General features: G+C 74.2%; 41 protein-coding genes and 1 tRNA gene (1 of these 42 running past the window's edge). 35 read left to right on the top strand and 7 right to left on the bottom strand.

The features are described from left to right. The 3 genes from acs to ACFVVX_RS29110 all read right to left on the bottom strand — a co-directional run. Positions 1 to 928: the start of an acetate--CoA ligase gene (gene acs, locus ACFVVX_RS29120; RefSeq protein ID WP_387949840.1), read on the bottom strand. It extends 1,028 nt beyond the left edge of the window; the window shows 928 of its 1,956 coding nt (coding positions 1–928); it begins with the start codon at positions 926 to 928; the stop codon falls past the left edge of the window. Positions 929 to 1,139: 211 nt separating this feature from the next. After that, positions 1,140 to 3,593: a SulP family inorganic anion transporter gene (locus ACFVVX_RS29115; protein ID WP_387949838.1), complete on the bottom strand. Its 2,454-nt coding sequence runs from the start codon at positions 3,591 to 3,593 to the stop codon at positions 1,140 to 1,142. A gap of 496 nt (positions 3,594 to 4,089) precedes the next feature. Beyond that, positions 4,090 to 5,082: an ATP-binding protein gene (locus tag ACFVVX_RS29110; protein ID WP_387949836.1), complete on the bottom strand. Its 993-nt coding sequence runs from the start codon at positions 5,080 to 5,082 to the stop codon at positions 4,090 to 4,092. A gap of 240 nt (positions 5,083 to 5,322) precedes the next feature. On the opposite strand from ACFVVX_RS29110, the gene ACFVVX_RS29105 reads away from it, so the two are divergent. Further along, on the top strand, positions 5,323 to 6,216 hold the full coding sequence (locus tag ACFVVX_RS29105; RefSeq protein ID WP_387949834.1) for an oxidoreductase: 894 nt from the start codon (positions 5,323 to 5,325) through the stop codon (positions 6,214 to 6,216). Between the two features lie 521 nt (positions 6,217 to 6,737). On the opposite strand, the gene ACFVVX_RS29100 is transcribed toward ACFVVX_RS29105, so the two are convergent. Continuing rightward, on the bottom strand, positions 6,738 to 7,739 hold the full coding sequence (locus ACFVVX_RS29100; RefSeq protein ID WP_387949832.1) for an HAD family hydrolase: 1,002 nt from the start codon (positions 7,737 to 7,739) through the stop codon (positions 6,738 to 6,740). 701 nt (positions 7,740 to 8,440) lie between these two features. On the opposite strand from ACFVVX_RS29100, the gene ssd reads away from it, so the two are divergent. The 7 genes from ssd to ACFVVX_RS29065 all read left to right on the top strand — a co-directional run bounded on the left by ssd (position 8,441) and on the right by ACFVVX_RS29065 (position 14,301). Continuing rightward, positions 8,441 to 9,565, top strand: a complete 1,125-nt coding sequence (gene ssd / locus ACFVVX_RS29095) for a septum site-determining protein Ssd (RefSeq protein ID WP_387949830.1) — start codon at positions 8,441 to 8,443, stop codon at positions 9,563 to 9,565. Further along, positions 9,565 to 10,899 (top strand): TadA family conjugal transfer-associated ATPase, encoded by a 1,335-nt coding sequence (locus ACFVVX_RS29090; RefSeq protein ID WP_387949828.1) that lies wholly within the window; start codon positions 9,565 to 9,567, stop codon positions 10,897 to 10,899. The genes ssd and ACFVVX_RS29090 overlap by 1 nt, the downstream gene beginning before the upstream one ends. A gap of 144 nt (positions 10,900 to 11,043) precedes the next feature. Continuing rightward, a complete protein-coding gene (locus ACFVVX_RS29085; RefSeq protein ID WP_387949826.1) occupies positions 11,044 to 12,105 on the top strand; it encodes a type II secretion system F family protein in 1,062 nt (353 codons plus the stop codon). Between the two features lie 443 nt (positions 12,106 to 12,548). After that, positions 12,549 to 12,992: a type II secretion system F family protein gene (locus tag ACFVVX_RS29080; RefSeq protein WP_387949825.1), complete on the top strand. Its 444-nt coding sequence runs from the start codon at positions 12,549 to 12,551 to the stop codon at positions 12,990 to 12,992. Between the two features lie 115 nt (positions 12,993 to 13,107). Next, positions 13,108 to 13,380 (top strand): DUF4244 domain-containing protein, encoded by a 273-nt coding sequence (locus ACFVVX_RS29075; protein ID WP_387949823.1) that lies wholly within the window; start codon positions 13,108 to 13,110, stop codon positions 13,378 to 13,380. Positions 13,381 to 13,489: 109 nt separating this feature from the next. Next, entirely contained in the window at positions 13,490 to 13,831 is a 342-nt protein-coding gene (locus ACFVVX_RS29070; RefSeq protein WP_387949822.1) for a TadE family type IV pilus minor pilin, read from the top strand. Further along, positions 13,819 to 14,301 (top strand): Rv3654c family TadE-like protein, encoded by a 483-nt coding sequence (locus tag ACFVVX_RS29065; RefSeq protein WP_387949820.1) that lies wholly within the window; start codon positions 13,819 to 13,821, stop codon positions 14,299 to 14,301. Before ACFVVX_RS29070 ends, ACFVVX_RS29065 begins: the two co-directional genes overlap by 13 nt. On the opposite strand, the gene ACFVVX_RS29060 is transcribed toward ACFVVX_RS29065, so the two are convergent. Next, positions 14,296 to 16,785 (bottom strand): DEAD/DEAH box helicase, encoded by a 2,490-nt coding sequence (locus ACFVVX_RS29060; protein WP_387949818.1) that lies wholly within the window; start codon positions 16,783 to 16,785, stop codon positions 14,296 to 14,298. The genes ACFVVX_RS29065 and ACFVVX_RS29060 overlap by 6 nt on opposite strands. Before the next feature lie 222 nt (positions 16,786 to 17,007). On the opposite strand from ACFVVX_RS29060, the gene bldG reads away from it, so the two are divergent. The 16 genes from bldG to ACFVVX_RS28980 all read left to right on the top strand — a co-directional run bounded on the left by bldG (position 17,008) and on the right by ACFVVX_RS28980 (position 36,672). Next, positions 17,008 to 17,349, top strand: a complete 342-nt coding sequence (gene bldG / locus ACFVVX_RS29055) for an anti-sigma factor antagonist BldG (RefSeq protein ID WP_387949816.1) — start codon at positions 17,008 to 17,010, stop codon at positions 17,347 to 17,349. 160 nt (positions 17,350 to 17,509) lie between these two features. Continuing rightward, positions 17,510 to 17,929 (top strand): ATP-binding protein, encoded by a 420-nt coding sequence (locus tag ACFVVX_RS29050; RefSeq protein ID WP_387949814.1) that lies wholly within the window; start codon positions 17,510 to 17,512, stop codon positions 17,927 to 17,929. A gap of 222 nt (positions 17,930 to 18,151) precedes the next feature. Next, positions 18,152 to 18,520 carry a cyclophilin-like fold protein gene (locus tag ACFVVX_RS29045; RefSeq protein ID WP_387949812.1) on the top strand — a complete coding sequence of 123 codons (369 nt, stop codon included), beginning with the start codon at positions 18,152 to 18,154 and terminating at the stop codon, positions 18,518 to 18,520. A gap of 130 nt (positions 18,521 to 18,650) precedes the next feature. Next, positions 18,651 to 19,361 (top strand): small secreted protein, encoded by a 711-nt coding sequence (locus tag ACFVVX_RS29040; protein WP_387949810.1) that lies wholly within the window; start codon positions 18,651 to 18,653, stop codon positions 19,359 to 19,361. A gap of 272 nt (positions 19,362 to 19,633) precedes the next feature. After that, entirely contained in the window at positions 19,634 to 21,166 is a 1,533-nt protein-coding gene (locus ACFVVX_RS29035) for a methyltransferase (protein WP_387949808.1), read from the top strand. Between the two features lie 239 nt (positions 21,167 to 21,405). After that, positions 21,406 to 21,867 (top strand): DUF3592 domain-containing protein, encoded by a 462-nt coding sequence (locus tag ACFVVX_RS29030; RefSeq protein WP_387949806.1) that lies wholly within the window; start codon positions 21,406 to 21,408, stop codon positions 21,865 to 21,867. Between the two features lie 429 nt (positions 21,868 to 22,296). Beyond that, positions 22,297 to 25,155: a type I DNA topoisomerase gene (gene topA, locus ACFVVX_RS29025; RefSeq protein ID WP_387949804.1), complete on the top strand. Its 2,859-nt coding sequence runs from the start codon at positions 22,297 to 22,299 to the stop codon at positions 25,153 to 25,155. A 157-nt stretch (positions 25,156 to 25,312) separates the two neighbouring features. Then, the gene (gene tmk / locus ACFVVX_RS29020; protein WP_387949802.1) at positions 25,313 to 28,714 is read left to right on the top strand and encodes a dTMP kinase; all 3,402 of its coding nucleotides are present in this window, start codon (positions 25,313 to 25,315) and stop codon (positions 28,712 to 28,714) included. A 243-nt stretch (positions 28,715 to 28,957) separates the two neighbouring features. Then, a complete protein-coding gene (locus tag ACFVVX_RS29015; RefSeq protein ID WP_387949940.1) occupies positions 28,958 to 30,169 on the top strand; it encodes a DNA polymerase III subunit delta' in 1,212 nt (403 codons plus the stop codon). A gap of 208 nt (positions 30,170 to 30,377) precedes the next feature. Then, complete coding sequence (locus ACFVVX_RS29010) at positions 30,378 to 31,523, top strand: hypothetical protein (protein WP_387949800.1); 1,146 nt, start codon at positions 30,378 to 30,380, stop codon at positions 31,521 to 31,523. 86 nt (positions 31,524 to 31,609) lie between these two features. Continuing rightward, a complete protein-coding gene (locus ACFVVX_RS29005) occupies positions 31,610 to 33,283 on the top strand; it encodes an alpha/beta hydrolase (RefSeq protein WP_387949798.1) in 1,674 nt (557 codons plus the stop codon). Positions 33,284 to 33,361: 78 nt separating this feature from the next. Then, positions 33,362 to 34,018, top strand: a complete 657-nt coding sequence (gene leuE / locus ACFVVX_RS29000; RefSeq protein WP_387949796.1) for a leucine efflux protein LeuE — start codon at positions 33,362 to 33,364, stop codon at positions 34,016 to 34,018. Between the two features lie 81 nt (positions 34,019 to 34,099). Beyond that, a tRNA-Thr gene (locus ACFVVX_RS28995) sits at positions 34,100 to 34,173 on the top strand. A 164-nt stretch (positions 34,174 to 34,337) separates the two neighbouring features. Further along, a complete protein-coding gene (locus ACFVVX_RS28990) occupies positions 34,338 to 34,949 on the top strand; it encodes a hypothetical protein (protein ID WP_387949794.1) in 612 nt (203 codons plus the stop codon). Between the two features lie 88 nt (positions 34,950 to 35,037). Continuing rightward, positions 35,038 to 35,910: an RNA methyltransferase gene (locus tag ACFVVX_RS28985; protein ID WP_387949793.1), complete on the top strand. Its 873-nt coding sequence runs from the start codon at positions 35,038 to 35,040 to the stop codon at positions 35,908 to 35,910. A 9-nt stretch (positions 35,911 to 35,919) separates the two neighbouring features. Continuing rightward, positions 35,920 to 36,672 carry an rRNA methyltransferase gene (locus ACFVVX_RS28980; protein WP_387949791.1) on the top strand — a complete coding sequence of 251 codons (753 nt, stop codon included), beginning with the start codon at positions 35,920 to 35,922 and terminating at the stop codon, positions 36,670 to 36,672. A gap of 88 nt (positions 36,673 to 36,760) precedes the next feature. On the opposite strand, the gene ACFVVX_RS28975 is transcribed toward ACFVVX_RS28980, so the two are convergent. Then, positions 36,761 to 39,610 (bottom strand): LuxR C-terminal-related transcriptional regulator, encoded by a 2,850-nt coding sequence (locus ACFVVX_RS28975; protein WP_387949789.1) that lies wholly within the window; start codon positions 39,608 to 39,610, stop codon positions 36,761 to 36,763. A 948-nt stretch (positions 39,611 to 40,558) separates the two neighbouring features. Between ACFVVX_RS28975 and ACFVVX_RS28970 the strand changes: the two genes are divergently transcribed. The 11 genes from ACFVVX_RS28970 to ACFVVX_RS28920 all read left to right on the top strand — a co-directional run bounded on the left by ACFVVX_RS28970 (position 40,559) and on the right by ACFVVX_RS28920 (position 51,725). Next, on the top strand, positions 40,559 to 41,074 hold the full coding sequence (locus ACFVVX_RS28970) for a hypothetical protein (RefSeq protein WP_387949787.1): 516 nt from the start codon (positions 40,559 to 40,561) through the stop codon (positions 41,072 to 41,074). Beyond that, positions 41,049 to 42,041: a bifunctional lysylphosphatidylglycerol flippase/synthetase MprF gene (locus ACFVVX_RS28965; protein WP_387949786.1), complete on the top strand. Its 993-nt coding sequence runs from the start codon at positions 41,049 to 41,051 to the stop codon at positions 42,039 to 42,041. The genes ACFVVX_RS28970 and ACFVVX_RS28965 overlap by 26 nt, the downstream gene beginning before the upstream one ends. 115 nt (positions 42,042 to 42,156) lie before the next feature. Continuing rightward, positions 42,157 to 43,290, top strand: a complete 1,134-nt coding sequence (locus tag ACFVVX_RS28960) for an acyl-CoA dehydrogenase family protein (protein WP_387949785.1) — start codon at positions 42,157 to 42,159, stop codon at positions 43,288 to 43,290. A 23-nt stretch (positions 43,291 to 43,313) separates the two neighbouring features. Continuing rightward, positions 43,314 to 44,339 (top strand): SDR family oxidoreductase, encoded by a 1,026-nt coding sequence (locus tag ACFVVX_RS28955; protein WP_387949783.1) that lies wholly within the window; start codon positions 43,314 to 43,316, stop codon positions 44,337 to 44,339. Further along, positions 44,336 to 45,634, top strand: a complete 1,299-nt coding sequence (locus ACFVVX_RS28950; RefSeq protein ID WP_387949782.1) for an aspartate aminotransferase family protein — start codon at positions 44,336 to 44,338, stop codon at positions 45,632 to 45,634. The genes ACFVVX_RS28955 and ACFVVX_RS28950 overlap by 4 nt, the downstream gene beginning before the upstream one ends. 55 nt (positions 45,635 to 45,689) lie before the next feature. Further along, complete coding sequence (locus ACFVVX_RS28945) at positions 45,690 to 46,169, top strand: type II toxin-antitoxin system RatA family toxin (protein WP_387949781.1); 480 nt, start codon at positions 45,690 to 45,692, stop codon at positions 46,167 to 46,169. Next, positions 46,166 to 46,693, top strand: coding sequence for a flavin reductase family protein (locus ACFVVX_RS28940; RefSeq protein WP_387949780.1), 528 nt, complete (start codon positions 46,166 to 46,168; stop codon positions 46,691 to 46,693). Before ACFVVX_RS28945 ends, ACFVVX_RS28940 begins: the two co-directional genes overlap by 4 nt. After that, positions 46,690 to 47,940: an NAD(P)/FAD-dependent oxidoreductase gene (locus ACFVVX_RS28935; protein WP_387949778.1), complete on the top strand. Its 1,251-nt coding sequence runs from the start codon at positions 46,690 to 46,692 to the stop codon at positions 47,938 to 47,940. Before ACFVVX_RS28940 ends, ACFVVX_RS28935 begins: the two co-directional genes overlap by 4 nt. Before the next feature lie 129 nt (positions 47,941 to 48,069). After that, positions 48,070 to 48,903: an MBL fold metallo-hydrolase gene (locus ACFVVX_RS28930; protein ID WP_387949776.1), complete on the top strand. Its 834-nt coding sequence runs from the start codon at positions 48,070 to 48,072 to the stop codon at positions 48,901 to 48,903. Continuing rightward, on the top strand, positions 48,887 to 50,464 hold the full coding sequence (locus ACFVVX_RS28925; protein ID WP_387949774.1) for a DHA2 family efflux MFS transporter permease subunit: 1,578 nt from the start codon (positions 48,887 to 48,889) through the stop codon (positions 50,462 to 50,464). The genes ACFVVX_RS28930 and ACFVVX_RS28925 overlap by 17 nt, the downstream gene beginning before the upstream one ends. Positions 50,465 to 50,660: 196 nt before the next feature. Next, a complete protein-coding gene (locus ACFVVX_RS28920; protein ID WP_387949772.1) occupies positions 50,661 to 51,725 on the top strand; it encodes a transposase domain-containing protein in 1,065 nt (354 codons plus the stop codon). A gap of 93 nt (positions 51,726 to 51,818) precedes the next feature. Here the strand turns inward: ACFVVX_RS28920 and ACFVVX_RS28915 are convergent, their stop codons facing one another. Next, entirely contained in the window at positions 51,819 to 57,551 is a 5,733-nt protein-coding gene (locus ACFVVX_RS28915) for a type I polyketide synthase (protein WP_387949770.1), read from the bottom strand. Between the last annotated feature and the right edge of the window lie 120 nt (positions 57,552 to 57,671).

Below are 57,671 nucleotides of genomic sequence, written 5' to 3'. Positions count from 1 at the left end.
AGCCGATGTCGGCGGTGCACCAGTAGACATCGGTGGCGGGCTTGAGGTCGAAGACGGCGTTGTGGGTGTAGCTGGCCTGGGTGAGGTAGCCACCGGAGGTGTGCAGGATGCCCTTGGGCTTACCCGTGGTGCCGGAGGTGTAGAGGATGAAGAGCGGGTGCTCGGCGTCGTGGGCCTCGGGCGTGTGCTCGGTGGACTGGCGCGCGGTGATCTCGTGCCACCAGACGTCGCGGCCCTCGGTCCAGGAGACGTCCTGGCCGGTGCGGCGGACGACCAGGACGTGCTCGACGCCGTCGGCCTTGGTGAGCGCCTCGTCGATGGCGGGCTTGAGCGCGGAGGGCTTGCCGCGGCGGTAGCCGCCGTCGGCGGTGATGACGAGCTTGGCCTGGGCGTCCTGGATGCGGGAGGCCACGGCGTCGGCGGAGAAGCCGCCGAAGACGACGGAGTGGGTGGCGCCGATCCGGGCGCAGGCGAGGATCGCGACCACCGCCTCGGCGATCATCGGCAGGTAGACGGCGACGCGGTCGCCCTTGGTGACGCCGAGTTCGAGCAGGGCGTTGGCGGCCTGGGAGACCTCGTCCTTGAGCTGGGCGTAGGTGATGGAGCGGCTGTCGCCGGGCTCGCCCTCGAAGTGGATGGCGACGCGGTCGCCGTTGCCGGCCTCGACGTGGCGGTCGACGCAGTTGTAGGCCACGTTGAGCTTGCCGTCGGCGAACCACTTGGCGAACGGGGGGTTCGACCAGTCGAGGGTCTCGGTGGGCTCGACGGCCCAGGTGAGGCGGCGGGCCTGCTCGGCCCAGAAGCCGAGGCGGTCCTCGGAGGCCTGCGCGTACGCGGCCGCGGTGACGTTGGCGGCGGCGGCGAGCTCTGCCGGCGGGGCGAATCGCCGCTCCTCCTTGAGCAGGTTGGCCAGGCTCTCGTTGCTCAACGCGCACTCCTCATCGAGTCATGATCGGGGGCATTCCCGTGCGTGGGGATTGTCCCGTGTGTCCCAGCGCACAGCTCACCAGGCGAAGAGGTCAGTTGACAAGAGGCTCCGGATAATTGGTGTAGACCTTTGATCGATAGTCGAAGAGTTGGACGAACGACTGGGGGTGGGCCCGCGCCCCTGCCCGCCCGGCGGGGCGCGGGCCCGGCTCTCAGGCGGCCAGTCGGGGGTCGCCCCCCGGGACGGCCGCGGCGGCGGGCGCGGGGGCCTCGGAACCGGGGGCGGAGATGTGTTCGAATTCGTTGACACGTTCGGGCGTGTCGCAGGGTACCGACCCGTCGGTCCCGGTGGCCGCCGCCTCGCCGACGGCGCTGCCCCCGTCGGCGCCCAGTGCCTCGATCGGGCTGAACCGGCCGGTCTCGCGGTCGAGCACGTAGGCCTGCGCGGTGGCGAAGTCGAAGTACATTCCGACCAGTCGCAGGGTGCCCTCGGCCACCCGGCGCTCCACGGCGGGGTTGGCCAGTAGTTGGTCCAGCTGTTGCACGACATTGGTGATGCAGAGCTGTTCGACCAGGTCGACCACCGGGCGGGCGGTGAACCCGGCGGGGGCCCTTCTCAGCCGGTCGAGCGAACCGCGGCCGTTGCGCAGCCAGCGGGTGAGCGAGGTCGGCGGGCCGGGACGCTCGTGCACGCCGTCGAGCAGGGCCTTCATCGCGCCGCAGCCGGAGTGCCCGCAGATCGTGATGGAGCGCACCTCCAGGGCCTCGACGGCGTACTGCACGGCGGCGGCCACCGAGTCGTCGGCGGCGCCCGGCTCGAAGGGTGCGGGGACGAGGTTGCCGACGTTGCGGACCGTGAACAGGTCGCCCGGCCCGCTGTTGGTGATCATGCTGGTGACCATGCGCGAGTCCGCGCAGGTCAGGAAGAGCTGGGAGGGCGTCTGTCCTTCCCGGGCCAGCCGGGCCAGCTCGGGGCGGATCAGCGGGGCGGTGTGCAGCTGGAACACCCGGACGCCGTCCAGCAGCCTGTTGTGGGGGTCCTCCTGCTGCTCGATGCAGTGGTGGCCGACCCACGGCGTCCAGGCCCGGCAGCGGTGCGGGCCCGGCGAGCTGCCGGCCCGGACCGTCCCGTCGGGGTCGAGCACCTCGTCCTCCTGGGGACGCGTCACCATCGAGACGCGGCCGCCGGCGGCCTGGTGGTGCGCCCGCCAGCTGTGCAGGGTCTCGTACGCGGCGTGGTCCAGGAAGGAACCGTCGTGGACGACCGTCACCGCGGCGGTGGCGGGGATCCCTGCCAGCGCCCGGCTCAGCCGGGGTACGGCGGTGAAGGTCAGCGGCCCGTGCGTCTGTACGGTGACCGAGCCGTTGTCGGCGGCCAGGACGTCCACATGGGCCCGGGTCAGCCGGTACAGCGCGAGGAGGACGGCCGTCGCGGCGCCCAGCGCCACCCCCAGCAGCACGCCGAACAGCACCACGCCGAGCACGGTGGCCAGGTAGACCGGGAACTCGCGGTGCCGGTGCACCTTGCGGATGTGCGCGAAGCTCACCATCTGCAGGCCGACGACCAGGACCAGCGCGGCCAGGGCGGCGAGCGGGATCCGGCGCAGGCCGCCGGTGAGGGCCAGTGCGGCCGCGAGCACCCAGACGCCGTGCAGGATCGAGGACCAGCGGCTCTGCGCACCGGCCCTGACGTTGGCCGTGCTGCGGACCGCCCCGCCGGCGATCGGCAGTCCGCCGAGCACGCCGCTGATCATGTTCGCGAGGCCCTGGCCGCGCAGCTCGCGGTCGAGGTCGCCGGTGCGGCGGGACATCCGGTCGATCGCGACGGCGGAGAGCAGCGACTCGACGCTCGCCACGGCGGTGACGGTCAGCACGGCGGCCAGGACCCCGGCGAGCGGCCCGTGTGGCAGAGCGGGCACGAGGTCGTGCGGCTGCCAGGCGGGCAGGTCGACGCGGGCGAGCCGCAGGTCCAGGGTGAGGGACAGCGTGGTGGCGGCGGCGACCGCGGCGAGCGGGCCCGGGATCCTGCTCAGAAGGGCGCCGAACTCCCCGGCCCGGCCCGGGAGTCGGCCCAGCCGGGGCCAGCCGAGCAGCACGCCGGCGGTGAGGGCGCCGACGACCAGGGCAGGAGGGTGCGGGCCCGCCAGCTGGTCGGGGAGGGAGAGCAGGTTGGCGAGCGCCGAGCTCTGCGGGGAGCCGCCGAGCACGACGTGCAGCTGCGCGATGGCGATCGTAAGGCCGACGCCGGCCAGCATGCCGTGCACGATGGCGGGCGAGACGGCGAGCGCGGTGCGGGCCACCCGGCGCACGCCGAGCAGGAGTTGGAGCAGCCCGGCGGCGAGGGTGATGGCGCAGGTGGCCTGCCAGCCGTACTGGCCGATCAGCCCGGCGGTGATCACGGTCAGCGCGGCGGAGGGGCCGCTGACCTGGAGGGGCGTGCCGCCGAACAGTCCGACGACGAGGCCGCCGACGGCCGCCGCGGCGAGACCGGCGGAGAGCGGGGCGCCGGTCGCCATGGCGATGCCGAGTGAGAACGGCACGGCGATCAGGAAGACCACCAGGGAGGCGGAGAGGTCCTGCATCCACCGGGTGCGGGAGGGCGGGCCCGGTGGTGCGTGGTCGGTGGTGTCGGAGGCGATGGGGGCGCTGGAGATGTCGAGGGTCATTGTCTTCCCGTCTGTCCGGGGGAACGAACGCAGTCAGGTCCAGTGGTGAGTCCGGTTGTGGGGCTCGGGGGCGGATCGGCTGTCGTGGGTCGCGACGGTGTGGCGGGATGGCGTGGGCGCGGCGGGGAGTGCGGGTGTCACCGGCCGGACCGTGGACCATCAAGGAGGTCCCCGAAGAGGGGACCATCAAGACTCGGTAAACCGAGGGTAATGAAAGCTTTGCACAGCGTCATATGGGGTGGTAGGTCCGGAGGCTTGGATTCACCCCATTGGGTGGTAGTCGAACCGATGGGAATCTGCTGACGAAACCGGCTGACGGGCCCTCCCGGCGGTACCTGCGCCGGACGCGCGAGGGCCGCGGCCTCCCCGGGGTGGGGGAGGCCGCGGCCCGTTCGGTGCTTTCCGGCGCTGGTACCTATTTGGTGCTGGTGCTGGTGCTGGTGCTGGTGCTGGTGCTGGTGCTGGCGGTGTCGGGAGTCGGCCGGACGGCGGCCGGTCAGGCGGGCACGCCCGCGGTGGCGGGCTGTTCGCCGCCGAGCACGAACCCCCGGTCCACCTGTGTCGCGAGGTCGATGCCGACCTTGGCGTTGGCCCAGCTCTCGGCGTTCCGGAGGTGGAAGAGGACGGCCTGTTCGGTGTAGCGGCGCGCGTCCCGCCGGTCGTACGCGGCGTCCGCCTCCGCCCGCAGCCGCTCCAGCACCTCGCGGTTGCCCGCCTCCAGCGCCCGCAGCGGCGGCTCGGCGCCCTGCTCCAGACGGCGCACCCAGTCGGAGTGTCCGAACGTCGCCAGCAGGTCGTCGCCCACCTCGCGGCGGAGGAAGTCCAGGTCGTCCGGGCCCTGCACCTTGTTGCCGACCACCCGCAGCTGCACGCCGAAGTCGCGGGCGTAGTCCTTGTACTGGCGGTACACCGAGACTCCCTTGCGGGTCGGCTCGGCGACCAGGAAGGTCAGGTCGAATCGGGTGAACAGACCGGAGGCGAAGGAGTCGGAGCCCGCCGTCATGTCGGTGACCACGTACTCGTCCCGGCCGTCGACCAGGTGGTTGAGCAGCAGCTCGACCGCGCCGACCTTGGAGTGGTAGCAGGCCACGCCGAGGTCCTCCTCGGTGAACGCGCCGGTGGCCAGCAGCCGCACCGACCCCTCGTCGAGCGCGATCGGGCGGGCACAGGCCGCGTACACCGGGTTCTCCTCGACGATCCGCAGCAGGCGCGAACCCCGGCCGGGCGGTGTGGTCTTGATCATTTCCTCGGCTGAACCGATGAGCGGATTGCCGCCGCGCAGATACTCCTTGATCTCGGGCAGGTGTGCACCGAGCGAGGGCAGTTCGGCGGCCTGGGAGTCCGTCAGGCCCAGTGCGGGGCCGAGATGTTGGTTGATGTCGGCGTCGACGGCGATGACCGGGCGGCCCGCGGCGGCCAGGTGGCGGATGAACAGTGAGGACAGCGTGGTCTTGCCGCTGCCGCCCTTGCCGACGAAGGCGATCTTCATCTGGGACTCCGGCTCTCGCTCTGGGGCCCTCGCGTCGGGCCTCTTGCTCGGGGCCTCCTGCGCTGCGCCGAGTGCGCCGAGGCTGACGACCTCCAGAATTGGAAATCGTTATCGTCTCCGATAGTGGTCATGCTATCCGCGGTTTGGGGCTCCTTGCCGGAGGGGAGTGATGATTGCCTCTAACGGGTGATACGGGGTTGCTGTTCCGGGAGTGCCCTCCGGTTCATTACTCTCGGGTAGGTGAGCACTGGAACAGATCCCCTCGCCCCGCTGGCCCAGCTCCCCGGGGTGCCCGACGCGGTGGCCGAGGTGCGCAAGGCCGTCGACCGCCTGTACGGGCACCGGGTGATGCGCCGCCGCGCGGCCGAGGTCACCTCCGAGTCCGCCCTGCGTGGGGCCCGCGCCTCGGCGGCGCTGGCCGGGGCCGACTGGCCGCTGGAGGAGGTCCGGCGACGCAGCGACTTCAGCGCGGACCAGGAGTCCCGCACGGTCGGCGCTGCCCTGCGGATCGCCGCCGAGGCCGGACAGCTGCTGAGCGTGTGGCGGCACTCGCCGCTCCAGGTGCTGGCTCGGCTGCACCTCCTGGCGGTCGGCGACGCCGATGCTGCGGCCGGGCGGCCCCGGCAGGCCGGTGAGGCCGCCGATGCGCTCTTCCCGTTGGACCTCGACGCGGCGGAGGGCATCGGGGTCGAGGCCGCGCCCGGCGGTCCGGCGGCCGAGCTGCCGCCCGCCCCGGGGGCGGAGGAGGTCGCTGCCCGGCTGGACCAGCTGTCCCGGCTGCTGGTCGCCCGCGCCGAGGGGCAGGGAGTGGGGACGCCGGCACTGGTGGTGGCCTCGGTGGTGCACGGGGAGCTGCTGGCGCTGCGGCCGTTCGCCTCGCACAACGGCGTGATCGCGCGTGCGGCGCAGCGGATCGTGCTGATCGCGGAGGGGCTCGACCCGAAGTCGATCTGCCCGGCCGAGGTCGGTCTCGCGGAGCTCGGAACGGACGCCTACCGGCGGGCGCTGGCGGGCTACCTGGCCGGCACCCCGGAAGGGCTGGCGGCCTGGATCGGGCACTGCGGACGGGCGTTGCGCCTGGGCACCCGGGAGAGCACGGCGGTCTGCGAGGCGATGCAGCGCGGCATGGTCTGAGCCGGCCCGGGCGCCGCGGGCGCCCTTCCGGCCGGTGGCTGCGGCCCCCCGCTCGGCGGTGGCGCGCTCCTGGGCCCGGTCCTGGACCCGGCCCCGGACACAAGGATGCGGCGGCACCTGATCCTGCCGGGTGCCGCCGCTGGTACAGGTGCCGGGTGACCATGCATGCACCGGAAGTGCCCATCAGACGGGGATCCTGCCCGTTCGTCTGGTGCGGCGGCCCGACAGCGGGTCGGCTGCATGTGGGTGCTCGACTATCTGTACGTGCGGTCCGTGGGGCCTGAACTGCGTTGTCGGTTTGACCTCTTCGGTCCTGACCGGGTCTCGCGGGCCGTGCTTCATTTGTATCGCGTTTCGGGCGAAAGGGGAACCCGAAACGAGAAGTCTTTGGCTTTTGCCCGCTCCACCCCAAACACAGGGCTATGTCCGGTTTGGGGGTGTGGGTGATCGCCCGGCCGGAGCCGGGCGACCCCGTGGTGGTTACCGCCCGGAAGGTTCCCGGTGGGCGGTGTGCGCCGGACCTAGGCGGCCGGTCGGCGGCGCCGGGCCGCGTACCAGATCACCCCGGCGGTCACGAGCGCCGTGCCGATCGCCACGGCCGTCAGCACCGAGCCGCTCGGCGCGGAGAACTCCGGGAGCCGCCGCCGCAGTTCCACCGGGCGGTCGAAGACCAGCACCGGCCATTCGCGGGCCACCGCCTCCTTGCGCAGGGCGCGATCCGGGTTGACCGCCGACGGGTGGCCGACGGCCTCCAGCAGCGGCAGGTCGGTGGACGAGTCGCTGTAGGCGTAGCAGTCGGCGAGGTCGTAGCCCTCGCGCTCGGCCAACTCCCGGATGGCCGCCGCCTTGTTCTCGGCGTAGGCGTAGTACTCGATCTCGCCGGTGTAGCAGCCGTCCTCGATCTTCAGGCGGGTGGCGATCACATGGTCCGCGCCGAGCAGCGCGCCGATCGGTTCGACCACCTCGGAGCCGGAGCTGCTGACGATCACCACGTCGCGGCCGGCCGCGTGGTGCTGCTCGATCAGGGAGGCGGCCTCGTCGTAGATGATCGGGTCGATCAGGTTGTGCAGCGTCTCGGCGACGATCTCGCGGACCTGTTGGACGTTCCAGCCCCGGGTGAGTGCGGAGAGGTACTCGCGCATCTTCTCCATCTGGTCGTGGTCCGCGCCGCCGACCAGGAAGACGAACTGGGCGTACGCGCTGCGCAGTACGGCCCGACGGTTGATCAGACCGCCCTGGTAGAACGGCCGGCTGAAGGCCAGCGCGCTCGACTTGGCGATGATGGTCTTGTCCAGGTCGAAGAACGCGGCCGTGCGGGGGCCGGTCGGGCGTGTGCGGGGCGTGGCGGGCCGGGTCGCGGCGGGCCCGGCGGGGGCTTCGGCGGCGGCCGGACCGGCGTCGGCGGGAGCCTGCGCGGGGCCGGCGGTTTTCGGCGCGGGGGCGGCCGAGGGGGTTCCACCGGACTCGGCGGTGCCGTCCGGGGACTCGTCGGCGTACTCGTCGGCGTTCTCGGTGGTGTCCACGGGAACCGAGGATAGAGGGCCGTGCAAAACACCCCGCCATTCGGCGTACTCATGGGCGTGCGGGTTTGTGTTTCTGGCCGCTCGGGTACACCATGGAAGTCACGGATCGTTCGCGACCGTGCTAACCCGGTCCGGCTCCTCCCCCCCGAGTCGGGCCGTGGATAGACGACCCCCGCTCTCCCCCCCGGCGGGGGTCGTCGCACGTCCGGGGCCATTTTCAGGGGTTGAAGGCTACTCGCGGAGGCTTCCGCAGTCGGCCGGGTTCCGGCGTACAGGGGGTGTCGGCCCGAGCGCCGCTATCTGACTTTCGTCACTCTGTGTTGTCGGTTACTCATCGTGGCCGGCGGCTTGGTGCTGCCCCGGGGGCGGCCCGTCAGTGCCCGTGCGCCGGGTGCGGGGAGACGGCGGCGGATGCGGTCCGGGCCGCGGCGAATCGGCCGTCGGCTCTCCTCGGTGAGCCCCTTCCGTCAATTCTTTGCTCAATAGCCCCCCACCCGGGTGAACGTTCTTGTCCACAGCCCCCGAGTTGTCCACAGGGATTCGGAACGGGGCTGACGGAATGCGGATCGCCCTCCACCGTGATGTCCGGCGGCGGTCGCCGGTCCCCTCGTACGGGGCTCACCGGGAGACCGCCCGCCGGAACCGTCCGGACCCGCACCCGTACCGCCTTCCGCGGACGGGTGCCCCACAGGGGAGCTCCCATGTCGACACCGACCACCGACCACACCACCGCCAAGGGCCCGCAGGCCGCCGGCCCGCTCGTCGTCACCGAGGACGAGGGCCTCGCCGAACACCTGCTGCGGATCTGTGCGGCGGCCGGCACCGAACCGCGGCTGATCCGGGGCGCCCCGCCGCCGCGCGGGCTCTGGGAGGCGGCGCCGCTCGTCCTGGTCGGCGACGACCAGGCCAGGAGGTGTGCGGGGCTGCCCCGGCGCACCGGGGTGCTGCTGCTCGGCCTGGATCTGGACGATCCCGAGGTGTGGGTCAGAGCCGTTCAACTCGGCGCCGAGCACGTGCTGTTCCTCCCCGACGCCGAGGGATGGCTGCTGGACCGGATCGCCGACGCGGCCGAGGGCGTCGGGGCGGCGGCGCTCACCGTCGCGGTGCTCGGCGGTCGCGGTGGGGCCGGCGCCTCCACGCTGGCCTGCGCGCTCGCGGTCACGGCGGCCAGGACCGGGCGGCTGACCATACTCATCGACGGTGATCCGTTGGGCGGCGGGCTCGACATCCTGCTCGGCGGCGAGACGGCGGGCGGACTGCGCTGGCCCGGCCTGGCCGGCGCGCGGGGCCGGGTCAGCGGCGCCGAGTTGGCCGAGGCGCTGCCCGCGATGAAGCGGCTCACGGGGCTGTCCTGTCTGTCGTGGGACCGGAGCGACACGCTGACCGTGCCGCCCGGGGCCATGCGCAGCGTGCTGGCCGCCGCCCGCCGGCGTGGCGGGCTGGTCGTCGTCGATGTGGCACGCCACCTCGACCCGGCGGCCGGGCAGGCCCTGGAACAGTCCGACCTGGCACTCCTGGTGGTGCCGGCCGAGCTGCGGGCGGTGGCGGCGGCCGACCGGGTCGCGGCGGCCGCGCGGATGCGGCTGGGCGACGTCCGGGCCGTGGTGCGACCGGTGCGGCCCGCAGGTCTCCGGGCGGACGTCATCGCCCAGGGTCTGCGGCTCCGCCTCGCGGGTGAGCTGCCGCCGGAGCCCGGGCTGGCTCTCGACGCCGAGCGGGGGGTGCCGCCCGGGATCCGTGAGAGCGGCCCGCTCGCGCGCTTCTGCGCGACCTTCCTGGACGAGGTGCTGCCGCCGGTGCCGGCGGTCGGAGGAGGTGTGTACTGATGGTCCGTCTTCGCAGAAACAGCATGGTGGGAAGCAGTGGTGGCGGGGCGTCGGGGAGCCCCCTGCCCGGGAGTACGGCGGCGGCCGGGCGGGCCCCGGAGCCGGGTGCGGGGCAGGACCCGCACCCCTACGGGCGGACGGCCCGGGAGGAGCGCGCGGCGGCGCTGGTGGACGCGGTACGGCTGCGGCTGGCCGAGTCCGGTGCGGCGCCGACGGCCGGGTCCGTCGCGGCCGCACTGCGGGCCTCCCGGCCCCCGCTCGGCGGTGACGAGGTGCTGGACACCGTGCGCTCGCTGCGCGCCGAACTGGTGGGTGCGGGCCCGCTGGACCGGCTGCTGGCGGCGTCCGACGTCACGGACGTCCTGGTCAACGGTCCGGAGGAGGTCTGGGTCGACCGGGGCGGCGGTCTGCGGCGGGCCACCGGGGTGCGGTTCGCCGACGCCGAGGCGGTCCGGAGGCTGGCCCACCGGCTCGCCACGGCGGCCGGCCGGCGGCTCGACGACGCCCGGCCCTGGGTGGACGCCCGACTGCCGGACGGCACCAGACTGCACGCCGTGCTGCCGCCGATCGCGGCCGGCTGCACCCACATCTCCCTGCGGGTCTGCCGCCCCCGCCCGTTCACGCTCGACGAGCTGGTGGCCGGCGGGGCGCTGCCCCCGCAGGGCGCCGAAGTGCTGGCGGGCATCCTGCGGGCGCGGCTCTCGCTCCTGGTCAGTGGCGGGACGGGGACGGGGAAGACCACGCTCCTTGCGGCGGTGCTCGGCCTCGTCCGGCCGGACGAGCGGATCGTCATCGCCGAGGACTCCGCCGAGTTGCGGCCCGCCCACCCGCACGTGGTCCGGCTGCAGAGCCGGCCGCCCAACCAGGAGGGGCTCGGCGAGCTGACGCTGCGGGACCTGGTCCGCCAGGCACTGCGGATGCGGCCCGACCGCCTGGTCATCGGGGAGGTCCGCGGGGCCGAGGTCTCTGACCTGCTGGCCGCTCTGAACACCGGGCACGAAGGCGGCTGCGGCACCGTGCACGCGAACACGGCGGCCGACGTCCCGGTCCGACTGGAGGCGCTCGGATCCCTGGCGGGACTCGACCGTCCGTCGCTGCACAGCCAGCTCAGGGCGGCGTTGGACGTGGTGGTGCACCTCGTCCGGGATCCCGCTACCGGGCGGCGGCGGGTCTCCGAGATCCACACGTTGGCCGGTGACCGCGACGGCCTTGCCGTCACCGTCCCGGCCGTGGCCTTCACGGCGGGCGGTGCCACGGTGCCGGGAGCGGGCTGGGAGCGGCTTGTACGGCTGCTCGCGGCGCGCGGGGTGACGCTCGCGGGTGGATCGCCGTGACGGGGGCCGTGGCGGCCCTGGCGGCGGCGAGCGCCCGCCAGGCGGAGGTCGTGTTCGTCCTGCTGCTGGGCGGATGCGTGACAGGCGCCTTGGCGCTGCTCGGGCCGTGGGGCCGCAAGAGCCGACGACGAGGAGGCGGGTGACATGGCGGGCGACATGGCGAGGGACCAACTGGCGCTGTGCTGGGCGCTGGTGCTCTGCGGGGTGGCGGGGGCCGGGTGGTGTTCGCTGCAGCGCCAGGTGTCCGGTGTCCGGCGATCGCGGCTACTGCTGGCGGGTGAGGGCGGAGATCCCGGCGTGAAGTGGGGCCGGGCGCCGGCTCGCCCCGGCCGGGGGACGGGCCGGCGGGTGACCTGGCGGGTGCCCGAACTGCTGCTCCTCCCGGCCGGGTTGGTGGCGGGGGTGGTGACGGCCTCGCCCGTGCCGGTGCTCGCCGCCGCGCTGGCCGCTCTCCCGTTGCGGGGTTGGCGGCTGCGCCGTGAAGCGGCCCGGTCGGCCCGCCTGCGCGGTACGGCGGTGGTCGACCTCTGCGCCGCGTTGGCGGGGGAGCTGCGGAGCGGGGCGACACCCGAGCAGGCGTTGCACCTGGTGACCGCCCGCATCGCGGCGGACCGGGAGGTGCTGCGCCGGCTCGGGGAGGAGCCGGTGGCGCGGCTCGCGGCCGGCCGGTACGGCGGGGACGTGCCCGCGGCGTTCCAGCTTCTCGCCGAACTGCCCGGCGGGAGCGGGGCGGTCGCGCTCGCGGCGTGCTGGCAGGTCGCGTCCGACAGCGGCTCCGGTCTGGCGGCCGGGCTGGACCGGGTCGCCGAGGCCCTGCGTGGCGAGCACGCGCTCGCCGAGGAGATCGAGGGGGAGCTGGCGGGGCCGCGTACGACGATCTCCGTCCTGGCGGTGCTGCCCGCGGCCGGGCTGGTGCTCGGGGTCGCGCTCGGGGCGCGGCCGGTGGACGTCCTGCTGCACACAACGGCCGGACTCGGCTGTCTGGCGGCCGGGGTGGCCCTGGAGGCGGTGGGCCTGGTGTGGATGGCGCGGATCGTCCGGGCGGCCTCGGTGGGAGCCCTGGGCGGTACGGCGGGCGGTGGGCGGCCCGTCGGTGGCGGGTCCGACCGGGTGGACGCGGGCGGCTGGCGCTGCGGAATCTCGCGGACGCGGGGCCGGGGCGGGGTGCCGAGTGGTGCGTTCCGGGAGGAGGCGATGTCGAGGTGACGGCGGGAGCCGACTGGGCCGCTCGGGGGCTGGTGGTGGCGGCAGGGGGGTTGCTCCTGTGGCAGTGGGTGGCGAGGGGTGTGATTCGGCGCAGACGGGCGGCGGCCTGGTGCCGACCTGCGCCTGGCAAGCAAGGCGCGCCGGAAGGCCTGTTGGGTCGGACCGGTCCGACCGGAGGGGTCGGTGGGCTTGCCGGGCGGCGGTGGCCGGGGCCTCGCCGACGGGGTGCGACGGCTGGGCGGTCAGGGCGGTCAGGGCGGTCAGGGCACTCGGGGCGTTCAGGGCGGGTGGCGGTCGCGGCCGGCGCGGGGCTCGGAGTGGCCCTGGTGTTGGGCGGCGGAGGCGGTCTGGCGGCAGGCGCCCTGCTTGCGGCGGGTCTGTACCGGGGGCTCTCCAAGGCCCGCTCCCCGGAGGAGCGGCGGATCGTTCTGGAAGAGGAGCGATTGACCCGGCAGCTTCCGCTGACCGCCGAGCTGCTGGCGGCGTGCCTTGGATCCGCAGCCTCGCCGGCCCTGGCGGTCGGGGCGGTCGGCCGGAGCGTGGGGGCGCCCATGGGGCCCCGGCTGGTGGCCATCTCGGCCGAACTGGCCCTGGGTGCCCCGCCGGAGGTCTGCTGGACCAGGCTCGGCGAGGAGCGCCCGGCGCTGGCACCGCTGGCCGGCTGTCTGGTCAGGACGAGCCTCAGCGGGGCTCCGGCGGCGGAGGCCCTGACCGGGCTGGCGCACGGCAGACGGGCGGCGGCCGGCCGGGCGGCGCACACCCGGATCCGTCGTGCCGGAGTGATCGCCACGGCACCGCTGGGGCTCTGCTTCCTCCCGGCGTTCGTCCTGATCAGTGTCGTCCCGGTGGTGATCGGCCTCACCACCTCCTTCGCGAAAGGAATCTGACGCCACCTCAATTCATGTGCAGTGAGGCTTGGTTGGTGAGGCCTGGCTGTAGAGGGCCGGGCTGGACATCGCAGCGGCGCGGCGTTCCGCGTCGCCAACACGAGGAGAAGAGACCATGGCTGTAGTGATCACGCCCAAGACCGTCACCGGGCCGCCGGCCCGGCACCTGCTCGGGCTGTGTCGTCGCCGGGGCCGCCTGGTGGGCGGCCGGATCCGGCGGGCGGCCCGCCGTAGGAGCAGGTCGGATGCCGGAATGACCACGGCCGAGTACGCGGTCGGCACGCTCGGGGCCTGTGCCCTGGCCGCCGGCCTGTACAAGGTGGTCACCAGCGAGGCCGTCACCGGCGCGCTGACCGAGCTGCTGAACCGGGCGCTTCATGCGGCGTGACGGCCGCCCGTCGGGCCGGGCAGGTCGGGCGGGCCGGGTGGGCCGGGCGACCGGGGCGGCGAGGCGCCGCCGCGGTGGCGACGCGGGCTTCGCCACGGCGGAGACCGCGGTGGCTCTGCCGGCGCTGGTGCTGCTCGCCGCGATGCTGATCTGGGCGGTGCTCGCGGCCGCCGCCCAGATCCGGTGCGTGGACGCGGCACGTGTCGGTGCCAGAGCGGCGGCGCGGGGGGAGGCGGACCCTGCGGCGCTCGCCCGCTCGGCCGCCCCGCCCGGAGCGGACGTACGGGTCGTCGTGGACGCCGGCACCGTCCGGGTCGCCGTGGACGCGCCGTGCCCGGCTCCCGGGCAGCTCGCCGCGCTCCTCTCGGTGCGGCTGGGTGCGGCCGCCGTGGCGGCGCGGGAGGACACCCTGGTGGGCGGCGGAGGAGGTGCCGGGCCATGGCCCTCCTGAGCCCGGTGAAGGCGGCGCTGCGTCGGGCGACGGGCGCTCGTACGGCCCGCACCGCTGCGGCGGGGCGTGGGCCCGACGCGGGCTCCGCGACGGTCCTGCTGGTCGCGTTCGCGGTGCTCGGCTGTGCGGTGTTCACGGCGACGCTCTCGGTCGGCGCGGTGATCGGGGCCCGGCACCGGGCGGAGTCCGCCGCCGACCTGGCGGCGCTCGCTGCGGCGGGTCGGCTGCTGGTCGACCCGGACGGCGGGTGCGGCCGGGCGGCCGCGATCGCCGCCGCACAGGCGGCCACGGTGGCGGCCTGCACGGTGGACCGGGAGGCGGACGCCGTCGAGGTGGTGGCCGAGGTGCCGGTCGGGGCGCTGCCCGTGCGCCTGGTGGTCGGTCCGGCACGCGCCCGGGCCCGGGCCGGACCGATCCGAGGGGCGGTCACAACGGCGGACGACCAGCTCGGGACGGCGGGTGGCTCATGAGCCTTCGGCGATGGGCCCCTCCTGGTCGGCGGGGCCTTGCGGGTCGGCGGGGGCGCCTGGTCCGTACTGCTCGGGCCCGGGCTGCTCCGGCTCGCTCTGTTTGGGTCCGCTCGGGTCAGCTGGGCCAGGCCCCGTCTCGGCTGCCGCCCCCGTCTCGGCTGCCGCCCCCGCCGGGGCGCCGGCCAGCAGCACCTCCAGCAGTCGGACGGCGGCGGCCTTGTCCAGCGGATCGTTCCCGTTGCCGCACTTGGGCGACTGCACGCAGGAGGGGCAGCCGCGTTCGCACTCACAGGAGGCGATCGCGTCCCGGGTGGCCGTCAGCCACTGCTGGGCCCGCTGGAAGCCGCGCTCGGCGAAGCCGGCCCCGCCGGGGTGGCCGTCGTAGACGAACACGGTGGGCAATCGGGTGTCGGGGTGCAGCGGTACCGAGACCCCTCCGATGTCCCAGCGGTCGCAAGTGGCGAACAGCGGCAGCAGACCGATGGATGCGTGCTCGGCGGCGTGGGCGGCGCCGGGCAGCTGGTCGAGCGGGATGTCCGCGTCGAGCAGCTGGTCCTCGGTGACGGACCACCAGACCGCCCGGGTGCGCAGGGTGCGGGGCGGCAGGTCGAGTTTGGTCTCGCCCATGATCTCCCCGGTGGAGATCCGCTTGCGGAGGTAGCCGACCACCTGGTTGACCACCTCGACGGAGCCGAAGCAGAGCCGGCCCTCGCCCCAGTCGACGGTGGTGTCGGTGGAGAGCACGGAGATGGAGGTGATGTCGCGGGCGGACGTCGTGTAGGGCGGATCGGCCGGTTCGACCAGGGCGACCGAGCTGTCCAGATCGAGCTCCCGGACGAGATAGCTGCGCCCCCGGTGGAGGTGGACGGCTCCGGTGTGGACGGTGGTGTGGGCGGCCGAGGCGTCCACCGTGCCGAGCAGTCGGCCGGTCGGGGACTCGACGATCTGCACCGGGTTGCCGCCGCTGCCGCGCAGGTCGACGGCGTCGACGGCCCGTTCGCGGCGGGTCCAGTACCAGGAGCCGTCGGTCCGGCGGCGGAGCAGTCCGCGCTGTTCCAGTATCGGCAGCAGCGGGCCGCTCGACGGGCCGAACAGCTCCAGATCGGCGTCGGTGAGGGGCAGCTCGGCGGCGGCCGCGCACAGGTGCGGGGCGAGGACGTGCGGATTGTCGGGGTCGAGCACGGTGGCCTCGACGGGGGTGGCGAACAGGGCCTCCGGGTGGTGCACGAGGTAGGTGTCCAGCGGATCGTCCCGGGCGATCAGGATGGCGAGCGCCCCTTGGGCCTCGCGTCCGGCCCGCCCGGCCTGCTGCCAGAGCGAGGCCCGGGTGCCGGGGTACCCGGCCATCAGGACGGCGTCCAGACCGGAGATGTCGACGCCGAGTTCGAGAGCGGAGGTGGAGGCGAGGCCCAGCAGCCGGCCGGTCTGCAGATCTCGTTCGAGTGCCCGGCGCTCGTCGGCGAGGTAGCCGCCGCGGTAGGCGGCCACCCGGTCGGCGAGCGGTCGGCCGAGCTGGTCCTGGGTCTGGAGGGCGACGAGTTCGGCCGAGCGCCGGGAGCGGACGAAGACGACGGTACGGGTCTGCTGCTCGACCAGGTCGGTCAGCAGATGGGCGGCCTCGGCGGTGGCGGTCCTGCGGACGGGTGCGCCGTGCTCGCCGACGTTCTCGGTGAGCGGCGGCTCCCAGAGCCCGAAGACCATCGGGCCGCGCGGCGATGCGTCCTCGGTGACGGCCTCGGCCGGCAGTCCGGTGAGGCGTCGGGCGGTGGCGGCCGGGTCCGCGGTGGTGGCCGAGGCGAGCATGAACGTGGGCGAGGAGCCGTACCGGGCGCAGATCCGGCGCAGCCGCCGCAACACCTGGGCGACGTGCGAGCCGAAGACGCCCCGGTAGCTGTGGCACTCGTCGACGACCACGTAGCGGAGTGTCTTGAGGAAGGAGGCCCAGCGCGGATGGGCGGGCAGGATGCCGCGGTGCAGCATGTCCGGGTTGGTCAGCACGTACGAGGCGTACTGGCGGACCCACTCGCGCTCCTCGGGCGGGGTGTCGCCGTCGTAGAGGGCGGCCCGGACCCGGGGCGGGGCGAGTTCGGCGGCCCGGCGGCGCTGGTCGGCGGCCAGCGCCTTGGTGGGGGCGAGGTAGAGCGCGGTGGCGCCGCGCCCGTTCCTGGCCTCGGTGCCGTCCAGCAGGTCGCTGAGCACGGGGGCGAGGTAGCCGAGCGACTTGCCCGAGGCGGTGCCTGTGGCGATCACCACAGTATGGCCGGTTTTGGCCAGTTTCATGGCCTCTGCCTGATGGGCCCAGGGCCGTTCCACGCCCAGGGCCAGGGCGGATGCCACGATCTCCGGTCGGATCGAGTCGGGCCAGGGCGAATAACGGGCCGGTCGGGCGGGAAGGTGCTCCGTATGGGTGAGCCGGTCCGATCGCCCCCGGGTGGTGGACAGGGTCGCGAGCAGTGCCTCGGGCAGGCTGTGACGGGGCGGCATGAGGACCCAGTGTGTCACCGGCGTGACGGAGAATCGTCGTAAGCCATCGTGCGGTCATGGTCGCAGGTGGTTGAATGTGGCCGTGACGGCCGTACGGCCGGGGGTCGCAGCGCTGAGGCTTGCCACGCGTTGGCTGGGCGTGCCCGGGGCTCGTGACCATGCGGTGGCGGCCGTCCGGCCGAGGATCGCAATGACGTAGCAAGGCAAGGTGCTGGAGGTTCCGTGGACCTGTCCCTGTCGACCCGTACAGTCGGCGATCGCACGGTCGTCGAGGTTGGCGGCGAGATCGATGTGTACACCGCCCCGAAGCTGCGGGAGCAGCTGGTCGAGCTCGTCAACGACGGCAACTACCACCTCGTCGTCGACATGGAGGGCGTGGACTTCCTCGACTCGACCGGCCTGGGTGTGCTGGTGGGCGGTCTCAAGCGTGTGCGTGCCCACGAGGGTTCGCTGCGCCTGGTCTGCAACCAGGAGCGCATTCTGAAGATCTTCCGGATCACCGGTCTGACCAAGGTCTTCCCGATCCACACCTCCGTGGAGGACGCGGTCAACTCGACCGACTGATGTGGCCGGGCCGGCCGCTTCGGTCGGCCCGTCCGAATTCATGCGTCCGGGTCGCCGGGGCCTTGGTGCCCCGGCCGATCCCGGTCGCCCCAGGGCCGGTGTCCACCGGCCCGCGGGGGCCGCATGTCCGGCCCCGGTCGGAGTACCCCGAGGGGGAGAGATGGCAACCGTCGAACTTCGATTCAGCGCGCTTCCCGAGCACGTCCGAACGGCCCGGCTGGTCGCCGCGGCAGTCGCCAGACGCGCGGGGGTGGACGAGTCGGTGCTCGACGAGGTGCGGCTCGCCGTCGGTGAGGCGTGCTCCCGTGCCGTAGGGCTGCACCAGCGCGGCGGTATCACCGGCGCGGTCCGGGTGGCGCTCACCGATCAGGAGAAGCGTTTCCTCATTGAGGTCGAGGATGAGGCCGGCCCTGCCACGGTTCCGGCCTCCGGCACCGCCGAGGCCGTGGACCCGGACGAGGACACCCTGGGCCTCGCCGTCATCACCGGCCTGGTGGAGGACCTGGAGGTCACCAACGGCGCCGATGGCGGCCTGATCCGGATGAGCTGGCCGGTCTCGGCCGACACCGCGGCGGTCTGACGCCCCGGTGCCCTGACGCCCCGGTACCGCCCTGATGTCCTGACGTACCGGTGCCCCGGCAGTGCCCCGATGCTTCCCGGTGAGCTGTGCCTGCGGTGGGCCGGGCTCTCCGGGCTGTCGGCATTGACAAACTGTTGAGCCGGGCGGTTCCCTGCTCTTGGCACGACCGGATCCGATCCGTCTCCGGACGATCGGATCCTCGTTGGACAAGAGGGACATCCCATGCGGATACGCATTCTGTGGCCTGCCGGGCAGGCGACCGCCACGCTCGACCCCACGCCCACCGCCGACGCGCTCTGGGCCGCGCTCCCGATCAGTTCCTCGGCGAGCACCTGGGGCGAGGAGGTCTACTTCGAGACCCCGGTCAGTGTGCCCCGCGAGGACGGCGCCCAGCAGGTGGTGGAGCCCGGCACGGTGGCGTTCTGGACCGACGGGGACAGCCTGGCGCTGCCCTACGGGCCGACGCCGGTCTCCCGGGACGGCGAGTGCCGACTGGCCAGTCCGTGCAACGTACTCGGCGCGCTGGACGGGGATGCCGGAGTGCTGCGCACCGTCCGGCCGGGGGATCCGATCCGGGTCGAACGCGTCTGAGGGAGCGCCGGCGGCGCGGGCCGGGCGCATGGGCCCGGCGGGCGGGGCGGCCGGGGCGGGCGGGAACCGGAGGGTGCCGGGCGGCCGTGTAGGTTCGCAGTTCGACGATCGAACCGAAAGGGCTCTCCCGGTGAACAAGCGACTGCTGGCCGTACCCGCGCTCGGCGCGCTGCTCGCGTTCGGCGCCGTCGGCTGCGGCGACGACAACAGCAAGCAGCTGGAGTCCTGGGCGGCGAACGTCTGCGGCGCGGCCAAGGACCCGATCGCCCAGGCGCAGACCGCCCTGACGGACACCGGCCAGGTGAAGACCGGCGAGTCCCCGGCCGATCTGCAGAAGCGGCTCTCGACGGACATCGGGCGGCTGGCGAAGACCAACCAGCAGATCGCCGAGGCGATCAACTCGGCCGGGGCGCCGAAGGTCGACGAGGGCGCGAACCTCCAGAAGGACACCGTCGCCGAGCTGAACAAGGCGGCGGACGGCTACCTGGAGGTCCAGAAGAAGCTGGACGCGCTGTCCAACGGCGACCAGGCGAAGTTCGCGGACGGTCTGCGCAGCGTCGCCGACCAGGTGCAGCAGCTGTCCTCGCTGTCCACCCAGGCGCAGGGCAAGCTGCAGCGCGGCGAGCTCGGTGCCGCCATGGCCAAGCAGGAGGGCTGCAAGCCGGGGGCGGCCGCCGCCGCCCCGACGGGTGGCGCGAGTGGCGCCCCCGCGACCGGGGCTGCCCCCGGCACACCCGCTCCGGGCGCGACGGACACCGCGAGCCCGGCGGCCACGGACCCCGCCGCCACGCCGGCCCCGCCTGCTCCGGCGCCCTCCACCCCGGCACCCTCCGCGAGCTGACCCGGGCACTCTCCGCGAGCTGACCGCGGCGCGGAAGCGCGGAGGACCGGCAGGACGCGGGCTACCAGGACAGGGGCCACCACACCCCGGTCGGCCTCCCGGCCGACCGGGGCGTTCGCGCTGCCCCGGTGCGCGCGGGCCCGGTACCCGCCGACGGGCCGTCTCCGAAGGGGCTCCGAGGAGGCTCCGGGGCGGCTTCCGGACAGCCCTGCGCCGGGGTGGCCGGGCCGGTCCGGGTGGGTGGGGGTGGTGGGGCGGGGGACAATGGCGGGGTGATCAGTAGCCCCGTTCTCGACCCCACCCGCCTCGCCAAGTTGCGCGAGGCGCTGCTCGCCGCCTCCTACACCGCCGACGGGTGTCTCGATCTGCTCGGCCCCACCGGGTACGCGGCACTGGCCCGCAGTGAGGCGGTGCCGGCGCTGCGCGCGACCCGCGGCGGGAGCCCGCTGGAGACGCTGGTGCGGCTCTTCCTGCTGCAGCAGCCGGTGCCGTACCGGGCGGCCGCCGCCGCGCTGCCGGTCGAGGACTGCCTGGCCGACGGCTGGCTGCGCTCGGACGGCGAGTTGGTCCGGGCCACCGTGGACGTCCGCCCGTACGCCAACGAGGTCGCCGGGCTGCCGAGTTCGGACGCCTGGGTGGTCTCCGACCTGGGCTGCGCGGTCGGCGGCGCGGGCGGGATCGGCTCCGGGGAGACCGCGCACGGCGTGGCCCGCAAGGACCTGGTGCTCGGTGTCGGCGGCGCGTCCACCACGCTGGCCAACATCAGCGTGCGTCGCCCGGTCCGGGAGGCACTGGACCTCGGTTCGGGCTCCGGGGTGCAGGCGCTGCACGCCGCCCGGCACGCCCAGCGGGTCACCGCCACCGACCTCAACCCGCGCGCGCTGCGGTTCACCGAGCTGACCCTCGCGCTGTCCGGTTTCGAGAACACCGAGGTCGCCGTCGGCAGCCTCTTCGAGCCGGTCGGGGAGCGGAAGTTCGACCTGATCGTCTCCAACCCGCCGTTCGTGATCTCGCCCGGCGGCCGGTTCACCTACCGGGACGGCGGGATGGCCGGCGACGACCTCTGCCGCAGCCTGGTCCGCGGCGCGGCCGCCCGTCTGGAGCCGGGCGGTTACTGCCAGCTGCTCGCCAACTGGCAGCACGTCAAGGGCGAGGACTGGCACGACCGGCTGGCCGGCTGGGTCGCGGGCACCGGACTGGACGCCTGGGTCGTCCAGCGGGAGGTCCAGGACGTCGCCCAGTACGCCGAGTTGTGGCTGCGTGACGGCGGCGACCACCGGGGCCCCGGTGGCGACTACCAGGCCCGGTACGGGGAGTGGCTGGACGCCTTCGAGGCGGGCGGCGTCGAGGGGATCGGCTTCGGCTGGATCACCCTGCGGGCGAGCGGTGCCGAGCGGCCGACCGTGCGGGTGGAGGAGTGGCCGCACCCGGTCGAGCAGCCGCTCGGCCCGCACATCGACGAGTGGTTCGCCCGCCAGGACTTCCTGCGTGCGCAGGACGACGCCGGGTTGCTCGCGGCCCGGTACCTGTTGGCCGACGAGGTGGTCCAGGAGCAGGTCGGAGCGCCGGGGGCGGAGGATCCGGAGCATGTGATCCTGCGTCACAACCGCGGCATGCGGCGGGCCACCAAGGTGGACACGGTGGGGGCGGGGTTCGTCGGCGTCTGCGACGGGACGCTGGCGGCCGGCGAGATCGTGGACGCGATCGCGCAGCTGCTCGGCGAGGACCGGGTGGTGCTGCGGGACCGGGTGCCGGAGTCGCTGCGGCTGCTCACCGAGCAGGGCTTCATCCGGCCGGTTCTGTGACGGTTGGCGCTGTGGCGGGTCGGCGGTCGTAGCGGCGCCGGTGCTCCGGCCTGCCGGCGGTCCGCGCGGACCGTCCCGACCGTCCGGTTCACCTTGCCGTAGTCCCTGATTCGTCCGCCGGTCGCCGGACATCTGTCCTTCGTTGGTCCGCTGCTGTGAGGCTCTCTGTCCACAGGCTGTGGACAAAGGCGGTGGACAGAGCCGCCGGACGGGGCCGGTGAAGGAAGCGGGGGCCAGCGGTGGAGACGACGACCGAGATGGTGGGCGGCGTGGTGCTCGCGCTCTTCGGCGGCGCCCTGCTGCTCTGGTGCGCCGCCGAAGTGCGCCTTCGCCACCTTGTGCGCCGCCGAGGGGTTTCGGCGGTCGCCAAGGTGGTCGCCGAGGCCGACGCCCACGGCGAGCTCGACAGCGCGCCGCTGCTCTCCTTCTCCGCACCGGCGTCGGTCGGCGGCCCGGGGGCGAAGCGGTGCGCCGAGGTGGTGCTCGCCAGGCCGCGCGGCCACACCCCGCTGCGCCGACCGTCCCGGTTCGCGCCCGGTGCCTCGATACGGATCGCCTACGATCCGGTCCGGCCGAGCCGGGTGGTGCTGGCGGCGGCCGAGACGCCCCGCGCGGCGGTGGTGGACCTGCTGTGGACGACGCTCGGCGCGGGCTGCCTGGCCGCGGGGGCGTGCCTGCTGGTCGCCGGGTTCACCCGCTGACCTGCTCCGACTCGGCCGGAAGACCGGCCGGAAGACCGGAAGGCAGGCGGGCCGTCCGGCGGACCGGCACGTCCGGCCGCAGGCTGCCGTCCACCGGACCCCGGGCGGTCGGCCGCGGGGCCCCAGGGCTGACGATTTTCCGTTGACAGATTTTGAAATCCGTCATTCCATCCTTCGAAACCCGCCGAAGCCCCCCTCCACGGGGCGCGAAGCTCCATCATCGGGTTACCGTTCGAGTGGCGTCGGTCGGCCTTGCCGGTGAAAAAGCGGGATCCGTCCGTTTGACAAGGGTGGCCGGGGTACGGTCACACTCCGCTGGTGGGGTCGTCGTACAGCGGCAGCCCCGGGACGGCGGAGGGGTCGGGCGGAGCGCAGCCCGTGCTGCCAGCGCCGACCAGCTCAGATAACGACCGGGAGAGAAGAGCGAAGGTGTCCCCGAGCAGCGAGACCGCGCACGGACAGCGACTCGTCATTGTCGAGTCGCCGGCCAAGGCGAAGACGATCAAGGGCTACCTTGGCCCCGGCTACATCGTCGAGGCGAGCGTCGGGCACATCCGCGACCTGCCCAGCACGGCGGCCGAGGTGCCGGACAAGTACACCGGCGAGGTACGCCGCCTCGGCGTCGACGTCGACCACGACTTCGCTCCCATCTACGTGGTCAACGCGGACAAGAAGTCCCAGGTCAGCAAGCTGAAGTCACTGCTTGCGGAGTCCGACGAGCTCTTCCTCGCCACCGATGAGGACCGCGAGGGCGAGGCCATCGCGTGGCACCTCCAGCAGGTGCTCAAGCCCAAGGTGCCGGTGCACCGGATGGTGTTCCACGAGATCACCAAGTCGGCGATCCAGGAGGCCGTGGCCAACCCGCGCGAGCTGAACCAGCGCCTGGTCGACGCCCAGGAGACCCGCCGCATCCTCGACCGCCTCTACGGCTTCGAGGTCTCGCCGGTGCTGTGGAAGAAGGTCATGCCGAAGCTGTCGGCGGGCCGCGTGCAGTCCGTCGCGACCCGTCTGGTGGTCGAGCGGGAGCGCGAGCGGATGGCCTTCCGCTCCGCGTCCTACTGGGACCTGGTCGCCACCTTCGGCACCGGCCGCACCCCGGCGGACTCCGCCAACCCGGAGACCTTCGGTGCCCGGCTGTCCGCCGTCGACGGCAAGCGGATCGCCAGCGGCCGCGACTTCGGCTCGAACGGCCAGCTGAAGGCCGGCAGCGCCAACACCCTGCACCTGGACGAGCAGGCCGCCCGGACGCTGGTCGCCGCCCTGGAGCAGACCGCGTTCGCGGTGCGCAGCGTCGAGTCCAAGCCGTACCGCCGCTCGCCCTACGCGCCGTTCCGCACCACCACGCTCCAGCAGGAGGCCAGCCGCAAGCTGGGCTTCGGCGCCAAGCGGACCATGCAGGTGGCCCAGAAGCTGTACGAGAACGGCTTCATCACCTATATGCGTACCGACTCCACCACGCTGTCGGAGACCGCGATCACGGCCGCCCGTGCGCAGGTCACCCAGCTCTACGGGGCCGACTACCTGCCGGACGCGCCGCGCACGTACGCCAGCAAGGTCAAGAACGCGCAGGAGGCGCACGAGGCCGTCCGCCCCTCCGGCGACCGCTTCCGCACCCCCGCCGAGACCGGTCTGAGCGGCGACGACTTCCGGCTGTACGAGCTGATCTGGATGCGCACCGTCGCCTCCCAGATGAAGGACGCGGTCGGCCAGTCCGTCACCGTCAAGGTCGGCGGCCGCGCCGCGGACGGCCGGGACGCCGAGTTCTCCGCCTCCGGCAAGATCATCACCTTCCACGGCTTCCTCAAGGCCTACGTCGAGGGCGCCGACGACCCGAACGCCGAGCTGGACGACCGCGAGCGCCGGCTGCCCCAGGTCACCGAGGGCGACCCGCTGGCCGCCGAGCAGCTCACCCCGGAGGGCCACGCCACCAAGCCGCCGGCCCGCTACACCGAGGCCTCGCTGGTCAAGGAGCTGGAGGACCGGGAGATCGGCCGCCCCTCCACCTACGCCTCGATCATCGACACCATCATCGGCCGCCGCTACGTCTTCAAGAAGGGGACGGCGCTGGTGCCGTCGTTCCTCTCCTTCGCGGTGGTCAACCTGCTGGAGAAGCACTTCGGCCGACTGGTCGACTACGACTTCACCGCGAAGATGGAGGACGACCTCGACCGGATCGCGGCCGGCGAGGCGCAGTCCGTGCCGTGGCTGAAGCGCTTCTACTTCGGTGAGGGCGAGGGCCACGCCACCGGCGGCGCCGCCGAGGCCGGCAACGGCGACGGCGACCACTTGGGCGGTCTGAAGGAGCTGGTCACCGACCTCGGCGCGATCGACGCCCGGGAGATCAGCTCGTTCCGGATCAGCGACGACCTCACCCTGCGGGTCGGCCGCTACGGCCCCTACGTCGAGCGCGCCTCCACCGTCGAGGGCGAGCCCGGCCAGCGCGCCGACATCCCCGACGAGCTGCCGCCGGACGAGCTCACCGTCGAGCTGGCCGAGGAGCTGCTGGCCAAGCCCAGCGGTGACTTCGAGCTCGGCCCGGACCCGGTCAGCGGGAACATGCTGGTCGCCAAGGACGGCCGGTACGGCCCCTACGTGACCGAGATCCTGCCCGAGGGCACGCCGAAGACCGGCAAGAACGCCGTCAAGCCGCGCACCGCCTCCCTGCTGCAGTCCATGGCGCTGGACACCGTCACCCTGGCGGACGCGCTCCAGCTGCTCTCGCTGCCGCGGGTGGTCGGCGTGGACCAGGAGGGCGTGGAGATCACCGCGCAGAACGGCCGCTACGGCCCGTACCTCAAGCGCGGCACCGACTCCCGCTCGCTCACCAGCGAGGAGCAGATGTTCACGGTCACCCTTGAGGAGGCCCTGGCCATCTACGCCCAGCCCAAGCAGCGCGGCCGGGCCGCCGCCGCGCCGCCGCTCAAGGAGCTGGGCACCGACCCGGTCAGCGAGCGCCCGGTCGTGGTGAAGGACGGCCGCTTCGGCCCGTACGTGACCGACGGCGAGACCAACGCGACCCTGCGCAAGGACGACGAGGTCGAGACGATCACGCCGGAGCGCGGCTACGAGCTGCTCGCCGAGAAGCGGGCCCGCGGACCGGTGAAGAAGACCGCGAAGAAGGCCCCGGCGAAGAAGACCACCGCCACGGCCAAGAAGACCGCGACGAAGAAGACGGCCACCGCCAAGACGGCCGCCAAGAAGACGACCACGGCCAAGACCGCGACGGCCAAGAAGACGGCCGCCAAGAAGACCGCCGCGAGCAAGGCCGCCGCCACCGACGAGGGCTGACCCTCCGCCAGTGGCACCGGGCCCGCGTCTCCTCCGGGAGGCGCGGGCCCGTGGTCTGTGGACGGACTTGTGCGCGGAGCGTCACAACCCTGCAATGAGGGCGATCCGGAGGGCCGCTCACCCTTTTGCGGCAACCGCCGACCGCTACGCTGACGGTATGACGAGCGAGGAGCAGCCCACCCCCAGCGCCGCCGCGGCCGCCAGAGCGGGCACACCCGATCTGCCCGAGGTCGCGCCCGCCGGGACCCCCGGGGAGCGGGCCCGCGCGCTGCTGCGGCTGCGCCCGTACCGCCGGCTCTGGACCACCCAGCTGATCGGCGGCACCGCCGACCGGCTCGGCCTGCTGGTCCTGCTCGCGCTGACCGTGATCGCCGCCGCGCTCGGCGGGCGGTTCGGTGACCTGCCGCGCAGCCTGGCCTTCGCGGTCGCCGCCGTCTTCGCGGCCCGGCTGGCCGCCACCGTGCTGTTCGGCGCCGCCCTGCTCGGGCCCGTGCACCAGCTGCTCGGCGGCCCGCTGGACCGCCGCTGGACGATGCTCGGCGCGGACGCGCTGCGCGCCGTGCTGATCGGCCTCGCGCCCTGGTGGATCGTCTGGCTGGGCTCCGGCCCGAAGTCCTCCGGTGCCACCTACGCGCTGCTCGCCACCGTCTTCGTGACCGGCGCCGCCGAGCGGGTCTGGGCGATCGCCAAGGACGCCGCCGTCCCCGGCCTGCTGCCGCCCGCGAACCCGTACGCGCCGGCCGCCGAGCGGCGCCCGTCCGCCGCGAACCTGGACACCGTCCGGACGCTGGACCTGCGCACCGGCTGGGCCACCGTGCCGCTGGCCGCCGCCGCGCTGATCGGGCTGACCCTGGTCAACAACGTCTTCGCGGCGCTCGGCTCGGACTGGCTGCGGCTCCACCAGACGACCTTCGCCGCCCTCGGTGCGGCCGGCCTGTTCGCCGCCTCGGCCGTCCGGTTGTACCTCCAGACGCTGCCCGGCGGCCGGGTGTCCACCGCTCCGCGCTCCCCGCTGCAGGGCCTGCGGGCGCCGGTCGACGCCACCCCCGGCCCCGCGCTGGCCAAGGGCCGCACCGGCTCCGCCCCCTACTTCACCTTCGCCGTCGCCGCCGGGTACGCCTCGATGGCCGGTGTCGCCGCGCTGGCGCTGCTGACCGCCGTCGAGCACCGGGCCGGGCCGATCGGCTACGGCCTGCTGGTGCTCGCCGCCGCCGGGGCGCCCGCGCTGGGCGTCCGGCTGACCCGGGCCACGCTGCCCGCGCTGTCCCGCCGCCGGCTGCTCGCCCTCGCCCTGCTGACCGAGGGCGTGGCGCTGATCCTGGCCGGCCTGGTGCTGGACTTCGTCCTCGTCCTGCTGCTCACCGTGCTGGCCGGCCTGGCCGCCGGGATCGTCATCTCGACCGGGCGCACCCTGCTCGCCCAGGAGGTCGAGGAGGCGCGGCTGCCGAAGGTCGTCGAGCACCTGTACGCGGTGCTGCGCGCCGTGGTGGGCGCCGCGCTGGTGGCCGTCCCGCTGATCGCGGCCGGGTACGGGGACGTCGAGTACGGCACCGTCGAGCCGGGCTCCTTCACCTTCATCCACGGCGGCGCGGCCCTGGCCGTCGCCACCGCCGGACTGCTGACCCTCGTCCTCGCGGCCGTCGTACTGCTCAGGACCGACGACCGGCGCGGCACCGCCCCGTTCGGCCGCGACCTGGTGGACGCCGTCCGCGGCGGCACCGGGCTCCCCGCGCACCGCACCACCGGCACCGGGTTCTTCATCGCCCTGGAGGGCGGCGACGGCGCCGGCAAGTCCACCCAGTCCCAGGCGCTCGCCGAGTGGATCCGCGGCAAGGGCCACGAGGTGGTGCTCACCCGCGAGCCCGGCGGCAGCCCGGTCGGCCAGCGGCTGCGCGGCCTGGTCCTGGACGTCGGCAACACCGGCCTGTCGCACCGCGCCGAGGCGCTGATCTACGCGGCGGACCGCGCCGAGCACGTCGAGAACGTCATCCGGCCCGCGCTGGCCCGGGGCGCCGTGGTCATCACCGACCGCTACATGGACTCCTCCATCGCCTACCAGGGCGCCGGCCGCGACCTGGCGGCCACCGAGGTGGCCCGGATCTCGCGCTGGGCGACCGGCGGGCTGGTGCCGGACCTCACCGTGGTCCTGGACGTCGACCCGACCAAGGCGCGGGAGCGGTTCACCGAGGCGCTGGACCGGCTGGAGTCCGAGCCGACCGAGTTCCACCAGCGGGTGCGGGCCGGCTTCCTCGCCCTGGCGGCCGCCGACCCGGCGCGCTACCTGGTCGTCGACGGCAGCCAGCAGCCCGGCTTCGTCACCACCGCGATCCGCCACCGGCTCGACCGCGAGCTGCCGCTCTCCGAGCAGGAGAAGGCCGCCCGCGCCGAGCAGGAGCGGCTGGCCCGCGAGGAGGCCGAGCGCCGCGCCGCCGAGGAGGCCCGGCAGAAGGCCGAGGCGGAGGCCGCCGAGCGCAAGCGGCAGGAGGTGCTGGAGCAGCTCCGGGCCGAGCAGGCGGAGAAGGAGCGGCTGGCCAAGGAGGAGGCCGAGCGGGTCGCCGCCGAGGCGGCGCGCAAGGCGGCCGAGGAGGCCCGGCGCAGGGCCGAGGAGGAGGCCCGTCGGCGCGCCGAGGAGGAGGCGAAGCGGCGTGCCGCAGAGGAGGAGCGGCTGGCCCGTGAGGAGGCCGAGCGGCGGCGGCTCGCCGAGGAGGCGGCCGCCCAGGCGGAGCTCCAGCGGCAGCGGGAGCTGGCGCGCGAGGAGCAGCGGCGCCGGGCCGAGGAGGCCCTGCAGCGGGCCGAGGAGGCCAGGCTGGCGCAGGCCGCCGCGCTGGCTGCGGCCGCGGCCGCAGCCGCGAGCACGGCGGACCGGGCGGACGCCGCTCCGGCGGGTGCCCCCGGTAACGACGTGACGACCGAGCTGCGGGTGCGGCCCGTCGACGACGCGACCCAGGAGATCTCCGAGCGGGACCGCCGGGCGGCCGTGCGGGCGGCGCAGGCCGCCGGACCGGCTCCGGCCGCGCCCCCGGCGCACTCCCCGGTGGACGCGACGGCGAAGCTGCCGGTCGTCCCCGCGGTGCCGGCGGACGAGACGGCCGTACTGCCCCGGGTGCCCGCCGACGAGACGGCGGTGCTGCCCCGGGTGCCCACGGCGGACGCCGACCGGACCTCGGTGCTGCCCCGGGTCGAGGACGACCGCCCGGCCGCCTCGGCGCCGCCCGCCGACCGCGTCCCGCCGGGCCTCTGGCGGGAGGACCAGGCCGCCGTGGACGGCGGCACCCGCGAGCTGCCGGTGGTCGAGGAGCAGCCGTCGGCCGTCGAGCCGCGACCCCGGCCGTCCTGGGCCGAGGAGACCCCGATGGACGACCTGCCGAGCCTGACCGACACCCTGCTCGGCTCCCGCGACGAGTGGTCGCGGCTGCAGCACGGCGCCGCCGACCCGCGCCCGCAGGACCCGCGCCCGCAGGACCCGCGCCCGCAGGACCCGCGCGCGCCGCAGCCGGGCGCCCGGGCCGAGGAGCAGGGCGACGGCAAGGGCAAGGGCCGCCGCTGGCGCCGGGGCTGAGCCCCGACGGTTCGACCGACGGGCGGTGCGGCCGGGGCGGGTGCTCCGGCGGCACCGCCCGCCGTCGTACCGGGCACGTATGCTCGACCGCGGGGAGCCGCGCCGTCCGTGGCGCCCGCGCCGCCCGGGTCAGGACGGCCCGAATGGGGGCGGTCCGCACCGCGGCGGCCCCTGCCGTGACGGTCCGTACCGCTGTTCGTACCGTCGTTTGTATCGCCGTTCGTACCGAGCTTGGGAGCAGCAGTGGCCGTCTGGGACGACCTGGTGGGCCAGGACCGGGTGGTCGAGCAGCTGACCGCCGCCGCCCGGGCGGCCGGGGCGACGGCCGCCGCCGGGCGCGGCGCCGGGCCCGAGCCGGGCGGCAACGCCTCGCTGATGACGCACGCCTGGCTGTTCACCGGCCCGCCCGGGGCCGGCCAGACCACCGCCGCCCGCGCCTTCGCGGCCGCCCTCCAGTGCACCAGCCCGGACCTCGCGCTCGGCGGGACGCCCGGCTGCGGGTTCTGCGACGGCTGCCACACGGTGCTGGCGGGCAGTCACGCGGACGTGAAGTACGTGCGCACCGACGGCCTCTCCATCGGCGTCGGCGACATGCGCGAGCTGGTCATGCGCGCCTCCAGCTACCCGACCGGCGGACGCTGGTCGGTGATCCTGGTCGACGCCGCCCACCGGCTCACCGAGTCCGCCGCCAACGCCCTGCTCAAGGGGGTCGAGGAGCCGTCCCCGCGCACCGTGTGGCTGCTCTGCGCGCCCTCCGTGCAGGACGTGCTGCCGACCATCCGCTCGCGCTGCCGCCTGCTGGTGCTGCGCACCCCGGCCGCCGAGGCCGTCGCCGACATGCTGGTCCGCCGGGACGGCGTCGAGCCGGAGACGGCCCGGCTGGCCGCGCTCGCCGGACAGGGCGACATCGAGCGCTCCCGCCGGCTGGCCGTCGACGACCAGGCCCGCAGCCGCCGCACCGAGGTGCTGCGGATCCCGCTGGAGGTGGGCGACATCGGCGGCTGCCTGGCCGCCGCGCAGCGCCTGGTCGACACCGCCAAGGCCGACGCCGAGTCGCTCGCCGAGACCCAGGACGCCAAGGAGACCGACGACCTGAAGGCGGCGTACGGCGCCGCCGAGGGCAGCAAGGCCCCGCGCGGCATGGCCGGCGCGGTCAAGGAGCTGGAGAAGCGCCAGAAGAGCCGGGCCACCCGCACCCGTCGGGAGACCCTGGGCGTCGCGCTGCTCGACCTGCTGGGCTTCTACCGGGACGTGCTCGCCCTCCAGCTCGGCTCGACCGGCGCGCTGGCCAACGAGGACCAGCGGCAGGCCCTGAACCGGGTCGCCCAGGCGGGTCCGCCGGAGGGCACGCTGCGGCGGATCGAGGCGGTGCTCGCCTGCCGCAGGGCGCTGGACCGCAACGTCGACCCGCTGCTCGCCGTCGAGGCGATGACGGTCGCGCTGCGGGCGGGCTGAGCCCGTCGGTAGGGCTTCCCGCCCCACCGGTTGTCCCACCTTCGAGTGAACGGCCGGTACGCGCCGGGCACACCCTCGTGTGACCGCCGGGTCGTCCCGCACGCTGGGGGCCGACCGTGCCCCGCCGCCTCCCGGCCACCGGGGCCGTCGCGTCTCCCACGGCACCGGGCCCGCCGGCGCCGGCCCTCCTCCCGAGGCGGTGCGTCCCATGGTCCGTTCGCTCCTCGTCGTCCCCCTGCTGGCCGCCGCCGCGGGAGGTGTCTGGCTGGCGCGCGGCGCGCTGCTGCGCTGGCGGGACCTGCGGTCCGCCGCGACCTACGAGCTGGCCGGCGATCAGCGGCCGATGCTGGTGCGGGCGGCCGGGGCGATGGTCTGCGGGGTCTGCGTCACGGCGCTGACCGTGCTGACGGCGCTCGGGACCTTCGGCGGTCTCGGCGGCTCCGGCGGCCGGGCGGACGGCGCCGAGCTCTCCGTGGGCGACGCGCGCGAAGGGGCACCCGGCGGGGTGCGGCAGGCGGCGCCTCCGGCCGCGGACCCGCTGCCCGCAGCCGCCCCGGCCCCGGCCCCGACCACCCCGGCGGCCGCCCCGGTGGCCAGCCGGTTCGACAGCGTCGGCCACCCGGGCGGCGGCGAGCTGCTGCAGTCCGCCGTACCCGGCCCGGACGGGCACCCGCGCAACGTCCGGGTCTGGCTGCCCGCCCAGTACGCCAAGGACCCGAACGCCCGCTTCCCGGTGGTCGTGATGCACGCCGCCACCCCGCGCAGGACCGCCGACACCGAAGTCCCCGACGTCTTCGAAGGCCTCGGCTCGGCCGCCCAGACCGCCAAGGCCCGCCCGTTCATCCTGGTCGCCCCCGAGGCCCCGAACGGCACCGCGCACCCCTGCGAACTGGTCGCCGCAGCCCCGCAGGCCGTCGCCGACGACGCCGCGCTGCGCGCCGTCATCGCGGCCGCCTTCCGCACCCTGCCGCCCGGACCGGCCTCCTGGGGCACGCTCGGTGTCGAGGACGGCGCGCCCTGCGCCGCGGCGGCCGGGCTGGCCCGCCCGGACCTGTACGGCGCGGCCGCCGCCGTCTCCGGGCGCTACGACACCGCCGCGCTGGCCCGGACCGGGGCCGAGGCCCCCGCGGACGCCGCCCCGCACCTGCTGCTGGCCGCCGCCAAGGCGGACGGCGCGGGGCTGGACGCGGCCCGCAAACTGCAGGCCGCACTGCGGGCCGGCACCGGGTCGGCGGCCCGGGCCGACGTCCGGATCTCCGACAACGTGCAGGACTACACCCGGGACCGGGAGCGGCTGCGGCTGGTCCGGCAGGCGGCGCAGTACCTCGCCGAGACCCTCGCCAAGGCGTCCTGATCACCGCCGCGCAGGGCACTACGCTTCCCGGGACCCGGGGCGGCACGACAGGGCGCCACCGGGCGCGAGCACCCGAGGGGGAGCAGATGCGGGCAGAGCGGGACCGGCGCGGCGGGGCGGCGCTGACGGCCGTGCTGGTGGCCGCCGGGCTGTTGGCCGGCGGGTGCGGCTCCCCCGCGCCCGCGCCGGGATCGCCCTCCTCGGACAGCGTGGCGCCCGGGACGCCGCCGCCCGCCGCGCAGGGTGTCGCACAGGGTGCCGCACCGGGCACCGGCCCGGACGCCGCCCACCCCGCCGCCACGCCGCTGGAGCCCCTGCCCGCCGCGGTACCCGCCGCGCTCGCCCCCTACTACGGGCAGCGGCTCGCCTGGCAGCCCTGCGACGACGGCTTCGAGTGCACCGCCTTCAAGGTGCCGCTGGACTACGACCACCCGGCCGACGGCGAGCTCACCCTCGCGGCCGCCCGCGCCCCGGCCGCCGCCGCCGGATCGGGACCGGCCTCCGCCGCCGGGGAGCGGCTCGGCTCGCTGCTGCTCAACCCCGGCGGCCCCGGCGGCTCGGCGATCGAGTACCTCGAGGCCGCCGCCGGTACCTACGACGCCGGGGTGCGCGCCCGGTACGACCTGGTCGGCGTCGACCCGCGCGGAGTCGGGCGCAGCAGCCCGGTGACCTGCCTGAGCGGCGAGCGGATGGACGCGTACACCGCCGCCGACATCACGCCCGACGACCAGGCCGAGGTCGACGCCCTGGTGGCCGCCGACCGGGAGTTCGCGGAGGGCTGCCGGCAGCGCGCCGGGGCGGTGCTCGGCCACCTCGGCACCGTCGAGGCGGCCCGCGACATGGACGTCCTGCGGGCGCTGCTCGGCGACGAGCGGCTGAACTACGTCGGCAAGTCCTACGGCACCTTCCTCGGTGCCACCTACGCCGGCCTCTTCCCCGGCCGGGCCGGGCGGCTGGTGCTGGACGGTGCGATGGACCCCTCGCTCGACGCGCTCAGCGGCAACCGCACCCAGGCCGGCGGCTTCGAGACCGCCTGGGCGGCCTTCGCCAAGGACTGCGCCAAGCGGGAGGACTGCCCGCTGGGCCGGACCGAGCAGGAGGCGGGGGAGCGGCTCGCCGCGCTGTTCCTGACCATCGACGCGCAGCCGCTGCCCACCACCGACGCCGGCCGCCGGCTGACCGAGTCCCAGGCGACCACCGGCGTCATCCAGGCGATGTACGCCGACTTCCTCTGGCCCAGGCTGCGCGCCGCGCTGGCCGACGCCCGGGCCGGGGACGGCACCGGTCTGCTGAAGCTCTCGGACTCGTACTACGAGCGCGGTTCGGACGGCTCGTATCCCAATCTGATGTTCGCCAACATGGCCGTGAACTGCCTCGACCTGCCCGCGCCGTTCACCGGCCCGGAGGCCGTCGGGCAGGCCGTCCCCGACTTCGAGCGGACCTCGCCGCGCTTCGGGCGGGACATGGCCTGGATGGCGCTGACCTGCACGTACTGGCCGGTCAGGGCCACCGGTGCGGCGCACACCGTCCGGGCCGCCGGGGCCGCGCCGATCGTGGTGATCGGCACCACCCGCGACCCGGCCACGCCGTACGCCTGGGCGCAGTCGCTGGCCGGACAGCTGGAGTCCGGCCGGCTGCTGACGTACGACGGCGACGGCCACACGGCCTACGGCCGCCACAACGCCTGCGTCGACGGCGCGGTCAACCGCTACCTGCTGGCCGGGGAGGCGCCCGAGCAGGGCAAGCGCTGCAGCAGGTGATTTTCGCTTCAACCATCGCCCGGTCCGACGTTACGATGAGCGCCCCGCCACCCCTGCCGCACACCCCCGGAGCGCACCGTGCTCGGAGTCAACGACCTGGCGACGTACGTCCTCGGCGCTTTGGTCATCGTCCTTCTCCCCGGCCCCAACTCGCTGTACGTGCTGTCCGTGGCCGCCCGCAAGGGCGTCCGGACCGGCTACACCGCCGCCCTCGGGGTCTTCGTCGGCGACTTCACCCTGATCAGCCTCACCTCGCTGGGCGCCGCCTCGCTGCTGGAGGCCAACCCGGCCGTCTTCGCCGTGGTGAAGTTCGGCGGCGCCGCGTACCTGCTGTGGATCGGCGTCGGCATGCTCCGCGCGGCCCGCCAGCTCTGGCTCGAGCGCCGCAGCGCCGCCGGCCCGGAGCCCGCCACCGCCGAGGCCCCGGAGGACACCGAGCGCCCGTTCCGCCGCGCCCTGGTGATCAGCCTGCTGAACCCCAAGGCGATCCTCTTCCTGCTCTCCTTCTTCACCCAGTTCGTGGACCCGTCCTACGGGCAGCCCGCGCTCTCCTTCGCACTGCTCGGCGGCATCCTGCAGACCTTCAGCCTGCTGTACCTGTCGATGCTGATCTTCGCGGGCACCACCCTCGCCACCGCCTTCCGCCGCCGCAAGCGCCTGTCCGCCACTCTCACCAGCGGCGTAGCCGTCCTCTTCGCCGGCTTCGCGGCCAAGCTCGCCGTCTCCTCCGCCTGATCGCCGGGCCCGAAAGCCGGTACGGATCACCGCCGAAACCTGTGTAGACTGGCCGCCGTTGCCAGCACATCCGGCAACGGCGCCGCCTTAGCTCAGTTGGCCAGAGCAACGCACTCGTAATGCGTAGGTCATGGGTTCGAATCCCATAGGCGGCTCTGTGAAAGCCCCAGGACTCACTCGCCGTGACCTGGGGCTTTTGCCTTTCCCGGGGGTGGGGTGCGGGGTGCGGCGTGGTGATCGGGTGGGGGCCCTGGGCAGGCTTCGGGGGTGGGGGCCGACTGTCGGTCCGGGTGTCGGTGCGGGTGGCTAACGTGATCACGTGAGTTCATCCCTGAGTGTGTTCCTGCTCGACCCCAAGGCCGCGCGCGCCCTGGTCGGCTCCCGTGACGACCAGCTGCTCGAGGTGGTCCGGGCGAGCTTCGGCGACGACCTGGCGTCGGACGACAGCTGGTTCTCGACCGAGATCGCGGACGGTGCCCCGACGGCGTACGAGGCGCTGCGGACGGTGGTGTACGGCGGGCCGTATCCGGAGGAGCGGCGGTACGCCTTCCAGTACGGGTACGCCTACAAGCGCCTGTGCTCGCTGACCGGGTCCTTCCTCGACAACTCCTCCTTCAGCCCGTTCCGGGGCGACTGGCTGGAGACGGTCGACGAGGGGCTGCGGGCGCTGCGGATCACCGCGGTCTCGGTGGCGGAGCTGGGCCACTACGGCGGCATGCCCGACGGCGTCCCCTGCTACGACCTGCCGCGCTGCGGCGAGTGGACGTACGAGCGGTGCCTGGAGGCGCTGGAGCAGTTCGAGCAGACCAAGCGGGACGGGCACGCCCCGCCGCTGGAGCCCGAGGTGGTCGAGGCCGTCATGGACGTCCTCGGGTGGCTCCGCCTGGTGCAGCAGCGCCCCGGCTTCGGCGTCGTCGGGTTCGTCTCCTAGAGGCCCGGACTCCGGCCGTTGCTAGGATCACCGCATGTCGGACAGGGATAACCGGGGCGGATCGCGCTCCGGGCGAGGTAGGGCGCCGATGGCGTCGAAGGCACCCGCGAGGACCGGCGCAGTCGGCCGGGTCTCGAGCCGCAACGCACAGTTCCAGACGTGGCAGGCGCTGCTGACCAACCGGAACAAGCGCCAGCGGCTCGGGCAGTTCCTGATCCACGGAGTCCGTCCCGTCACGCTCGCCGTCGAGCACGGCTGGCCGGTGCAGCAGCTGCTCTACCCGGCCGGGCAGCAGCGGCTGTCCGCCTGGGCGCAGCGGCTCCTCGACGAGAGCGGGATCCCCGCGACCGCGGTCGACCCGGACCTGCTGGCGGAGCTCGGCGAGCGGGAGTCCGCGGCGCCGGAGCTGATCGCCGTCGGCGGCCTGCAGAGCGACGACCTCGACCGGCTGGCGCCCGGGCCCGACTTCCTCGGGGTCGCCTTCGACCGGCCGACCAACCCCGGCAACATCGGGACCCTGGTCCGCTCGGCGGACGCGTTCGGGGCGGCTGGCCTGGTCGTCACCGGCCACGCCGCCGACGTGTACGACCCCAAGTGCGTGCGGGCCAGTACGGGGTCGCTGTTCCGGCTGCCGGTGGTCCGCAGTCAGTCCCCCGCGGAGGTGCTGGACTGGGTGGTCGCGCAGCGCGAGCGCGGGGTGCCCGTCAAGATCGTCGGCACCGACGAGCGCGGCGACACCTCGGTCGCCGACTGCGACCTGACCGGGCCCGTCCTGCTGGTCGTCGGCAACGAGACCGTGGGAATGAGCACGCGGTGGCGCGAGCTCTGCGACGAGGTGGTCAGCATCCCGATCGGTGGTGCGGCCAGCTCGCTCAACGCCGCCTCGGCCGGCACGCTGATGCTCTACGAGACCGCCCGGCAGCGCGGCTTCCCGGCCGGCCAGGCCCGGCCCGGCTTCTAGGATTGGTCCATGGTTTACCGGCACGTGCTCGCCAAGGCCGACTACACGGACTACTCCAGCGGCTCGGTGCTGCACTCCGCGCCGGGGTTCCCGGCCTTTCCCGTCCGGCTCGCCTCGGAGGTGCTCCAGCGGGCCCTGGCGCTGCGCGGTGGCGGCGCCCCCGCGGCGCTCTGGGACCCGTGCTGCGGCAGCGGCTACCTGCTGTCGGTGCTCGGGCTGCTGCACCGGCCGGTGATCGGGTCGGTGCTGGCCACCGACCTCGCCGACGAGGCGCTGGCGCTCGCCGAGGAGAACCTCGCCCTGCTCGACCCGGACGCGCTCGCGCTCCGGGCGCAGGTGCTGGAGGAACGGGCCGAGCGCTTCGGCAAGCCGTCCTACCTGGAGGCCGCCGACTCCGCCCGCCGACTGGCCGACGGGCTCGCCCGGGACGGCGGGCGGCTCCCGGCCGAGGTCCGTCGGGCGAACGCCTTCGACCGGGAGGACCTGGCGGAGGCCGTCGAGGGGCGGGTCCCGGACATCGTGATCACGGACGTCCCGTACGGGGAGCAGACCGGCTGGCTCGGGGCCGAGGGGGAGGCCGGCGTGCCGGAGATGCTCGCCGCGGTGGCCTCGGTGCTGCCCGCGCACGCGGTGCTCGCGGTGACCACCCGCGGCCGCAGGGTGCCGCTGGGCGGGGTGCGTGCCGCGGAGTCCTTCAAGGTCGGCACCCGGGCGGTCGCCCTGGTGCCCGCGGGCCGCTTCACGAGGCTTCGGACGGGCTGAGCCCGGGGGGACCGGGCTTCTCGGCCCGGCGCGGGGGGAGGGTCGCCGGAGGCGGCGGGTGCGGGGGACGCGCGCCGCCTCCGGCGAGTCAGACGGCCTGGCGCTGCGGAGCGGCGCCGGCGGTCGCGGGGATGGGAACGGGGGCGGCCGACGGTGCGGAGGCGGTGTCGGCCAGGTCGGTGGCGTTCTGCAGGAGTTCCAGCGGCAGGTGGCGGCGGCCGTTGATCTGCAGCTTGCGGTAGACCCGGGTGAGGTGCTGCTCGACGGTGCTCGGGGTGATGAACAGGCGCATCCCGATCTCGCGGTTGGTGTAGCCGAGGGCGGCCTGGGCGGCCACCCGCAGTTCGGCGTCACTGAGACCGGAGAGGCGGTCGTCCAGCGTGTGGTGCGGCTCGGCGAGGACGGCCGGCTCGGGCTCCGCGGAGCGCTCGGCCCCGCAGTCCAGCAGACCGGCGCAGAGCGAGGGCACCTGGCAGGAGTCGGCCTCCTCGTAGGCGCGCTGCGCCATCCGGCGGGCTCGGCCCGATTCGCCCAGCGCGTGGTAGGCGTTGGAGAGGTCCGCCATGGCCCGGGCGGTCTCCAGACGATCGCCGGACGCGCGTAGCTGACCGACAGCATCGCGCAGAAGGGGCACCTTCTGACTCCCCTCACTGCTCGCCGCCAGGATCCGCAGCGAGATGCCGCGCAGCCGGGTGCCGACCGCGCCGGGGCGGCTGAGCTGCTCGTTCACCAGGTCGCGGGCCTTGGCCCGGTCGCCCAGCTTCAGGTGGACCTGGGCCAGGTCGCCGCGCCAGGGCGCGATGGCCGGGATGTCGATGCCCCACTCGCGCATCAGGTTGCCGCACTTCTGGAAGTCGCTGAAGGCGGCGAGCACCCGGTTGGTCTCCAGGTAGAGGTGGCCGCGGGCCTGCAGGTAGCGCAGACCGAAGACCGTCTCGAACATGCTGCCCGGCGAGGTGTGCTGGAGCAGCGCGTCCGCCTCGTCGTAGTCGCCCATCGCGGTCGCGGCCATCACCAGGGTGGAGATCGAGTAGCCGATCAGCAGGCCCCAGCTCTGGGCGGTGGCCTGGTCGAGCGCGGCCCGCGCGTAGGTGCGGGCGAGGGCCGGCTTGCCGCGGCGCAGCGCGAGGTCGGCCCGGACGCTGCCGAGCAGTGCCTGCCAGGCGGGGGCCCGGCGGCGGACGGCCTCCGCCATCAGGCTGTCGCACCAGGACGCGGCGCACTCCAGTTCGTCCGCGTAGGTGAGCGACAGCAGGGTGGTGGCGAGCACGCCCAGCGAGGTCTCGCTCAGCCGTGAGCTGCTGAGCAGGTGCCAGGAGCTCTCGACCAGGTCGTCGCGCCGCCACTCGTGCAGTGTGGTGGAGAGCAGCGAGGCGGCCCTGGTCCACGGGTCGGCGTCCGGCGAACCGGCCCGGCGGACCGTCAGGTCGTCCGGGTGGTTGGGCCGGATCCGGCGCGGACCGTAGATCCACTGGTAGGTGAGGTCCAGCTCGGCCGTGGCCTGCGGGTCCGGGCGGGAGGACCCGCCGTGCAGGCAGGCCAGCGCCTTGACGGCCTGGTCGTGGTTGCCCTGCCAGAGCAGGTTGCGCACCACGATCGCGGTGTCGCGGTCGCTGAGCTCGCCGTCGGACAGGGCGTCCTGAAGCGGGGTCAGCCGGATCGCGGCGGACGGGTTGGTGCGCCAGCGGGCCATCGCGAGCTCCGCCGTGACGGAGATCCGCTGCGGTTCGTCGGTGCAGTGCCGCAGCGCCAGGACCAGGCACTGGGTGGCCAGCCGGGCGTCGTCCTCGACGACCAGGGCCTCGCGGGCGACCTCGCGCAGCAGGCCGATGGCCCACGGGCCGGGCACGTCGTCGACGGCGATCAGGTGGTGTGCCACGTCGATCGCGGCCGTCCCGTGCTCGTAGAGCAACTCCGCTGCACGGGTGCGCAGTTCGGAGGCCTCGTCGGGCGGGAGGTTCTTCAGCACCAGGGCCGCCACGGCGGGGTGGCGGAACTGGCCGTCCTCCAGCAGACCGGCCTCGGCGAGCACCTTGAGGCCGCGGGTGACGCTGTCCGGCGGTGAGCCGAGCAGCCGTCCGATGAGGTACGGGGAGGCGTGGACGCCGAGCACGGCGACGCCGCGCGCGATGTCGACCAGCCCGAGCTCCCAGCGGTGCAGGCAGGTGAGGACGGCCTGTTCGAAGGCCACCCCGACCACCGGCAGCGCGCTGCCGTTCTCACCGGCCGTGGAGTTGTCGTCGATCAACGCGCTGACCAGCATGGGGTTTCCAGCGGTCAGACGGTGGTAGGTACCGGCCATCCGGGCGGCCACCCGGGGACCGAGCGTCTTGGCGATGTAGCGGCCCACTCCGCCCTCGGAGAGCGAGTCCAGCATGATCCGCTGGTGCGGCATCCGGGTCAGTTCCACCCGAAGGGACATCGGGGTGGTGAAGGACTCGGTCCACTCGGTGAGGACCAGCAGCGTCCGGGTCGACCGCATCCGCAGCCGCAGGTACAGCAGTGCGCGCAGCGACGCCTGGTCGACGAAGTGCAGGTCCTCGATGGCGAGGACGACCGGGCGGTGCTCCGCCAGCTTCAGCAGGGCGTCGCACACCTCCTGGATGATGCCGGTCTCGTGGCGCGGGGTGCGGTCGGCGAACGGCTCGGGCTCCCCGGAGGTGCGGCCGGCCGCCGTCTCGGCGACGCTGCGCAGGATCTCCGGCGGCAGCGGTGCGTTGTGCACCAGCTGGCTGAGCACCCCCAGTCGCACCGATCGTTCCGAGTACGAACCCGTGGCGGCGAGCAGCAGCGCCTCGGAGTCCGCCACGTGCTCGCAGAAGGCGTGCAGGAGTTCCGACCTACCGCTGGCCAGCGACCCGCTGACCACGACCGTTCTGCCGCGTCTGTCCTCGCATTCCGAGAAGATCTCCCTCAGGGCGACCAGAGCGTCGCTCATTTCAACCAGCGCCATTGTATGAATCCCCCATGATTTAAACGGCAGCCAGCGTTGCTATGTCAGCGCATTTCCTCGAGAAGTAACCTGTAGGCCAAGCGGCGGTCGCCTGCCGGCAGGACCGCCCCGGTTGTGACCTTATGTCCCGGTCCCTGTGGCCAAAGTGAAGCCGCCGCAAAGAGTTCCAGAATAATCCAACCGCACCTCCTCCCGGGCGCCTTCGCCCCGGCCGCCCCGACGTGCGCGAGCACGGCTGACGGGGTGTCACGGGGTGTCGAGCGGACTGTAGAGGATTTCCATACGCTACGGGAGCGTATCTAAGGGCCGAGGGTGCCCGTATGTGAGCTGCATCACACTTTCCGGCGTTTCGGCCAATCCGGAACGGCCCTCCGGGCGGTGGCGAGGGCTCCGTTTCGGCAGGCCCGCGGAGGGTCCACGCCCTGGAAGCAGGCGGTATGCGGGCCTCCACCCCCTACTCGGGGGGTGCGGCACCCCTGGCTCGGTAGGCCTGAGTTAAGCGGCCGGATCCACGCCCTCTGGCCACCCGGGGCGTGGTGTGCATGCGGCCGAAACCGACCCCGCACCCCGCCTTCGCTGGGGTGACCCGCTGCTCCGGGGGGTCGGTCGGGCCCGTTCCGACTGCTCTTCCGGGTGTGTCCGGAAACCGGTAGTCCGGTTTATCGGAATCCTTACGCGCTAAGTAAGGACACGCCACCCCCCTACCCGCCGGTCCGAGCCCGTCCGGAAAGACAGGGGAGGCTCAGGGGGATCGGAACCCCCAACGAGGCGGTGCCCATGGCGCAGACTTTCACCGCGGCAGTGCCGTGGCGCGGTCCGGAGCGGCACGGGGAGATCGTCTAGCGCAGCAAGCGGGGGCCCTGAAGCGCTCAGGCCGGAACGCACGGGGGCTTCCCCCGGCATGCGCCCATGCGGGTACGAGGTGGGGTTGAATTGGATGCGCTGAATCGCTTCGAGACAAAGAAGACGTTCCTGTGGACCCGCCTGGAATGGCTGGTCGGACTCGGCGTCGCCGTCTTCCTCGCCCTGACACACCTGGGCGACATTCGCTGGCCGGTGTTCATCGGGCTGTTCGCGGTGATCGACCTCATCGGGTACATCCCGGGGGCGATCGCCTTCCGGAGGTCCACCGACGGGGACATCCCCAAGGGCTACTACGTCGCGTACAACGTCATGCACAGCCTGCTGACCTCGATGGTCGTCGCCGGCCTCTGGGCCTGGCTGGTGGAGCCGGAGTGGGCGCTGCTGGCGCTCCCCATCCACCTGTTCGGTGACCGCGGCATCTTCGGGAACTCCCTCAAGCCGCTGGACACCTCCTTCGAGCCCGTGCGGCACCCGGCCTTCGTCGAGTTCGAGGCCGCGTACGAGCAGCAGGGCGGCGCCCAGGCGCAGGCCGGCCCGACCCAGGTGAGGAGCGCCGCCGATGCTGTCAGCCACTCCCGCGCTTGAGGACGTCCGGGACGCGCTCGAACGGTACGGGGACAACCCCAGCGCCTTCCTGGCGCTGAACCAGCGGACCGAGTACTTCCGGGCCGAGGGCATCGAGGGCGTGGTCTCCTACCGGAGCGCCGGACGCTACCTGATCCAGTTCGCCGGGCCGTTCGCCGCGGACCAGGACCGGGCCGCGCTGCTGACCGCCTTCCGGGCACACGCCCGGAAGGCCCGCAAGCGGGTCATCGCCGTCCAACTGCAGAGCACCGACGCCGAGTTGTACGCCGGCAACGGCTTCACGGTGAACCAGATCGGCGCCTCGTACGCCATCGACCTGGCCCAGTTCACGCTGCGCGGCTCCAAGTTCGTCCGGCTGCGCAACAAGATCTCGCGGGCCAAGCGCAGCGGGCTGGTCGTCGAGGAGGCCGATCCGCTGGCCGTCGACGACGAGTTGACCGAGCTCGACAAGGACTGGCTGCGCGGCAAGGGCCGGTTCGCCAAGGAGCTGGCCTTCCTGATCGGCGAGCGCACCGGGACCGTCGCGCCGCTGCGCCGGCTGTTCGTCGGCCGGATCGAGGGCGAGGTGATCGGCTACATCTCCTACTCGCCGGTCTACGGCACCCGTTCGGGCTGGCTGCACGACCTGACCCGGCGTCGCCGGGAGGCCCCGCCCGGGGTGATGGAGGCGATCAACGCGCACGCCATCGAGACCCTCGGCAAGGCCGGCGCCGAGTGGCTGCACCTGGGCTTCACCCCGTTCACCGGGCTGGACCCGGCGCACGAGGCGCCCGGCGCGAGCCCGATGGTCGCCAAGATCGTCCGCTTCCTGGCCGAGCACGGGGAGAAGGTCTACCCCTCGCAGACGCAGGTCGCCTACAAGGAGAAGTGGGCCCCGCACGCCCTGCTCCCCGAGTACATCGCCTTCGAGGGCAAGCCGAGCATCGGGGCGATCCTGCGCCTGATGCGGCTGGCCAACGCCATCTAGCCGACGGCACGCAGGGTCGGCACGAGACGCACGCCGACACGAAACGCACGCCCAGCACGCCGAGCACGAAACGCCCAGCACCGAGAGCACCGGACAGCACCGAGAGGTAGACGACATGGGATTCCTGGACCGCGAGCGGGCCGCACTGGAGGCGCTGCTGCCAGGGTTCGACGCCGAACTGGCGAGCCTGCCGCTCAGCGAGCTGGAGGCGCCGGGCAACCCCGGTATCAAGCTGTTCAAGGAGCTCGGCGGCGCCGGGCTGCTGATCCCCGCCCAGCACGGCGGCAAGGGCGCGGACGCGCTCACCGCCGTCCGGGTGCAGCGGGCGATCGGCTCGCGCTCGCCGTCGCTGGCGGTGGCCACCACCATGCACCACTTCTCGCTGGCCAGCCTGGTGGTGCTGAGCCAGACCGGCAACGGCTTCGAGTGGATGCTGCTGACCGGCATCGTCGACGGGAAGCTGCTGCTCGCCTCCGGCTTCGCCGAGGGCCAGCCGGGCGGCAGCATCCTGAAGCCCAGCATGACCGCCAAGGTCACCGAGGCCGGCCTGGTGGTCAGCGGCGCCAAGCGGCCGTGCAGCCTGGCGCAGTCGATGGACCTGCTCACCGCGAGCGTCATGGTGCCCCGGGAGGACGGCAAGGGCGACCAGCTGGCCGTCGTGCTGATCCCGGCCACCGACCCGGGCCTGACCACGGCGCCGTTCTGGGGCAGCTTCGCGCTGGCCGGCGCGGAGAGCGACCAGGTCACCGTCACCGACGCGCTCGTCCCGAACGACCTGGTGGTGCGCACCGACGTGCCCGAGGGCGAGGTCCTGGACGACATCCAGACCACCGGCTTCGTCTGGTTCGAACTGCTGATGACCGCCAGCTACCTGGGCGCCGCGAGCGCCCTGGTCGAGCGGCTGCTGGCCAGCGAGAAGGTCCCCGAGATCGAGCGGATCCGGCTGGTCACCGACCTGGAGGCGGCGATGGCCGCCGTCGAGAACGTCGCCCGGCAGACCGGTGCCGAGCGCTGCGACCCGGGCCTGCTGGTCGACTCGCTGCACGTCCGGTACGCCGCCCAGGACGCCATCGCCCGGGTCGTGCCCCGGGCCGTGGAACTGCTCGGCGGCCTGAACTTCATGAGCTCCGACGACATCGGCTACCTGACGGCCGCGGTCAACGGGCTGGGACTGCACCCGCCGGCGCGCGGCAAGATGGCCGGCCCGCTGATCGGGTACCTGGCCGGCCGCCCGCTGGAAATCGTCTAGAACGCGCAGGGGGAGAAAACATCATGAGCAAGCCGACGCTACTGCTCACCGGTGCGACCGGTGTGCTCGGCCGGGCCTTCATCAAGGAACTGGCCGACGACTACCACGTGATCGGGCTGCGGCACCGCACCCCGATCGACGACCCGCGGGTCGAGGAGATCCAGGGCTCGCTCGGGGACGAGCACCTGGGCCTCGGCCAGGAGGGCTTCGAGGAGCTGGCCGCCCGGGTCGACGTGGTCCTGCACTCCGCGGCCCGCACCGGCTGGCGCGCCACCCGCGAGCAGCTGTTCGCGTCCAACGTCACCGGCACCGAGTACATGCTGGGCCTCGCCCGGCAGGCCGGCGCGCCCTTCTACTACGTCAGCACCGCGTTCGTGGCCCGGCCGCAGGACGAGGAGCTCCGCGAGTCCGGGCCGGCCGCCTACGTCGACTCCAAGGCGGCCGCCGAGCGGGCCGTCCGGGCGAGCGGCGTGCCCGCCGCCATCGTGCGCCCCTCGGTGGTCGGCGGTGACTCGCAGACCGGCGAGATCGCCAACTTCCAGGGCCTGCACAAGGCGATCGCGTCCATCGTGACGGGCACCGTCCCGGTGCTGCCGGCCGACGCGGACACCCCGCTCGACGCGATCCCGTCGGACCTGGTGGCCCGCGGCGTCGGACGCCTGATCCGCGGCGGCATCACCACCGGCGAGTACTGGCTCACCGCGGGCAAGAACTCGCCGACCCTCGGTGAGACCGTCCAGCTGATCCTGGAGGTCGCCGAGCGCCTGGGCGTCGCGCCCGAGCACCCGCCGCGCCTGATGCCCTCCGAGGCGCTGGACCGCCTGCTGCTGCCGCTGATGGAGGACGCCATCCCGCGCGCCCTGCGCACGCAGTTCCGCGGCTTCATCGAGCTGATGATGCTCTTCCAGGTCTCCAACTCGATGGAGTCCTCGTTCGAGGAGCTGGGGATGGCCGACGAGGTCACCCACGAGGCGCTGCTGGCGGCCTTCGAGAGGTCCGTCGAGTACTGGATCGCCACCAAGATGCCGGCCCGGGAGACGGTGGCATGAGCACCGTCTCCGACGCCCCCGCGGCCTTCGACGCCGCCGCTGCCGCCGCCGCGGCGCAGTCCGTGGACGCCGAGCTGACCGGGGAGCGCTACGAGCGGCACTTCGGCCCGGGCAAGGCCTCGCTCGCCCGGATGCTCGGCACCGTGGTGGAGACCTACTCCGAGGGTGCCTGGATCACCGCCGCCGACGGCAAGCGGTACCTGGACTTCGGCGGGTACGGCGTCTTCATCCTCGGCCACCGCCACCCGCGGGTGGTCGAGGCGGTCAAGGCGCAGATCGACCGGCACCCGCTGGCCACCCGGGTCTTCCTGGAGCCGGTGACCGCCGCCGCGGCCGAGGCGCTGGCCTCGGTGACCCCGGGCGACCTGGACCTCGTCCACTTCGTCAACTCCGGTGCGGAGGCGACCGAGGCGGGCATCAAGCTGGCCCGGGCGCACGGCAAGAACGCGCTGATCACCACCGAGCGCGGCTTCCACGGCAAGACCATGGGCGCGCTCAGCGTCACCGCCAACCGCCAGTACCAGCAGCCGTTCGAGCCGCTGCTGCCGGACACCTGCCAGGTGCCCTACGGCGACGCGGCCGCGATGCGGGAGGCGCTCGCCGCCCGCGCCGGGCGGGCCTGCGTCATCGTCGAGCCGGTGCAGGGCGAGGGCGGCGTACGGGTGCCCCCGCCCGGCTACCTGAAGGAGGTCGCCGAGGCCTGCCGCGAGTTCGAGGCGCTGCTGATCGTCGACGAGATCCAGACCGGCCTCGGCCGGCTCGGCACCTGGTGGGGCTGCGACGCCGAGGAGGTCGTCCCGGACATCCTGCTGGTCGGCAAGGGCCTGTCCGGCGGCGTGGTGCCGGCCGCGGCGATGGTCGCCCGGCCCGAGGTGTACCTGCCGTTCGGCCGGGACCCGATCCTGCACTCCTCCACCTTCGGCGCCTCGCCGATCGCCTGCGCCGCCGCGCTCGCCGCGGTCGAGACGATCCGCGACGAGAAGATCGTCCAGCGCAGCGCCGAACTCGGCGAGCGGCTGCTGGGCGAGATCCGCCGCCTGGTGGCCGAACGGGCGCCCTGGCTGATCACCGAGGTCCGCGGCCGCGGCCTGCTGATCGCGATCCAGCCCGCCGAACAGCGCTTCGTCGGTGAGCTCCTGCTGGAGTTCATGGACCGCGGCGTGCTGCTCAACCACTCGCTCAACGCCTCCGAAGTCCTGCGCTTCACCCCGCCGGCGATCCTGACCGAGGACGAGATCCAGCTGTTCCTGACCGTCCTCGACGAATCGCTGACCGCGGTCGCCGACCGCGTCTGACGCGTCCCGCGCATCCGGCCGACGCGTCCCACGAAACCGCCGAAAGGGAAACACCATGCCCAGCGTGAGCATCCACATCCTCGCCCCGGCCATCTCGCCCGCCGAGGCCTACCGCCGGATCAGCGACTTCGGCCGCTACCCGGAGCTGACCGAGACCGTCGAGAACGTCGTCGTGCAGGAGCCGTCCGCCGACGGTTCGGTGCTGTCGGAGTGGACGGTGCACTTCCGCAACGGCCTGCTCAAGTGGTCCGAGCGGGACACCTTCCACCCGGAGGAGCTCGCCATCTCCTTCGAGCAGGTCAAGGGCGACTTCGCCGAGTTCCGCGGCGACTGGAAGGTCGAGGCCGACGGCGAGGGCACCCTGGTGCGCTTCCTCGCCGAGTTCGACCTCGGCATCCCGACCCTGGCCGCGATCCTCGACCCGGTCGCCGAGACCGCCCTGCGCGGCAACATCCTGAAGATCGTCGACGGTCTGCTCGGCGAGGCCCAGGAGATCGTCGTGGACACCGAGACCGCCGGCTCCGCGAAGTCGTGAGGCTCGCCTACGCCGGCGCCCCCGACCGGAGCCCGGAGGCCTGCCTGGGCCTCTACCGGCGGCTCGCCGCCGGGGTGACCCTGGTGACCACCTGTGGCCCGGACGGTGAGCCGCTCGGGCTCACCGCCTCGGCCGTCACCACGGTGTCGCTGGATCCGCCGATGATGCTGGCCTGCCTGTCCGCCGGATCCGGGACGCTCGCCGCGCTCCGGACCCGGCGGGCCTTCGCCATCCACCTGCTGCGCGCCGACCAGGCCGGGCTGGCCACGGTCTTCGCCGGCGCCGGCGGGCCGGGCAAGTTCGCCGGCGTGGAGTTCCAGTGGGAGCTGGGCATCCCCGTCCTGCGCGGCACGCTCGGCTGGGTGGCCTGCACGCTCGCCGACGAGCGGGTGTACGGCGACCACAGCGTGGTGGTGGGCAACGTGGTGTCCGTCCGCGGCGACGGCGACGGGACGGCCGAGGGCGAGCCGTTGATCTGGCACGACCGGAGGTTCCGGGAGCTGGCACCCGAGGGGGACCGTTGACCGCCCCCTCGACCGCGCCGCCGGCCGCCGCCCCGCCGTGGCGGCCGGCGGACCTGCGGGCCGCCGCCCCCGTCCGGGGGAGGGTCACCGCGGACGTGGCGATCGTCGGCGCCGGGCTCACCGGCCTGGCCACCGCCTACCACCTGGTCCGGCGGGACCCTTCGCTGGACGTCGTGGTGCTCGACGCCACCGGACCGGCGGCCGGCGCCAGCGGGCGCGGCACCGGACTGGTCGGCCCGCGGATCGGCCCGGCCATCGACAAGGCGCGCAAGCGCTTCGGCGACGAGACCGCCCGGGCCTGCTACCTGGCCAGCGAGGACTGGGTCCGCCGGACCGTCGACCTGGTCGGGGAGCTCGGCGCCGACTGCGGGCTCACCGTCGGCGGCCAGCTGATCGTCGCCCACTCCGACCGGGCCGCCGCCACGCTGGCCCGGCAGGCCGAGGCCTACCGCCAACTCGACCTGGACGTCGCACCCGTGGAGCGCCCCGGGCGGTTCCGCGCCGCGCTGCGCCACCCCGTCGCGGCCACCCTCGACCCCGCCGCGCTCACCACCGCGCTCGCCGCCGAGCTGGACCGGCTCGGCGTGCGCCGCTTCGACGGCAGCCCCGTCCTGCGGCTGTCCGACGGCGAACTCACCTGCCCGGCCGGGACGGTACGGGCCGGACGCACGGTCGTCGCGGTCAACGGCTTCGCCCGCTCGCTGGGCCTGCCGGTCGGCACCGTCGCGCCGCTGCAGCTGCACGCCGTCGCCACCGCGCCGCTGTCGCCGGAGGCCCGGGAGCAGCTCGGCACCGAGGCCGTCATCGACGTGACCACACTCGCCCCCTACTACCGGCTCACCCCCGACGGGCGGTTGGTGATGGGCGGCGGCCCGGTGAACATCCCGCCGACCACCAGAGCCGCCGAGCACCGGCGGGCCTGGGACTGGCTCGCCCGCCGACTGCCCGTCCCCGCCCAGATCACCCACCGCTGGACCGGGCAGGTCGGGATGACCGGGGACGACCTGCCGGTGGTCGGGCGGATCGACGACCGCACCTGGTTCGCCGGCGGCTGCTGCGGCCACGGCCTGGCGCTCGCCACGGCCACCGGCGGCCACCTCGCCGAGGCGCTCACCGGCGACGCACCGCCCCCGCTGCCCTGGCACCGGTCGAAGGCTCCGTGGCTGCCGGTGGCCGGTCCGGCCGGTCCGCTGCTCCAGGGCTACCTGCGCCTGCTGGCCCGCCGTGCCGCCCGGGACGGTGGCTGACCCGCCGGATTTGACGCACCATCAGAACACCCGCCCCCGGCGGCGGAGGGTTTCCCGGGCCGACGTCCGGGGCAATCGGCAGTCCCGTAGCGGCATCCGCCCGTAGCGGTATGAGCGAGAGGAAGAGAAATGCTCGTCCGGCACCTCAACTTCGGCACCTATCGGCCGCCTTCGCGGCGGCTGGTCAACGGTGAAGGAGGCCTCTTCCAGGCGGCTCACATGCTCTGCCACTGCCTGCTGCTGGAGACCGACCAGGGCCTCGTCCTGGTCGACAGCGGTTTCGGTACCCGGGACATCGCCGACCCGGTCGGCCGGCTCGGCCGGGCCTTCATGCTGCGCTCCCGGCCGGTGCTGAAGCCCGAGGAGGCCGCCGTCAACCAGCTGAAGGCGCTCGGCTACGACCCGCGGGACGTGCGGCACATCGTGCTCACCCACCTCGACCGGGACCACACCGGCGGGCTGGCCGACTTCCCCGACGCGCAGGTGCACGCCTACGGGCCCGAGTACCGGGCGGCCATGAACCCGCCCACCAAGCTGGAGCGCAACCGGTACCGGCAGAGCCAGTGGGCGCACAACCCCAAGTGGGTCACCCACGAACTCGCCGACGGGGAGAAGTGGTTCGGCTTCGAGTCGGTCCGCGAGATCCCCGGCCTGCCGCCCGAGATCCTGCTGATCCCGCTCGCCGGGCACACCCGCGGCCATGTCGGGGTGGCGGTCGACACCGGCAGCGGCTGGCTGCTGCACGCCGGCGACGCCTACATGTTCCACGGCGAGATCGCCGACCAGCCGTGGTGCACGCCCGGTCTGAACGCCTTCCAGAAGAAGGTCGAGACCGTCCCGGACCGGCTGCCCAACGTCGCCCGGCTGCGCGAACTGCGCCGCAGCGGCGAGGCCGAGGTGTTCAGCGCCCACGACCTGACCGAGTTCCGGGAGTGGCGGAAGCGCGATGAGCGAGATGCCTGAGGCCGCCGTCGCCGGCAAGGAGCGCAGCGGCGTCAGCCCGCTGCTGCTCGTCGCCCTGTTCAGCGGACTGTTCCTGGTCTTCCTGGACACCACCGTGGTCAACGTCGCCCTGCCCGACCTGCGGGACAAGCTCGGCGCCGACGTCAGCGGACTGCAGTGGGTGGTCGACTCCTACCTGCTCACCTTCTCCTGCCTGCTGCTCGGCGCGGGCGCCCTCGCCGACCGGATCGGCGCCAAGCGGCTGTTCGTCGGGGCGCTCGCGGGCTTCACCCTCACCTCCGCCTGGTGCGCCTTCTCCGGCTCGGTCGGGATGCTGCTGATCGCCCGCGCCGCCCAGGGCGTGACCGGCGCGGCGCTGATGCCGGTCTCCATGGTGATCATCACCCAGCTCTACCCCGACCCGACCGCGCGCGGCCGGATGGTCGGCATCCAGTCCGCGGTGGCGGGCCTCGCCCTCACCGCCGGGCCGCTGGTCGGCGGCGTGCTGGTCGAGCAGTACGGCTGGCAGAGCGTCTTCTGGGTGAACATCCCGGTCGGCATGCTCGCCGTCGCGGTGCTCGCCAAGCTGCTGCCGCGGACCCGCCCCGACAACCGGCAGGCCGTCGACGTGCTCGGGCAGCTGCTGTTCGTCGCCGGGGTCGGACTGCTCACCTACGCCCTGATCGAGGGCAACGCGGCCGGCTGGGGCTCGGGCCGGATCGTCGGCTGCTTCGTCGGCGCGGGCGCGGCGCTGGTCGGCTTCGTGTTCTGGGAGGCCCGGCAGCGCCAGCCGATGCTGCCGTTGTCCTTCTTCCGGCACCCGCACGTCAGCGCCGGCGCGATCATCAACTTCACCGTCTTCGGGGCCATGTTCGGCGCCGTCTTCCTGCTGATGCTCACCCTGCAGGAGGTCGACGGGCTCAGCCCGGTCCAGGCCGGCCTGCGGACCGTGGTGATGACCGCCATGGTCACCGTCGCCTCGATCGTCGGCGTGGTCGTCTCCGAGCGGGTCGGCGTCCGGCTCACCGCGCTGGTCGGCGCGCTCGCCATGGGCGGCGGGCTGCTGGGGCTGCGCCTGCTGCACTACCAGGACGGCTTCGGCAGCTACTGGTGGCAGTTCCTGCTGCTCGGCCTCGGCGCCGGCCTGGCCGGGCCGCCGGTCACCGCCGCCCTGCTGCAGGCCGTCCCGGAGGAACGGGCCGGCACCGGCTCCGGCGTCGGCTACACCGCGCGGCAGGTCGGCTCGGTGTTCGGCGTGGCCGTCTCCGGCACGCTCGTCTCGCACCACCTCGCCACCTCGGCGGGCACGGCGCTGGCCGGCCTGCCGCTGCCCCCGGAGGCCGTCGACCGGATCGCCGCCGGGGACTTCTCCGACGCCGGCAAGCTGCCCGAGCAGATCAAGCCGCTGGTGATGGGCAAGGTCGGTGCCGCCTTCCTGGACGGCACCCACATCGCGTACACCGCCGGAGCGGGCGCCTGCGCGGTCGCCGCGGTCGCCGCGGTCCTGCTGCTCGGCGCCCGCGGGCGGACCGGCGGGAAGACGGCCGAGGCCGCCGCCACGCCCGTCGCGGACCGCGTCTGACGGCTGCCGACCCCCGCGGCCACCCCTGGGCCTGTCCGGCCTGACCCGCCGGACAGGCCCTTGTCCTTGACCCCCGGACCCGAACCCGAACCCGCCCCTGTTCCTGCCGCACCCCGGCGGCCCTTCCCCCCACCCCGGGTGTGCGCCGTGCCCTGCGGTGCCACCGGACGAACCCCCTACTGGAGTGAAACGTCGCATGTCCAGGACGGACGAGACCAGTGAGGGCAGCCTGACCGACGACATCTCGATCGGTGTGCTGGCGAAGATGTTCCCCGAGTCCATGGTCGACGCCGCGATCGACCAGGCCGGTGCCCGGGAGACCCGGGCCCGGGTCCTGCCCGCGAAGCTGATGGTCTACCTGTCGATGGCGCTCTGGCTCGAACCCCGGATGGGCTACGAGCGGACCCTGCACCGCCTGCTGCGCGGACTGCGCTGGGCCCGGCCCGGCTGGAGCGGCTACCGCGTGCCCACCGACGGCGCGATCTCGCTCGCCCGGTACCGGCTGGGCGAGGCGCCGCTGCGCAACCTCTTCGACCAGACCGCGGGCCGGGTCGCCACCGGGGGTCCCGAGGACGCCGCCGCGCTCTGGCGCGGCCTGCGCCTGGTCGCGCTGGAGGAGACCGCCTTCGACCTGCCGCCCACCGCGACCGGGCCCGCCCCGGGCGCGCCGCGCTCCCGGGCCGGGCTGGCGGTGCTGGCCGAGTCCGGCACCCTGGGCCTGCTCGGTGCGGCCCTGGAGACCCCGGACGACGCCACGCATCCGTCGCTCCCGGTGCGCCCGCTCGCGGAACGCCTCTACGGCCGGCTCTCGCCCGGCATGCTCCTGATCGCCGGCCGCCCGCTCACCGCGCCGGCGCCGTTCCTGGCCGCCGCCGCGACCGGCGCCCACCTGCTCTGGCGGGCCGACCCCGCGTTGCCGCTGCCGGTCCTCGGGGCGCTGCCGGGCGGCGGCCACCGCTCGGAGTTGGACGGGCCCGGCGGCGCCCTTCCCGTCCGGGTGCTGCAGGACGGCCCGGACGTCCTGGTCAGCACGCTGCTCGACCCGGCCGCCGCCCCCGCCGACGAACTCCTCCGGTGCTTCTGCGAACGGTGGACCATGGACGCGCTGTTCGCGGTGGTCGGCTCCGACCCGCGGCACCCCGGGGTGCCGCTGCGCTCGCGCAGCCCGGAGGGCGTCCGGCAGGAGTTCTGGGCGCTGCTCTGCCTGTACCAGGCGCTGCGCACGCTGACCACGGACCACCGCCGCCGGGTGTGCGCCTGACGTCCCCGACGTGGAAACGGCGGTGCCCCCCGTCCGATCGTGGTGATCGGACGGGAGGCACCGCCGTTTCGGTCGGCCCCCGGTCAGCCCGGGTCAGCCGCGGTCGCCGGCCGCCTCGGCGATGGCGTCGAGCAGCCCGGCGGTCAGGTAGGCGGCGAGTGCGGCGGGCGTCGGGCGGTCGTAGATCAGACCCATCGGCACGTCCACCCCGGTCGCCTCGGTCAGGCGCTTGCCCAGGTCGATCACGGACAGCGAGGAGAAGCCCATCGCCAGGAAGTTCTGCTCCGCGTCGGGCTCCTCCCCGGCGGGGCTCCCCAACACCTCGGCGCACTCCCGCAGGACGGCCTCCAGCACGGCGGACCCCCGCTCGGCGGACGGCAGTTCGGCGATCCGGTCGAGCAGCTCCACCCGGTCCACGGTGGCGCCCCGCCGCCGGCCGGCCCGCTCCTGCTGCTCCCGCCGGCGCCACTGGGCCAGCGCCGGCAGCAGCTCGGCCAGCACGTCGCCCCGGTTCACCGGGCCGTCCGAGGAGCCGTCCGCCGAGCCGGCGTCCAGCCCGAGGAGCAGGCTCAGCCGCTCGACGTCCTGCTCCTCGACGGCCGCCCAGAACCGGCCCTCCGGCGAGTTCGCCGAGACCCGGCCGGTGTCCTCGCTGTCGAGCCAGTAGCGCCGCCGCTGGAACGCGTACGTCGGCAGCTCCACCCGGGCGCGCGGCCCGGCCGAGCCGAGCAGCGGCGCCCAGTCGACCTCCACGCCCCGCACCTGGAGACCGGCGACGGCCGCCAGCAGCGAGGAGGCCTCGGCCCGGCCGCGCCGCACAGCCGCCAGGGCGACGGCCGGGGCGCGGACCGCGGTGCCCGCCGGGGCCTCCTCGGCCAGCGGGGCCAGTACCGCGTCCGGTCCGAGCTCGACGAAGGTGCGCACGCCCTGCTCCCGCAGGGTCTGCACGCCGTCCCCGAACCGCACCGTCGCGCGGAGCTGGCGCACCCAGTACTCCGGGTCGGTGAGCTCCCCGGGCGCGGCGAGCGCCCCGGTCACGTTCGACACCACGGCGAGCTGCGGCTCCCGGTAGGCCAGCTCGCGGGCGACCTTCTCGTAGTCCGCCAGCACCGGCTCCACCAGGGCCGATTGGAGGGCCAGGGCCGAGCGCAGACGGCGCACCTTGCGGGTGCGGCCGCGCCACCAGCGCTCCACCGCCGTCACGTCCGGGACCGGCCCGGAGACCACCACCGAGGCCGGCCCGTCGACCGCCGCCACGCTCACCCGGGCGGCGAGGCCCGAGGACGCCAACTGCTCCGACACCTCGGCGAACGAGGCGGCCACGGCGAGCATCGCCCCGCCGGACGGCAGCTCCTGGAGCAGCCGGCCGCGGGCCGCGACCAGCCTGGCCGCGTCGTCGAGCGAGAGGACGCCGGCGACGTGGGCGGCGGTCAGCTCGCCCAGCGAGTGCCCGAGGACGAAGTCCGGGCGGGCGCCGAAGGACTCCAGCAGACGGAACAGCGCGACCTCGAAGGCGAACAGCGCGGGCTGGGCGACGGCGGGCCGGTCGGCGCCGGCCGCGTCGAGCAGCAACTCGCTGCCCGAGCTGCCGAGTTCGGCGGCCAGCGCGGTGCGGGCGGCGTCGAAGGCGGCGGCGAAGGCGGGGAAGGCCTCGTACAGCTCCCGGCCCATCCGGGCCCGCTGGGTGCCCTCGCCGGTGAACAGCACCGCCCACGGGCCGGAGGCCACCCGGCCGGTGACGGCGCCGGGGGCGGTGCCGCCCTGGGCCACCACGCCCAGCGCGGTGAGGAGTTCGGTGCGGGTCCCGCCGAGGGCCACCGCGCGGTGGTCGAAGCGGGTCCGGTCGCCGAGCAGGGCGGCCGCGATGTCGCGGTCGTCCGCCTCCGGCCGGGCGAGCAGGGCCGTGCGGAGCCGGGCGGCCTGGCCGCGCAGCGCCTCGGGCGTGGTGGCGGAGAGCACCCAGGGCAGCGGACCGCCGGGCTCGGCGGGCTCGGCGGGCTGCCCGTCGCCGTGCTCGGCGCGGGCGTCCTCGGGCTGCTCGATGATGACGTGGGCGTTGGTGCCGCTGATCCCGAAGGCGGAGATGCCGGCCCGGCGCGGGCGGCCGGTCTCCGGCCACGCACGGGCCTCGGTCAGCAGCTCCACGGTGCCCGGCGACCAGTCGACCAGCCCGGAGGGCTCGTCGATGTGCAGGGTCCGCGGCAGGACGCCGTGGCGGATTGCCATGACCATCTTGATCACGCCCGCGACGCCGGCGGCGGTCTGGGCGTGGCCGATGTTGGACTTCAACGAGCCGAGCTGGAGCGGCCGTTCGCGCTCCTGGCCGTAGGTGGCGAGGATCGCGTTGGCCTCGATCGGGTCGCCGAGCGAGGTGCCGGTGCCGTGGGCCTCGACGGCGTCCACGTCGGTCGGGGTGAGGCCGGCCCGGTCGAGGGCCTGGCGGATCACCCGCTCCTGGGCGGGGCCGTTGGGGGCGGTCAGGCCGTTGCTGGCGCCGTCCTGGTTGATCGCGGTACCGCGGATCACCGCGAGGACCGGGTGGCCGTTGCGGCGGGCGTCCGAGAGCCGTTCGAGCAGCAGCAGGCCGGCGCCCTCCGACATCGTCATCCCGTTCGCCGCGGCGGCGAAGGGCTTGCTCCGGCCGTCCGGGGCGAGGCCGTGCAGCCGGCTGAACTCGGTGAACGCGCTCGGGGTGGCCATCACGCTGACACCGCCCGCGAGGGCGAGCGTGCACTCGCCGGCGCGCAGTGCCTGGGTGGCCATGTGCAGGGTGACCAGCGAGGAGGAGCAGGCGGTGTCGACGGTGACCGCCGGGCCCTCCAGGCCGAGGGTGTAGGAGACCCGGCCGGAGGCGACGGCACCGGTGCCGTTGATGCCGATCTGGCCCTCGAACTCCTCGGGGCTGTGGTGGACGAACCGGCCGGAGTAGTCCTGGTACATCACGCCCGCGTACACGCCGGTGTGGCTGCCGCGCATGGTGGTCGGGTCGATGCCCGCGCGCTCGAAGGCCTCCCAGGAGGTCTCCAGCAGCAGCCGCTGCTGCGGGTCGAGGGCGACGGCCTCGCGGGGGGCGATGCCGAAGAACGCCGGGTCGAACTCGGCGGCGTCGTAGATGAAGCCGCCCTCCTTGGCGTAGCTCGTCCCCGGGTGGTCCGGGTCCGGGTGGTAGAGGTTCTCCAAGTCCCAGCCGCGGTCCGTCGGGAAGCCGGATACGGCGTCCCGCTCGTCCGCCAGCAGCTCCCAGAGCTCCTCGGGGGAGGTGACCCCGCCGGGGAAGCGGCAGCCGATGCCGATGATCGCGACCGGGTCGTCGTCGGCGGCCACCGTCGGCGCGGCCGCCACCACCGCCTTCTGCTCGAAGAGTCGGCGCTCGACCAGCTCGGCGATGGCGAGCGGGGAGGGGTGGTCGAAGACGAGGGTGCTGGAGAGGGTGAGCCCGGTGGCCTTGTTGAGGCGGTTGCGCAGCTCGACCGCGGTCAGCGAGTCGAACCCGAGCTCCTTGAACGGCCGTTGGGGGTTGATTGCGCCGGTGTCGGTGTGCCCGAGGACGGTGGCGACCTGGGTGGAGACCAGGTCGAGCAGGGCCTGGGTGCGGTCGCGCCCGGTGAGTGCGGCCAGGCGCCGGACCAGGCCGCCGTCCGCACCGCCGGCCCGGCGGGCGGGCACCCGGACCAGGCTGCGCAGGACGGCCGGCAGTTCGCCGCCCGCCGCGTTCGCCCGCAGGGCGGGCAGGTCGAGGCGGACCGGGACGAGGACGGGCTCGTCCGTGGTGCGCAGCGCCGCGTCGAAGAGACCGAGGCCCTGGGCCTCGGTGATCGCGGCCACGCCGCCCCGGCTGAGGCGGGTGAGGTCGGCCTCGGTGAGCTCGCCGGTCATGCTGCTGCTCTGCGCCCAGAGGCCCCAGGCGAGGGAGTGGGCGGGCAGGCCCTGGGTGTGCCGGTGGGCGGCGAGGGTGTCGAGGAAGGTGTTGGCGGCGGCGTAGTTGGCCTGGCCCGGCCCGCCGAGGACACCGGCCAGGGAGGAGTAGAGGACGAACGCCGACAGCGGGAGCTCGCGGGTGAGTTCGTGGAGGTTCCAGGCGGCGTCGACCTTGGGCCGCAGGACGGTGTCGAGGCGTTCGGGGGTGAGGGTGGGGAGGATGCCGTCGTCGAGGACGCCGGCGGTGTGGACGACGGCGGTGAGGGGGTGTTCGGCCGGTATCTGGGCGATGACGTGGGCGAGGGCTTGGCGGTCGGCGGTGTCGCAGGCGGCGATGGTGGTGCGGGCGCCGAGTCCGGTGAGTTCGGCGGTGAGTTCGGTGGCGCCGGTGGCGTCCGGTCCGCTGCGGCTCACGAGCAGGAGGTGGCGCACGCCGTGGGTGGTGACCAGGTGGCGGGCCAGCAGGGCCCCGAGGCCGCCGGTGCCACCGGTGATCAGCACCGTGCCCTCGGGCTCCCAGGGCGCGGTGGCAGCCTCGCCCGCAGGGGTGCTGCGGACCAGACGCGGGACGCGGGCGAGACCGTCGCGCAGGGCCAGCTGGGGTTCGTCGGCCGTGAGCAGCGCGGGGAGCACCCGGTCGGAGGCCGGCAGGCCGTCCGAGTCGACCAGGGTGATCCGGCCGGGCTGCTCGCTCTGCGCGGACCGGACCAGGCCCCAGATCGCGGAGGTGGCCAGGTCGGGCGTCTCGTCGGCGGTCACGGCGACCGCGCCGGAGGTGGCGACGACCAGGCGGGAGCCGGCGAAGCGGTCGTCGCGCAGCCAGTCCTGCACCAGGCCGAGCACCCGGGCGGTGGCGGTGCGGACCGCCCCGGGCAGGGCGGCGCCAGGCGTCTCCTCGGGAGCCTGCCGGGGCACCTGCACCAGCACGGTGTCCGGGACGGCCCCGCCGGCGTCGACGCCGGCCCGCAGGCCCGTCAGGTCGCCGTCGGCGAGCAGGAACGGCTCGGGCGCCGTGGCGGTCGGGGTCGGCAGGGTCGTCCACTGCAGCCGGTGGAGGTCGTCCTGCCCGCCGCCGCCGAGCAGCGCCGGGTCGAGGGGTCGGACGGTGAGCGAGCCGATGGTGGCGACGGGGGCGCCGGAGTCGTCGGCGAGGTGCACGGTGAGCCGGTCGGTGCCGCTGCTGACGATCCGGGCGCGGGCGGTGGTGACGCCCGTGGCGTGCAGGGCGACGCCGGACCACGCGAACGGCAGCCTGATCGCGCCCGTGGTGTCGGCGGCCTTCGGGTGGAGGGCCGCGTCGAGGAGTGCGGGGTGGAGGGCGAAGCCGGCGCCGTGCTGCTCCTCGGGGAGGCTGAGCTCGGCGTAGAAGTCGTCGCCCTGGCGCCAGGCGGCGGTGACGCCCTGGAAGACCGGGCCGTAGGTGAGGCCGATTCCGGCCAGCTGGTCGTAGAGCGCGTCGGCGGAGAGCGCCTCGGCGTTCTGCGGCGGCCAGGTGCGCAGTTCGGCGCCGCGGACGGGGGTGCCGCTGAGGAGGCCCTCGGCGTGCAGGGTCCAGGGCTGGTCGCCGCCCTCGGGGCGGGAGTGGACGGTGACGGGGCGTCGGTCGCTTCCGTCGGCGGCGTTGACGGTGATCTGGAGTTGGGCGGCCTGGCCCTCGGGGAGGGGCAGCGGCGCGTGCAGGACCAGTTCGTCGAGGGTGGTGTGGCCGCTCTCCTCGCCTGCCCGGATGGCGAGTTCGACGAAGGCGGTACCGGGGAGGATCGCGGTCTCGCCGATGGTGTGGTCGGCGAGCCAGCCGTGGGTGGCCAGTGCGAGGCGCCCGGTGAGCACGGTGGTCTCGCCGTCGGCCAACCGCGCGACGGCGCCGAGGAGGGGGTGGTCGATCGGGCTGAGGCCTGCTGTTGTCACGTCGCCGCGTGTGGGGGGTGTTTCGAGCCAGTAGTGCTGGTGTTGGAAGGGGTAGGTGGGGAGGTTGGTGGGGGTGGGGTTGGTGGGGTGGTGGTGGGTCCAGTTGATGGGGGTGTGGGT

Source organism: Kitasatospora sp. NPDC058170, assembly GCF_042883905.1.
Classification (GTDB): domain Bacteria; phylum Actinomycetota; class Actinomycetes; order Streptomycetales; family Streptomycetaceae; genus Kitasatospora.
Note: the sequence above shows the minus strand (reverse complement) of the source record. Positions and strands in the feature narration are given on the sequence as shown.

Bases quoted from the DNA above. Each gene is read 5' to 3' on its own strand.
- ACFVVX_RS29115 (WP_387949838.1), bottom strand. From the start codon at position 3,593: ATGACCCTCGACATCTCCAGCGCCCCCATCGCCTCCGACACCACCGAC.
- ACFVVX_RS29110 (WP_387949836.1), bottom strand. From the start codon at position 5,082: ATGAAGATCGCCTTCGTCGGCAAGGGCGGCAGCGGCAAGACCACGCTG.
- ssd (WP_387949830.1), top strand. From the start codon at position 8,441: ATGTCGACACCGACCACCGACCACACCACCGCCAAGGGCCCGCAGGCC.
- ACFVVX_RS29090 (WP_387949828.1), top strand. From the start codon at position 9,565: ATGGTCCGTCTTCGCAGAAACAGCATGGTGGGAAGCAGTGGTGGCGGG.
- ACFVVX_RS29085 (WP_387949826.1), top strand. From the start codon at position 11,044: ATGGCGGGCGACATGGCGAGGGACCAACTGGCGCTGTGCTGGGCGCTG.
- ACFVVX_RS29075 (WP_387949823.1), top strand. From the start codon at position 13,108: ATGGCTGTAGTGATCACGCCCAAGACCGTCACCGGGCCGCCGGCCCGG.
- ACFVVX_RS29065 (WP_387949820.1), top strand. From the start codon at position 13,819: ATGGCCCTCCTGAGCCCGGTGAAGGCGGCGCTGCGTCGGGCGACGGGC.
- ACFVVX_RS29060 (WP_387949818.1), bottom strand. From the start codon at position 16,785: ATGCCGCCCCGTCACAGCCTGCCCGAGGCACTGCTCGCGACCCTGTCC.
- ACFVVX_RS29050 (WP_387949814.1), top strand. From the start codon at position 17,510: ATGGCAACCGTCGAACTTCGATTCAGCGCGCTTCCCGAGCACGTCCGA.
- ACFVVX_RS29045 (WP_387949812.1), top strand. From the start codon at position 18,152: ATGCGGATACGCATTCTGTGGCCTGCCGGGCAGGCGACCGCCACGCTC.
- tmk (WP_387949802.1), top strand. From the start codon at position 25,313: ATGACGAGCGAGGAGCAGCCCACCCCCAGCGCCGCCGCGGCCGCCAGA.
- ACFVVX_RS29010 (WP_387949800.1), top strand. From the start codon at position 30,378: ATGGTCCGTTCGCTCCTCGTCGTCCCCCTGCTGGCCGCCGCCGCGGGA.
- ACFVVX_RS29005 (WP_387949798.1), top strand. From the start codon at position 31,610: ATGCGGGCAGAGCGGGACCGGCGCGGCGGGGCGGCGCTGACGGCCGTG.
- ACFVVX_RS28985 (WP_387949793.1), top strand. From the start codon at position 35,038: ATGGCGTCGAAGGCACCCGCGAGGACCGGCGCAGTCGGCCGGGTCTCG.
- ACFVVX_RS28980 (WP_387949791.1), top strand. From the start codon at position 35,920: ATGGTTTACCGGCACGTGCTCGCCAAGGCCGACTACACGGACTACTCC.
- ACFVVX_RS28975 (WP_387949789.1), bottom strand. From the start codon at position 39,610: ATGAGCGACGCTCTGGTCGCCCTGAGGGAGATCTTCTCGGAATGCGAG.
- ACFVVX_RS28965 (WP_387949786.1), top strand. From the start codon at position 41,049: ATGCTGTCAGCCACTCCCGCGCTTGAGGACGTCCGGGACGCGCTCGAA.
- ACFVVX_RS28960 (WP_387949785.1), top strand. From the start codon at position 42,157: ATGGGATTCCTGGACCGCGAGCGGGCCGCACTGGAGGCGCTGCTGCCA.
- ACFVVX_RS28955 (WP_387949783.1), top strand. From the start codon at position 43,314: ATGAGCAAGCCGACGCTACTGCTCACCGGTGCGACCGGTGTGCTCGGC.
- ACFVVX_RS28950 (WP_387949782.1), top strand. From the start codon at position 44,336: ATGAGCACCGTCTCCGACGCCCCCGCGGCCTTCGACGCCGCCGCTGCC.
- ACFVVX_RS28945 (WP_387949781.1), top strand. From the start codon at position 45,690: ATGCCCAGCGTGAGCATCCACATCCTCGCCCCGGCCATCTCGCCCGCC.
- ACFVVX_RS28930 (WP_387949776.1), top strand. From the start codon at position 48,070: ATGCTCGTCCGGCACCTCAACTTCGGCACCTATCGGCCGCCTTCGCGG.
- ACFVVX_RS28925 (WP_387949774.1), top strand. From the start codon at position 48,887: ATGAGCGAGATGCCTGAGGCCGCCGTCGCCGGCAAGGAGCGCAGCGGC.
- ACFVVX_RS28920 (WP_387949772.1), top strand. From the start codon at position 50,661: ATGTCCAGGACGGACGAGACCAGTGAGGGCAGCCTGACCGACGACATC.